The sequence below is a fragment of the Rhizobium sp. No.120 genome, from assembly GCF_054558365.1.
The window spans coordinates 1-47,065 of record NZ_BAAJNQ010000022.1 but is presented as its reverse complement, the minus strand read 5'-3'; the positions used below and the strand labels follow the sequence as shown (position 1 = coordinate 47,065).

The 47,065-nt window shown below is 58.4% G+C and carries 38 protein-coding genes and 2 pseudogenes; 31 read left to right on the top strand and 9 right to left on the bottom strand.

The window, feature by feature from the left end; genetic code table 11:
- Positions 1-290: 290 nt before the first annotated feature.
- A complete protein-coding gene (locus tag ACYJRZ_RS30195; protein ID WP_459464992.1) occupies positions 291-839 on the bottom strand; it encodes a phosphatase PAP2 family protein in 549 nt (182 codons plus the stop codon).
- A gap of 215 nt (positions 840-1,054) precedes the next feature.
- On the opposite strand from ACYJRZ_RS30195, the gene ACYJRZ_RS30190 reads away from it, so the two are divergent.
- On the top strand, positions 1,055-1,399 hold the full coding sequence (locus tag ACYJRZ_RS30190; protein WP_459464990.1) for a hypothetical protein: 345 nt from the start codon (positions 1,055-1,057) through the stop codon (positions 1,397-1,399).
- Here the strand turns inward: ACYJRZ_RS30190 and ACYJRZ_RS30185 are convergent.
- Positions 1,357-2,982, bottom strand: coding sequence for an alkaline phosphatase family protein (locus tag ACYJRZ_RS30185; RefSeq protein ID WP_459464988.1), 1,626 nt, complete (start codon positions 2,980-2,982; stop codon positions 1,357-1,359). The two genes, ACYJRZ_RS30190 and ACYJRZ_RS30185, sit on opposite strands and share 43 nt — an antisense overlap.
- 272 nt (positions 2,983-3,254) lie before the next feature.
- On the opposite strand from ACYJRZ_RS30185, the gene ACYJRZ_RS30180 reads away from it, so the two are divergent.
- Together ACYJRZ_RS30180 and ACYJRZ_RS30175 are read left to right on the top strand one after the other, a co-directional pair.
- Entirely contained in the window at positions 3,255-3,950 is a 696-nt protein-coding gene (locus ACYJRZ_RS30180) for a VIT1/CCC1 transporter family protein (protein ID WP_459464986.1), read from the top strand.
- Positions 3,951-4,016: 66 nt separating this feature from the next.
- A pseudogene (locus ACYJRZ_RS30175) lies at positions 4,017-4,522 on the top strand (IS6 family transposase); the annotation flags it as partial.
- Positions 4,523-4,858: 336 nt separating this feature from the next.
- Here ACYJRZ_RS30175 and ACYJRZ_RS30170 read toward each other — a convergent pair.
- On the bottom strand, positions 4,859-5,479 hold the full coding sequence (locus tag ACYJRZ_RS30170; RefSeq protein WP_459464984.1) for a TetR/AcrR family transcriptional regulator: 621 nt from the start codon (positions 5,477-5,479) through the stop codon (positions 4,859-4,861).
- Positions 5,480-5,587: 108 nt separating this feature from the next.
- On the opposite strand from ACYJRZ_RS30170, the gene ACYJRZ_RS30165 reads away from it, so the two are divergent.
- The 3 genes from ACYJRZ_RS30165 (at position 5,588) to ACYJRZ_RS30155 (ending at position 8,461) form a co-directional block, all read left to right on the top strand.
- Positions 5,588-6,316, top strand: a complete 729-nt coding sequence (locus tag ACYJRZ_RS30165) for an NIPSNAP family protein (protein WP_459464982.1) — start codon at positions 5,588-5,590, stop codon at positions 6,314-6,316.
- 366 nt (positions 6,317-6,682) lie between these two features.
- Positions 6,683-7,396, top strand: coding sequence for an IS6 family transposase (locus ACYJRZ_RS30160; protein WP_459464980.1), 714 nt, complete (start codon positions 6,683-6,685; stop codon positions 7,394-7,396).
- 291 nt (positions 7,397-7,687) lie between these two features.
- Entirely contained in the window at positions 7,688-8,461 is a 774-nt protein-coding gene (locus ACYJRZ_RS30155) for an SDR family NAD(P)-dependent oxidoreductase (RefSeq protein ID WP_459464978.1), read from the top strand.
- A 28-nt stretch (positions 8,462-8,489) separates the two neighbouring features.
- On the opposite strand, the gene ACYJRZ_RS30150 is transcribed toward ACYJRZ_RS30155, so the two are convergent.
- Positions 8,490-9,584, bottom strand: coding sequence for a LacI family DNA-binding transcriptional regulator (locus ACYJRZ_RS30150; protein WP_459464976.1), 1,095 nt, complete (start codon positions 9,582-9,584; stop codon positions 8,490-8,492).
- A gap of 419 nt (positions 9,585-10,003) precedes the next feature.
- Between ACYJRZ_RS30150 and ACYJRZ_RS30145 the strand changes: the two genes are divergently transcribed.
- The 6 genes from ACYJRZ_RS30145 to ACYJRZ_RS30120 are packed head-to-tail and all read left to right on the top strand — an operon-like array spanning position 10,004 to position 16,907.
- Positions 10,004-11,038 (top strand): ketopantoate reductase family protein, encoded by a 1,035-nt coding sequence (locus ACYJRZ_RS30145; RefSeq protein WP_459464974.1) that lies wholly within the window; start codon positions 10,004-10,006, stop codon positions 11,036-11,038.
- A 58-nt stretch (positions 11,039-11,096) separates the two neighbouring features.
- Entirely contained in the window at positions 11,097-12,158 is a 1,062-nt protein-coding gene (locus ACYJRZ_RS30140) for a ketopantoate reductase family protein (RefSeq protein ID WP_459464972.1), read from the top strand.
- Between the two features lie 55 nt (positions 12,159-12,213).
- The gene (locus tag ACYJRZ_RS30135; RefSeq protein ID WP_459464970.1) at positions 12,214-13,320 is read left to right on the top strand and encodes a sugar ABC transporter substrate-binding protein; all 1,107 of its coding nucleotides are present in this window, start codon (positions 12,214-12,216) and stop codon (positions 13,318-13,320) included.
- A 15-nt stretch (positions 13,321-13,335) separates the two neighbouring features.
- Entirely contained in the window at positions 13,336-14,361 is a 1,026-nt protein-coding gene (locus ACYJRZ_RS30130) for an ABC transporter permease (RefSeq protein WP_459464968.1), read from the top strand.
- Complete coding sequence (locus ACYJRZ_RS30125) at positions 14,358-15,875, top strand: sugar ABC transporter ATP-binding protein (RefSeq protein ID WP_459464966.1); 1,518 nt, start codon at positions 14,358-14,360, stop codon at positions 15,873-15,875. The genes ACYJRZ_RS30130 and ACYJRZ_RS30125 overlap by 4 nt, the downstream gene beginning before the upstream one ends.
- Positions 15,876-15,926: 51 nt before the next feature.
- Entirely contained in the window at positions 15,927-16,907 is a 981-nt protein-coding gene (locus ACYJRZ_RS30120; RefSeq protein ID WP_459464964.1) for an ABC transporter permease, read from the top strand.
- Positions 16,908-16,972: 65 nt separating this feature from the next.
- Here ACYJRZ_RS30120 and ACYJRZ_RS30115 read toward each other — a convergent pair whose 3' ends face one another.
- Both ACYJRZ_RS30115 and ACYJRZ_RS30110 read right to left on the bottom strand, forming a co-directional pair.
- Positions 16,973-18,694: an extracellular solute-binding protein gene (locus tag ACYJRZ_RS30115; protein WP_459464962.1), complete on the bottom strand. Its 1,722-nt coding sequence runs from the start codon at positions 18,692-18,694 to the stop codon at positions 16,973-16,975.
- A gap of 69 nt (positions 18,695-18,763) precedes the next feature.
- On the bottom strand, positions 18,764-19,690 hold the full coding sequence (locus ACYJRZ_RS30110; RefSeq protein ID WP_459464960.1) for an NAD(P)-dependent oxidoreductase: 927 nt from the start codon (positions 19,688-19,690) through the stop codon (positions 18,764-18,766).
- Positions 19,691-20,036: 346 nt separating this feature from the next.
- Here ACYJRZ_RS30110 and ACYJRZ_RS30105 point away from each other — a divergent pair, with 346 nt between their 5' ends.
- The 14 genes from ACYJRZ_RS30105 (at position 20,037) to ACYJRZ_RS30040 (ending at position 34,173) form a co-directional block, all read left to right on the top strand.
- Positions 20,037-20,837 (top strand): glucose 1-dehydrogenase, encoded by an 801-nt coding sequence (locus ACYJRZ_RS30105; protein WP_459464958.1) that lies wholly within the window; start codon positions 20,037-20,039, stop codon positions 20,835-20,837.
- A 50-nt stretch (positions 20,838-20,887) separates the two neighbouring features.
- Positions 20,888-21,967, top strand: a complete 1,080-nt coding sequence (locus ACYJRZ_RS30100) for a zinc-binding dehydrogenase (protein ID WP_459464956.1) — start codon at positions 20,888-20,890, stop codon at positions 21,965-21,967.
- A 2-nt stretch (positions 21,968-21,969) separates the two neighbouring features.
- Positions 21,970-22,737: an SDR family NAD(P)-dependent oxidoreductase gene (locus ACYJRZ_RS30095; protein ID WP_459464954.1), complete on the top strand. Its 768-nt coding sequence runs from the start codon at positions 21,970-21,972 to the stop codon at positions 22,735-22,737.
- An 18-nt stretch (positions 22,738-22,755) separates the two neighbouring features.
- Positions 22,756-23,040 (top strand): YciI family protein, encoded by a 285-nt coding sequence (locus ACYJRZ_RS30090; protein ID WP_112343044.1) that lies wholly within the window; start codon positions 22,756-22,758, stop codon positions 23,038-23,040.
- Positions 23,037-24,050: a Gfo/Idh/MocA family protein gene (locus tag ACYJRZ_RS30085; protein ID WP_459464951.1), complete on the top strand. Its 1,014-nt coding sequence runs from the start codon at positions 23,037-23,039 to the stop codon at positions 24,048-24,050. The genes ACYJRZ_RS30090 and ACYJRZ_RS30085 overlap by 4 nt, the downstream gene beginning before the upstream one ends.
- Positions 24,051-24,060: 10 nt before the next feature.
- Positions 24,061-25,044, top strand: coding sequence for a zinc-dependent alcohol dehydrogenase (locus ACYJRZ_RS30080; RefSeq protein WP_459464949.1), 984 nt, complete (start codon positions 24,061-24,063; stop codon positions 25,042-25,044).
- 4 nt (positions 25,045-25,048) lie between these two features.
- Positions 25,049-26,107 (top strand): SDR family oxidoreductase, encoded by a 1,059-nt coding sequence (locus ACYJRZ_RS30075; protein WP_459464947.1) that lies wholly within the window; start codon positions 25,049-25,051, stop codon positions 26,105-26,107.
- A 14-nt stretch (positions 26,108-26,121) separates the two neighbouring features.
- Entirely contained in the window at positions 26,122-27,003 is an 882-nt protein-coding gene (locus ACYJRZ_RS30070; RefSeq protein WP_459464945.1) for an intradiol ring-cleavage dioxygenase, read from the top strand.
- A 9-nt stretch (positions 27,004-27,012) separates the two neighbouring features.
- Positions 27,013-28,077: a maleylacetate reductase gene (locus ACYJRZ_RS30065; RefSeq protein ID WP_459464943.1), complete on the top strand. Its 1,065-nt coding sequence runs from the start codon at positions 27,013-27,015 to the stop codon at positions 28,075-28,077.
- Between the two features lie 179 nt (positions 28,078-28,256).
- Positions 28,257-28,541: a YciI family protein gene (locus ACYJRZ_RS30060; protein WP_459464941.1), complete on the top strand. Its 285-nt coding sequence runs from the start codon at positions 28,257-28,259 to the stop codon at positions 28,539-28,541.
- A 342-nt stretch (positions 28,542-28,883) separates the two neighbouring features.
- A complete protein-coding gene (locus ACYJRZ_RS30055) occupies positions 28,884-30,074 on the top strand; it encodes an ABC transporter permease (protein ID WP_459464939.1) in 1,191 nt (396 codons plus the stop codon).
- Positions 30,071-30,973: a substrate-binding domain-containing protein gene (locus tag ACYJRZ_RS30050; RefSeq protein WP_459464937.1), complete on the top strand. Its 903-nt coding sequence runs from the start codon at positions 30,071-30,073 to the stop codon at positions 30,971-30,973. The genes ACYJRZ_RS30055 and ACYJRZ_RS30050 overlap by 4 nt, the downstream gene beginning before the upstream one ends.
- Before the next feature lie 70 nt (positions 30,974-31,043).
- On the top strand, positions 31,044-33,560 hold the full coding sequence (locus tag ACYJRZ_RS30045; protein WP_459464935.1) for an ATP-binding cassette domain-containing protein: 2,517 nt from the start codon (positions 31,044-31,046) through the stop codon (positions 33,558-33,560).
- A gap of 100 nt (positions 33,561-33,660) precedes the next feature.
- The gene (locus ACYJRZ_RS30040) at positions 33,661-34,173 is read left to right on the top strand and encodes a VOC family protein (protein ID WP_459464933.1); all 513 of its coding nucleotides are present in this window, start codon (positions 33,661-33,663) and stop codon (positions 34,171-34,173) included.
- Positions 34,174-34,268: 95 nt separating this feature from the next.
- Here ACYJRZ_RS30040 and ACYJRZ_RS30035 read toward each other — a convergent pair.
- A pseudogene (locus tag ACYJRZ_RS30035) lies at positions 34,269-34,802 on the bottom strand (IS6 family transposase); the annotation flags it as partial.
- Between the two features lie 129 nt (positions 34,803-34,931).
- Positions 34,932-35,165, bottom strand: a complete 234-nt coding sequence (locus tag ACYJRZ_RS30030; RefSeq protein WP_368518778.1) for a hypothetical protein — start codon at positions 35,163-35,165, stop codon at positions 34,932-34,934.
- 419 nt (positions 35,166-35,584) lie between these two features.
- On the opposite strand from ACYJRZ_RS30030, the gene ACYJRZ_RS30025 reads away from it, so the two are divergent.
- From ACYJRZ_RS30025 to ACYJRZ_RS30010, 4 genes are read left to right on the top strand one after another with little or no spacing between them, the layout of a single operon-like run.
- Positions 35,585-39,019, top strand: a complete 3,435-nt coding sequence (locus ACYJRZ_RS30025) for a response regulator (RefSeq protein WP_459464994.1) — start codon at positions 35,585-35,587, stop codon at positions 39,017-39,019.
- A 38-nt stretch (positions 39,020-39,057) separates the two neighbouring features.
- Complete coding sequence (locus tag ACYJRZ_RS30020) at positions 39,058-39,855, top strand: CheR family methyltransferase (RefSeq protein ID WP_145324386.1); 798 nt, start codon at positions 39,058-39,060, stop codon at positions 39,853-39,855.
- The gene (locus tag ACYJRZ_RS30015; protein ID WP_459464931.1) at positions 39,855-40,418 is read left to right on the top strand and encodes a chemotaxis protein CheB; all 564 of its coding nucleotides are present in this window, start codon (positions 39,855-39,857) and stop codon (positions 40,416-40,418) included. The genes ACYJRZ_RS30020 and ACYJRZ_RS30015 overlap by 1 nt, the downstream gene beginning before the upstream one ends.
- Before the next feature lie 8 nt (positions 40,419-40,426).
- Positions 40,427-41,485 carry a response regulator gene (locus tag ACYJRZ_RS30010; protein ID WP_368518775.1) on the top strand — a complete coding sequence of 353 codons (1,059 nt, stop codon included), beginning with the start codon at positions 40,427-40,429 and terminating at the stop codon, positions 41,483-41,485.
- A gap of 486 nt (positions 41,486-41,971) precedes the next feature.
- Here the strand turns inward: ACYJRZ_RS30010 and ACYJRZ_RS30005 are convergent, their stop codons facing one another.
- Positions 41,972-42,373 (bottom strand): PRC-barrel domain-containing protein, encoded by a 402-nt coding sequence (locus ACYJRZ_RS30005; protein ID WP_152096252.1) that lies wholly within the window; start codon positions 42,371-42,373, stop codon positions 41,972-41,974.
- A 603-nt stretch (positions 42,374-42,976) separates the two neighbouring features.
- Between ACYJRZ_RS30005 and ACYJRZ_RS30000 the strand changes: the two genes are divergently transcribed.
- Entirely contained in the window at positions 42,977-46,678 is a 3,702-nt protein-coding gene (locus ACYJRZ_RS30000; protein ID WP_459464928.1) for an autotransporter domain-containing protein, read from the top strand.
- The last annotated feature ends 387 nt before the right edge of the window (positions 46,679-47,065 follow it).

The following is a 47,065-nucleotide window of genomic DNA, read 5'->3' as shown; positions in this document are numbered from 1 at the left end:
CCCATCGATCTGTCGAGGACTTACACGACCGAATTCGTGAAGAACGCCAAGTAAATTGGCTGGCGTCAGGCCGCTTGCGGAACAGACTGGAGGCGGCCTTCACAATCCTCGCGAGAGCTTCTGTATAGTCTCGATAAAATCATCTCGTCCAGCCCTGTGAAATCCAGTAGGGCGCAGGAAAGCTCACAGCCAGGCCAGCACCAACATGTCGCCTCATTTTGATCTAGTCCGACTGCTTGGCGGATTGCGAGCGCTATCTCGCGCGCCAAACCTCTCCGTGGCATCCAGGATTAGAGGATGCTTGTCATAAAGCGATCGATACGTGTTTCCGGCTTGTAGAGGGCTTTGACAATGATTGCCGCGAAGGTTGCTGTCAGCGCGCCGCCGATGGCGTCGCTGACGTAGTGCGTGCCGATATAGACGCGGGAGAGGGACACAAGAATCGCGGCCAGAAGGAAGAGGAACCCGCGTCCGGGCAGATTGTGGATGAGGAAGGCTGCGGCAATCGCAAAGCTCGCCGTCGCGTGATCGGATGGAAATGATGGATCGCTGCTGGGTGCGATCAGAAGGTGTGTAATCCCAGCATCGTAAGGGCGGATTCGCTGATCAAAAAGCAATATGATCTGATTGATTCCCAGTCCAATCAAAAACGTCAGGCCGGCAGCGATCAGGATGTGGCGCGTTTTTGTCCGCTCGGAGCCGGTCCACCATTGAGCGGCCACGGCCAGAATGAGCAATGGGACACCAATATTAGAAATGCTGATCACGACATGGTCGAGAAGACTGTTTCCTGCCAGACTATTGATCCATCCGGTAATGGCGGCGTCGAGTTCGTACATTTGGCCTCCTATCGTCCCGCGTCGGGATGCCTGAATTGCCTGACACCTGCCTGAAGTGTTGAGGCTGCGCCATGACCATAGGCACCGCCTTCGTGCGGCGTTAAGACTCTCCGTGGCAGCCCACATTGAAGACAACGGGGGTACATCGAGGTGAGCACTACGCGATCCGATGACGCTCAGCCACCGGCGGAATCCATTCATACCGCTTCCCAGACATGGCCGCCTGGATCGGCGAGATTGCGATTGTAAAGAAAGCCGACGTCCTGCTTCGGATTAATATCGGATTCTCCACCGTGCGCGGCGGTGGCATCATTCATCTGGCCGTCAACCCCGGACGGGAACACCGGCTATGGGATAGGCTGGGTCTTGATTTCTACAACCGACCCTCGGCGCTCGTTTTGCCAATTTCGCATGAAGTAACGCTGACGCAAAGTTCGCGCCAGCGCCATAGGGATGCCGCGGTGCCCCTTGTCTATCTCTTCCCGCAATACTGGAAGAAGGGCGCCGCTGCAATCTCTCAGAACGGCATGCCGGGCAGTGCCTGCGTCGCTTCCTTCTGAACCGCCTGTAATTCCTTCGGGTCGTAGCCGAGTGCTTGCAGAATCGTCGGCGCCACTTGTGTCGTCTGCACCAACGCCGTGATCGTGCGCGGCGAGATGGACGGATTGCTCAGAAGCAGCGCCACGTTGCGGTCATTGGCATTGCCGCCACCATGTTCGGCGATTTTCTTACCGCCCGTGTAGACGACGCCGGGGTTGACTGTCACGATGAAGTCGGGTGCGCGCGTATCGCTGGCCGGATCCTGGTAGGCCAACGCCACCTGACTGCTGGTCAGCAACTGGCCGATGCCGAGCGCCTTGCCTTGGTCTTTCAGATACTCTGCTGCGGCAGCCAGCGATTTTGCCCGTTCGTCCGGCTTCAGCCAGATCAACGATGCATCATCGGCGATGTGGAACGCATAACCCGGCATTTTCGTGTAAGGATCGTCGTCGGTCGGCTGGAATGTCGACGGATCGATCGGTGACTGGCCATGTTTCGACGCAATAACAACGAGCGTCGTATCGTCGAGTTTGTTGTCGTGCAAGGCGCCGACCAATTCGCCCAAAGCGTGATCGACATAATCGAGTTGCGCTGCCAAGCCATTGTTCGGCGTAGCATTGGCGTCTGCATAACCGCCAACCAGACCTGCCTCGTCGCCAGGACCAGCCTTCGGCAATTTCTGGCCAACGCTGACAGCCTGCAGATTCAAGCCGAACAGCGCCGGAACCGGCTGCTTGTTCGCACCGGTGCTGTCGAGCCCCTTGATCTCATTGATCACGGCTTTCACATGGGCCTCGTCAAATTCCCGTTCGGCCTTGAAGCTGCCGGTGGTTTTCACCTTGGTACCGGGAATGAGCGAATCCTGTTCCAGCGCATACAGATCGTCGATACCCTTTCCGGAGGGGCCATTGAGCCATTCATAGGCCGGATGCTTGTCGCTCCAGGCAGTGTGGCCGCCATGCTGATGCACGATCTCGAACACGTTATTCACACGAACGAAATCATGCGGGAACACCGGTTTGCAATCGCCGTTCACGAGCACACGCGGCAGCTTGGCTGCATCGATCTGCGTCATCGGTTTGCCGGGAGTACCGCCACCGTCGAGGCGAGTATCATCGATATCGATGGTCTCTGCAAAATTGACCTCAACGCCAGGCGCGCCCTGGCATTTGGAGTCTGCGGCAAAATAGCTGCGATCGAAGGAATCGTCATAATACACGCCGGTCACAGCCGGAGTGCCACCGGTCACTTGCGCGACCAGACCGGGAAATGAATCCGAAGGATTGGTAGTGACGGCGTTCGGATAAAACACGCCGGTCTTCTGAAGAGAAGCCATCGTGCTTTGCGAATGGGCGGCCACGTAATTCGCGAAATCCACCGCGTGCAGACCATCCACCGAGATCAATAGCACATGTTCATAGGGTTTGGCATTCGCCGGACCTGCGGCAGCCACATAGGTCAGCGACGTGCCGAGCAAAAGACTGGCCATAAATTTATGCATCCACGCCTCCTTGATGGATATAAGCCCCCGGAAGGACGCTAGTGTCGGGCCATGACAAAGTGATGAACTGCAGACTACCCTTAAGCCGGACATGCCGTTCATTCGGCGGAGATAACGGCGCCACACTGTTCGTTTGAGAGTCTTGATGGGAGCGACGCAGCCGCTGTTGCGTTAACGGAGGTTATAGAGGTTCAATTTTGAAGAGAGGAACTGTCTCGTGAAGGTAGCCAGCAAAGCACATGCCTCCCGCAACGACGGGACGAGCAAGGCGCTTGGCTCAACACGGCGTTCTGAAGTTCGCTTTGACATGAGGTCGTCAGAAGGTTTTGGTAGTGGTGACCAGTGATTGCCTCTCAGCTCCCAAAGGACATCGAATGGCCGGCGCTCAAACGGAACGACACTTTATTGACCGCGTTGGATGGCTTCGCGCCGCCGTACTTGGCGCCAATGATGGGATAATATCCACGGCCAGTTTGATGGTGGGGGTTGCGTCGGCCGCAACGTCGTCCAGCGCCGTTCTCGTTACGGGTATCGCTGGTCTTGTCGCCGGCGCGATGTCGATGGCTGCTGGGGAATATGTTTCTGTAAGCTCACAGGCCGACACGGAACGCGCCGATCTGGCACGGGAAAAACGCGAGCTAGCGACAAATCGTGATGCGGAGGTGGAGGAGCTGGCGGCGATATACGCATCGCGTGGTGTCGATCCTGCTTTATCCATGAAAGTTGCCGAGCAGCTAATGGCGAAGGACGCGCTTGGTACTCATGCTCGGGATGAGTTGGGAATTTCAGAGGCAGTTTCAGCCAATCCGATCCAGGCGGCCATGACCTCAGCGGCAACTTTTTCGTCGGGTGCAATTCTGCCCGTTTTGGCTGCTTTAATTGCGCCGAAGAATATTTTGGTTCCGGCCGTGTTCGGAGTTTCGCTCGTTGTTCTGGCCTTGCTCGGGGCGATTGGTGCCAGGGCCGGCGGGGCTGCGGTATTAAAGCCGATGCTTCGGGTCGCTTTCTGGGGCGCTATCGCGATGGCCATAACTGCAGGCGTTGGCGCAGTGATCGGCACTTCGGTCTGAGCAAGGCAATTAGAAGGTGGCATCGCCTTAACTGGCTGGTGTGGATCGGGACGATAGTCTACCGCCATGACTGAAGAGGTGTCCGCCCACTACAAACGCCACCGTCGCTTTCTAGCCGAGATCATTGCCCATCCGGATGCTCTATTATCGGTTCCCGCTCAGCTTCCGTGACATCGAGGATCTGTTGGCGGAGCGCGGCATCAACGTCTCATTCCAAACCGTCTCGGAATGGGCAACGAAATTTGGCGTGAAATTCGCCCATCAACTCCGACGGCGATCTTGTGGTCACTTTGCCGATAAGTGGCACCATCGTTGAGATGGTCGTGGCGATCAAGGGAAGGAAGTACTCGTGTAGCGCGCGGTTGATGCCAACGGCAAAGTTTACGAAGTTCTGCAGCAAAGCCGCAGGAACAAGGGTGCGGCTTTGCTGCTGATGCGTAAGATGCCCAAAGGTCAGGGTAGTTGCTCCGCGCGTCATGGTGACCGACAAGCTGCGCTCTTACGCCGCCGCCAAATCTGAATTGATGCCGGGTGTCGAGCATCGCTCGCACAGGGGCCTGAACACGCTATCCGCCGACCTGATTGTCGCAGCACTTCTCGCTGGCAGCGGACAGCTCGGCGGCCTGACGTTGATCGGACTGCACGTCCCAGGCAATCATCGGGCCAAGGCAAACGCCGTTCTCAATATCGGCGGCTATATCCCGGCCGGGCTGATGCATGTCGCAACGGGCCTCGTCATCGACCACGCAGGCCTCTCTCGCTACTTGCGACGGCGCTGGCGGCCATAACCGCAACTGGCGGGGACGGTTTTCCGCAAGCTCGCGAAGGATTGACGATGGCTACTGGCGAACGGGAAAGACCCACTAGCGGCAAGCGCCGTGGTCAGACGACGGCCGAGTGTTCAGATTTCAGACCGCGTCGGCTCGGTACGAAGGTCGGAAGTAGTTGATCAACTCCAATAGACTGTCGCGCAGTGGCGCAGCTGTCTGCGCCGCCTTCGCCATTGTCATTGCGCCCGAATACACGGCGACAACGAACATAGCCGCTTTCTGCGGGTCGAGATCCGTAGCAAGGCCGGCGTCCAAATCGTCATGCAGCTTGCTGGCGATCGCCGCGCGCCAGCTTTGGAAGATCGTATCCATCTCATGTCTTAGCTCCGCATCGCGGGATGACATCTCCACGGCAAGGTTGCTCAGCGGACATCCTAAGACAGCACCATTTCCCTCCAACTCAGCGATTATGGCCCTGAAAGCATCTCGAATGCCTAGGGGTGCAGAAGTCGCGTTGCTCACTGGTGTAATCCAGGCGTCGGCTACCGCAGGCGCTATTCCTTCTCGTATGACACACAAACCAAGCGCCTTCTTGCTTGGAAAATGGTGCGCGAACGCTCCGCTTGAGACGTTCGACGCGTCTCGAAGCTCATTCATTGAAGATGCCGTATAACCAACCCTGCACATCATAGCGAACGATGCATCGATGATCTTCCGACGCATGCCCACTGGATCGTTTCTTCTGCCTTCGATCGCCATCAACCCTCACACCAATGTTCAGAAGCGATTTCAAAATATCAGCTTGACAAAACAGGTCAATCATCCTGTATGTATAAAACAGGTTGATTGACCTGTTTTGGGGGATGTATGCAGCATACGGTATTTGAATTGCGCCGCTATCGGCTTCGCCCAGGCGCGCGCGCGCTGTTACTCGACGTCTTCGAACGCGAGTTTGTCGAAACGCAAGAAGAGCTGGGCATCGGCCTTCCCGCTTTCTATCGAGATCTCGACGACCCGAACGCGTTCGTCTGGGTCCGCTCATTCTCTAATATGCAAATACGAGCGGATGCGCTTGCCGCCTTTTACTCGGGCCCAGCCTGGAAAGCTCATGGCGCCGCGGCCAATGCGACTATGGTCAACTCTGACAATGTGCTTCTACTTCGCCCTGCAAATCTATGGCCGGCATTTGCCGCCAACAGCCTAGCGAGGCCGACCGTCGGCGCATCGTCGGCGCCAACGGGCTTGACCACCATCACCACTTGCTCGCTCGCGCCGGGCTCCGCCGAGAAATTTGCCGATCTATTCGAACGCGAAGCGAGAAAGCTGCTCGAGACTACAGGTGCGCGCATCGACGGGATGTTTATCACTGAGGCGAGCGCAAACACATTTCCGCACCTGCCCGTCCGGGAGGGCGAAACCGTGTTCGTCTGGTTCTCGACTTTCGTCGATCTATTGGCCTATGAAAAATATCTCGCAGGACTGGCAGGTTCCGAAGTTTGGCAGTGCAAGGTGTTCCCGATGTTGGATCAAGAAGTTTGGCGACCGATGGAGACGGTCCGCCTGACCCCAACGGCTCGTTCTTTGGGTGGATGGTGACAGTCATATACGCTTCCTATCGGCTCTCATACGCGCCAGGTTGAGATCGTCCCCCGTAGTGCATACCACTCTAACGGAGATGTTTGCCTGCAAATAGGTTTCCGTGTTGGTGAAGCACGTTGCGATTTCTTTCGGCTGGTATTGCTCAACTTTACCTTTCTTACTGCGGAGCAAGATCCGGGTGGCCGCTACACAAGCGCAAGCGTATCTGGTCCTGATCACCACAGAAGGGGGGGGCCAACATGGCCGAACTACGTCTAGGAAGTGTGCCAATCACCAACACGAGCGATCTGATTGTCCAGATAGCACCCGGCGGTAGCGTCGGATTAACGACTTTGTTGTGAAAAGCTCGGTATTTGGTGACCCATGACCGAAGCACAGCATGTTCACTTCAGACGCCACCGCTTCCCAGCCGAGATCATCGCCCATGCTGTGTGGCTCTATTATCGGTTTCCGCTTAGCTTTCGTGATGTCGAAGACCTGCTTGCCGAGCGCGGCATTGAGGTCTCGTTTCAGACCGTCTCGGAATGGGCTGCGAAGTTCGGCCTCAAATTCGCTCATCAGCTTCGTCGACGCTCCCGCGGTCGATTTGCTGATAAATGGCAGCTCGACGAAATGGTGGTGACGATCAAGGGGAAGAAATTCTGGCTGTGGCGGGCAGTCGATGTAAACGGTTACGTCCTCGACGCCCTGCTGCAAAGCCGGAGAAACAAGCGAGCCGCCCTCCGGCTGATGCGCAAACTGCTCAAGGGTCAGGGTACCACCCCACGGGTTATGATCACTGACAAGCTGCGGTCCTACTCTGCCGCCAAGTCCGAATTGATGCCGGGCGTCGAGCATCGGTCACATAAGGGCATCAACAACCGCGCCGAGAATTCACATCTTCCCGTGCGACGACGGGAACGGCGCATGATGCGCTTCAAGTCGGCACGGCAATGCCAGCGCTTCGTTTCCGTCCATGGCCAGATCGCCAATCTCTTTCTTCTTCACCGCAAACATCTGACCGCCGCAGATCATCGCCAGCTTCGCTCAAACGCCATCGCAACATGGCGCCAGATCACAATGTCGAGCGGCGCATAAAAACTACGACGCGCGCCCTTCTGCACTCTCCACGCCGTTAAGGCGACGCCGCCGCTTGCGGTCTTTATAGACTTTGAAGGGCAGGACGGCGAGTCTTTGCGGTTCGCCGGTTCGACTCCCTTCGAGAGCACTCGTTCAACTCCGGCGCCGTCGCTAAGACTTGTCGGAAAGCGTATGGCCGTTACTCTAGGTTTCGAAGATTGGCGTCCAAAATGGATAATATTCTCGTTCATATTTCCGATCTCTCCTCTACGATCGTCAGCGACGTCGATTATCGGGAGGAAAAAATCTATGTCGGACACAAAACTGGCAATTCTAACCGGCGCGTCGGGCGAAGTCGGCCGAGCTACTGCGCGGCGGTTTGCCGAAAGTGGCTGGTCGCTTCTGTTGTGTGACCGTACTTCGAAAGTTGTTGAGGTAGCAGAGGGGCTGTCTTCCGAGTTTGGTCGGACCAGTATCGGGATGCAGATGGATCTCGAGCGCGACGCGGAAATCGATCAGTTGATTGAGAGGGCAGCACAGACAGGCATCCCGCTGCGCTTCCTCGGACTGATTGCGGCGATCAATCATCCGGCCGTCAGCATTGCAAACATCGACATGTCCCTCTGGGACAAGGTGCAGAACATCAATCTGCGGGCGAATGTGAAGTTCATTAGCGCGGCCGTGCCTTTGATGCGAGCGGCGGGCGATGCATCCATCGTCAACGTGGGTAGTTACTGGGGGCGGGAAGGGCACGCCTTCTTCAGTCCCTACTGTGCTTCCAAGGCCGCGCTGATTTCGTTGACGCAAAGCGTTGCGATCGAACTGGCCCCTGAAATCCGGGTAAATTGCGTTGCGCCTGGCAATATCGATACGCCGATGCATTACAATGCTCTAGCGGTCGAGGCAGAGAAGCGCGGAATTTCAGCAGAGGCGATGCGCGAAATCGAATGGGCCAAGATACCGATGGGCCGTCCGGCCGCAACGACGGAGATCGCTTCGGCGATCCATTTCCTCTCGACAAAGGACGCAAGCTATTTCGTTGGTGCGACGCTCGATGTCAATGGTGGTTGTCGGCTAACGTGATGGTCGACGCTAGACGGGCAAGCCGCGTCTATACGACCGCGGGTGTCTTGCCTGCATCACTCGACAATGAGGCTCGGGGTGCTGGCCCGGTGCTGCCCCTGAGGACTGGGTGCGGTGTCAACAGGATCCGCTTCACCGGCTGTGAGCCGTTCTTGATAAGGCTCATGAGCAGATCGGCGCTTTCGAATCCGAGATCACCTCCCGCCGTATGAAGAGTTGTCAGCGGAGGAAAGAGCATGTTCATGAAGGGCAGGTTGTTCACACCGGTCAGCGATATGTCCTGCGGACAGCTTACGCCAGCTGCCCTCATTGCGGCAAGACAGCCGACGGCGAGAAGATCATTGAACGCCATAACGGCAGTGCTGGTGAGCCCGGACGCCAGCATATGCGCCATGATCCGCTCGCCTTCTGCAACGTCATAGGCGCGGGCTTCGACGACTTCGAAACGGCAGTCGGCGGCTTTTGGAAGGCGCATCGCCGCATTGAACCCAGCGAGCCTGTTTTGAGCGGTTGAGGCCGCCAATGGCGGTGTGACATAGGTGATATCCTTATGGCCGAGGTCAAGAACATGCTCGACCATCGCCTGAACACCCGCCGCGTCGTCCATGCAGACAGAAGAAATGCGGCTATCGCGAGGATCTCGAAGAACGGCGACGGTTGGTATGCCTAACTCAAGGCAGAGATCGACGGCGGGGTCGTTCAACTCGAAGCTGGCGACGACCAGACCGGCGACGAACTGACCGCTCATGCGCTCGATTATCGAGCGAAGCTTCGCGGCGCTGTAGTCGGAATTGGCGACGAAGGTAACATATCCTTCCTTGGCCACGCGTTCTTCCACGGACGCGATAATCGGAGAAAACAGCGGGTCGCTCAGATTGGGGACGATGAGGCCAATGGTTCCTGTCTTCTGGGTGCGCAAGCTCGAGGCCAGCGAATTCCGTGTGTATCCGAGCTCCTCGGCCACCTTCTCAATTTTTCGCACCACCTTGCTGGATATGCGATGCGTCGCGCCAGAGCTGAGCGCGCGTGAAGCCGTCGAGACGTGAACACCCGCGCTCTTGGCGACATCCACGATCGTCGCGCGTGGACGCTTGCTGCCGGGATGCTTTGGATTTTCGCTCATGAGGATGCCCGCTTTTTAGCCCGTGTACTCGGGAAAATATTCGATCAAACCTTTGCGCACAAGGTGCAGATTGGTCGGCAAAAGTAGCAACGATTTAGATGCTCAAGCCTCTCGGCGAACCTAAGATCGGCTATCTGAGCGCGTCATTTGGTATGCTTCGCACACCAAAGGTAGTTTTTGCGCAGGAAGATTGGCCAGCGCGGTATGTTTTTTCCCATATATCGCGAAATCGATTGCTCAATACGACAGTAGTCAATGGACTGAAAACATTAGCTTTATAGAGCAGAAATGAAGCATCTCCAAAATTATTCTGTCAGAAATGAGCAAACGTTTGCTCTTGACTCGCACTTTGGCGCCTTTTAAGCATGTTACCCGGACGGAGCGGCACTGTGCGGTGCCGATTGTGGAGAGAGTGCATAATGGCTTGGTCTTCAGGGGGCGATCTGAAAATTGCATTTGTCGGGACAGGCGCCCAAGGTGCCTCGATCGGTGCGGATTTCATACAGGCAGGCTTGCATGTGATGTTTATCGAGCAGTGGCCCGATCATGTCGACGCCATGAACGTTCGTGGTATCACGGTGAATCTTCCCACTCGCTCTCTTCATGCAAACGTTTGCGCTAAGCATCTTTGTCAAGTCGCTGAAATCCGAGAGCGGTTCGATCTGATCTTTGTCGTTGTCAAGGCCTACGACACCTCTTGGACCTGCCGGCTGATCGAACCGGTTCTCGCCACTGATGGGCTCGTCGTAGGCATCCAGAATGGTATGACGCAGCATGCGATTGCCGCGGTCGTTGGCGCCGAGCGAACCGTCGGTGCAGTCTTCGACATGGCGTCGAACATGTTCGTCCCGGGCGTCACGAACCGGCAGAACGATCACGACACGTCATGGTTTGCGCTCGGTGCGCTCGATCCTGCCAACCGAGACCGCGTCGAGCTGATCGCCGAGCTGCTCCGTGCTAGCGGCCGGGTCGAGGTGTCCGACGATATCAACTCTGCCAAGTGGATGAAGCTGATCGTCAATGCCGCGCAGTTGGTTCCCTCTGCGATCTTGGGGCTGCCCTTTACCGAGGCTGTTAAGGTCCCCGGAATGGAAGCCGTGATGAGAACTGCCGGCTACGAGGCGATGCGCGCAGCTCGAGCCGATGGCGCCAGCATCGTTCCGATCCTCGGCATGGCGCCGACCACGACGAATGACCCCGAGCGCTATGTCGATGCAATCTTCGACGAGGTTCTGAGGACCTTCATGATGCCGGACACCCTCACGACGGTGTTGCAGGACTGGCGAAAGGGACGGCGGGGCGAGGTCCTCGATATCAACGGACATGTTGTCGCGACGCTGGAAAAGGTGGGCCAGAGCGCCCCTGTCAACCAGCGGGTTGTCGAACTCGCCCGATCGATCGAGCGCGGCAGGCTTGTCGCGCAGCCATCCAACAGCGCGCATTTCCTCGCGTGAGCGGGCGACGGAATTTAAAACCAGGCGCGCGAGCTGCGCCACGGAAAAGGAGAAGTCTATGAGTTGGGATAACCCGCGAGGCCCCAGAATCGCGTTTGTTGGCACCGGAGCCCAGGGTGCGTCCATCGGCGCAGACTTTGCACTGGCCGGACTGGACGTCACCTTCATCGAACAGTGGCCGGACCACGTCAATGCGATCCGCCAGAATGGCATCACCGTCAATCTGCCGGCGCGCACCATCAATGCGAGGGTGCCCGCGCTTCATCTCTGCCAGGTCGCCGAGATCAAGGAACCGTTCGATGTCGTCTTCCTCGTCGTCAAGGCCTACGACACGAAATGGGCCTGTCAGCTTATCGAGCCCTGCCTCGCTCCCGATGGGCTCATCGTTGGCTTGCAAAACGGCATGACACACGAGGATATCGCTGCAGTAGTGGGGCGGGAGCGCACCATCGGTGCGGTCATCGAGATTGCCTCGAACATGTTCACTCCCGGCATCACGAACCGGCAGAATGACCATGACGAGTCCTGGTTTGCCCTCGGCGCGCTCGATCCGAAGACGCAGGAGCGCGTCAAAGACGTCGCCAACCTTCTCAGGAACTCGGGTACCGTCGAGGTGATGGAGGATATCCGTTCCGCCAAGTGGATGAAGCTGGTGGTCAATGCTGCCGAACTCATTCCATCGGCCATCATCAACTTGCCGCTCAACGATGCGGCGCGTGCCCCCGGCATGCTGGAAGTCATGCGTTCGGCCGGCTACGAGGCGATGCAGGCGGCATTGGCCGACGGCGCCAAGATCATTCCGATCATCGGTATGCCGCCGGTCACCACCAACCATCCGGAACGCTATGTCGACCAGATCTTCGAGGAGGTGCTGAAGACCTTCTCGCGCGAAGACACGCTGACGACGTCGTTGCAGGATTGGCGCAAGGGGCGCCGAGCGGAAGTGCAGGAGGTCAACGGTGTTGTCGTCGACATCCTGCGCGCTCACGGGCAAGAGGCACCGGTCAACCAGCGGGTGATGGAAGTCGCCTACGACATTGAGGCCGGCCGTCTCGAAGCGCGTCCGGAGAACGCTGCTTTGCTGATCGAAACATACCGCGCCGTCAGCGATCGCGGATGAACTCCCGGCGCGAACGGAAAGGCGAGACATCATTTAACCTGAGGAGGAGAATGGCATGAAATCGCGTTTGAAATTCGGAGCCGTCGCACGGTGGCTTTTGACGTCAGCGGCACTCTGCGCCAGCATGACGCTTCCGGCCGTGCCGGCAAATGCCGATGAGGCGAAGGGAGGAAAGCTGATTGTCGGCATCGACGAGACCGCTTCCGAATACTGGTCCGAGTATCTGCAAGGTGTGAAGGATATCGGTGCATCGCTCGGCAAGGAGCCCGTCGTGCTGACGAGCAACTACCAGGGTGATCAGCTGCTGGCGCAGCTCGGCGCGACCTATTCTGCCGGGTGCAACCAATGCGCGCTTGCCACCGATCCGTCGTCTAACGCCTTCGTAAAGGCCGTCGTGAACCGGTCAGCCAAATCGAAGGTCCATGTCGTAACGATCTGGAACCGGCCCGAGGACATCCACCCCTGGGATACAGATTCCAAGTACTGGGTCGCTCACACGTCTTTCGACGGCGTGATGTCCGGCTATTATCAGGTCATGGCGTTGTGCAAGGCGCTAAACGGCAAGGGCAAGATCGCAGCCATCGAGGGCGTCCCGTCGACGCCGCCGGCATTCCAGCGCATTGCAGGCCTGAAGAAGGGCCTGAAGGAATGCCCGGGGCTTGAGCTCGTCGACACGCAGGTCGGTGACTGGCAGGAAACCAAGGCTCAGAACATCACGCGCACGTGGCTTGCTCGCTACGGCGACCAGCTGCAGGGCATTTTTGCATCGAACGATGCGATGGGTCGCGGCGCTGTTGCCGCGCTCAAGGAAAAGGGCCTGAACGGCAAAGTTTTGGTCACTGGTTCCGATGGGTCGAACATTGGCCTCGAAATGGTCAAGAGCGGCGACATGCTCGCCACCGTCTGGAACGATCCGGTTCTTCAGGGCGCCGTTTCGATGTCTCTAGCCTATGCCGCTGCTGTCGGCGATATAGACCCGGAAAAGCTGACGCATGCCCAGCGCGACTTCTACATCAAGCAGGACGTCGTGACGAAGGATAACGTCGACAAGTATCTCGATCTCAAGAAGAACGCGCCGAAATACACCTACGATGAAATCAAGAAAGATTTCTGGAAGGACTCTGCGGGCCAGATTCCGGAAGGCGCAAACGAGAACAAGTAATCGGAGGAGGGGTCGATGGACGCCGCTACCAGTATTAACTCCAAAACCGGCGCTCGCTCGCTGGCGCTTTTTGGCGAAATCAGAAGCAAGTTGTCATGGACGCAGTTTGCAGGCCCGATCGTGGCGCTCATCGTGCTGTCCGTAGGCTTCCAGCTGGTCAGCGGTAGCTTCTTTACCATCGACAACCTCAAATCCGTGATTGAGGCAGCGGCGGTTCCAGCCATTCTCGCCGCTGCCATCAGCTTCGTCGTCATCATGGGTTCCATCGACCTGTCGGTCGAAGGCACTATGGCGACGACGAGCATGATCGTTGCCCTGCTTGTCGCAAACGGCGTCAACGGCAACGACTACGGCCTGGTCGGCCTGCTGGCGGCGTTGGCGGTCGGCCTCGGCTTCGGCTTCTTCAACGCTGTGCTCAATGCGGTGTTGCAGATGCCGTCGCTGATCGTGACGCTCGGAACCTGGTTTGTCGGGCTCGGTATTGCCGCCGTTCTCTTTCCGTCGCGCGTGCCGCAGATCAACGATCCGCTCATTCTCAACCTAGCCCGTGTTCGCATCTTCGATCTGAGCCTTATCGTCTACATCGCGCTCGCCGTCATCATCGTCAGCCAGCTGGTCCTGAATTTAACGCGGCTAGGCCGCATGATCTACGCGATCGGTGGAGACGAAGGCCTGCTGGTCGCATCCGGTCTGCGCATTCGGTGGGTAAAGATCGCGGCCTTTTCGATTTGCGGTCTGCTCGCGGGCATGTGCGGCGTGCTGCTTTCCGCTCAGCTCAGCACCGGTAACGCGAATATCGGCAACGGACTTCTGTTTCCCGCGATCAGTGCTGCTGTTCTCGGCGGCACCGTTCTGACGGGTGGACGTGGCGGCGCGGTCCAATCGGCACTGGGCGCCCTGCTGCTTGAGGTGCTGAACAACGGCCTGATCCAGATCGGCGCAGGTCCCTATACGCGTCATATCATCAGCGGCGCGGTCATCGTAGTCGCCGTTGCTGCAGGCGGCTGGCATCGCCGTCGCAAACTGAGGGTCGTAAAATGACAGGCTCGCTCGTTCTCAAAGGTGTCCGCAAGACCTATGGCAGCGTCGTTGCGCTCGAAGGGATCGATCTCGAAATCCCGGCGGGCCAGGTTCTCGGATTGATTGGCCAGAATGGCTCGGGCAAGTCGACGCTTCTCAAGATCCTGGCGGGATTGGCAATGCCCGATGACGGGCAGATCATTCTCGATGGCGAACCGATTGTACTGGATTCGGCGTCCACCGCCGGCAGCTTCGGCATCGGCATGGTTCATCAGGAGCAGTCTCTCATTCCGAATCTGACAGTTGCGGAAAATATCTTCCTCGACAAGCCACACCCGGCCATGAAGAACGGTCTCTACCGGTGGGGAGCGCTGAACAAGGCGGCTGAGGAGCAACTGCGCAAAATCTCGGTCGAGTTGCCGGTGAAGGCCCTCGTAGAGGAATTGCGCTTCGCCGAACGCCAGCAGGTGGAGCTCGCCAAGGTTCTCGCGATCGAGGAACTCGTCGATCGCCCTCCGGTCATTCTCTTCGATGAGCCCACCTCCGTTCTCACACCTGAAGAAATCAAGCTGCTCTTCAAGCAGATAAACCGGTTGCGTGGGAATGCGACGATTGTCTTCGTCTCGCATCGGCTTGAGGAGGTCCTGGAGATCAGCGACCGGATCGTCGTGATGACCGACGGCCGCAAGGTCGCCGAACGTGACAGCCGTTCAGTCGACAGAAATGAGCTCTACGAGCTGATGGTTGGACGTCAGCGGTTGAGCAACACGCGATCTATCCGGAGGCCTGCGGCATCCGATGACAAGCCGGTGCTGAAGATCGAGCAGCTTGGCAGCGCACAGCATTTCCGCAATGTCGGTTTCGAACTTCGCCGCGGCGAGATTCTGGGCATCGCCGGAGTGCTGGGTTCAGGCGCCGAGGAATTGTGCCGAGCCGTCTTTGGCGCAGAGCGGATCGATTCCGGAAGGATTGCGATCGAGGGCAGGGCGATGACCCCGGGCAGTCCGCGAAACGCGGTACGCGAGGGTATTGGATATCTGCCGGCTGACCGCCGGGCGGAGGGCATGCTGCCGAGCCGGTCTCTGTTCGAGAACGCAGTTCTCACGTTCGGCCTCAACTATGGCTGGCGCTCGGTCATCCTGAGGCGAAGCAGCGAACGGCCGGCGGCTCTCGAGTGGATGAAGCGCCTCAAGGTCAAGATGCATACGCCATATGCGCCGATATCGAGCCTGAGCGGCGGCAACCAGCAGAAGACTGTCCTGGCAAAGTGGCTTTTGGCGAAACGGTTAAAGGTTCTCTTCCTCGACCACCCCAGCCGTGGACTCGATCCCGGCGCCCGCGACGATCTGTTTGCCGTTATCCGGCAGCAGGCGGAGAAAGGTCTGTCGATCGTCTTCGTCGGCGACACGATCTCGGAGCTGCTTGAGCTCTCGGACCGCATCCTGGTCATGCGGGATGGTGAGATCACCGCGCATTTCGACCTCGCCAGTGGCGCATTGCCGAAAGAAGAGGAAGTCGTCGCGGCCATGGTGTGAGCCGGACGTGACGGCCGCGCAAGTTGGACTTCAGATAACGGATTGACGATCATGGAAAATACATTGGACAGCGCGCTGATCTCGGCGCTCCGCAGCCAAGGGCCGGGCTTGATGAGATCGCTTGGACCGCTGGCCGTTCTGATTGCGCTTGTGGCGATCAGCGCGGTAATTGCCCCTGGCGTGATCGAGCTGGACTCGCTCCTGAGCTTCCTGTCCGATGCGGCGCCGATCATTTCGCTGGTAATTGGCGGAACGCTGCCGATCCTGGCGGGCAGTATCGACTTGTCGGTCGCCGGCGTCGCTTCACTCACCGGCGTCCTTGTCGTCGTCCTCAATCCGATCTTTGGCCCGTGGACGTCGCTCGTCGTCCTCCTGCTCGCCATGGTATTCGGTGCGACCCAGGGCTTTCTGCATTCCTGGCTCCAGCTGCCATCTTTCATCGTCACGCTCGGCACGCTAAGCATGTTGTCAGGGCTTGCTTTGCTTCTTTCAAACGCGACGGCGGAGCCGATCCCTGACAATGATTTTCTCGTTGCCTATCTCTCGAACAGCACCGCAGAGATCCCGAACACGATAATTGCGCTGATCGTCATTGTCGCGGTGCTCGGCTTTTTGATGCGATATCTGCGGTTTGGACGGGACATTTACGCGCTCGGCACCGGGGAGCGGGCCGCGATCATGTCTGCCGTCAATGTCGTCGCCGTCCGCACCATCATCTTTGCAATTTCGGCCGGTTGTGCGGCGGTCGCGGGTCTGTTCCTGATTTCCATCACCACATTCAGTTCGCCAACTCTTGCCGGCAACCTGCTGCTTCTGTCCATCGTCGGTGTCGTCCTCGGCGGCACTGCGATCTCGGGCGGTGTCGGTGGGCTGCTTCCGGCGGTCGTCGGCGGCCTGATCACGTCCTGGCTGCGCATTGTGACGGTCATCATCGGCGTGCAGCCGACGGCGCAAAACATCGTGTTCGGTCTCACTGCGCTGATTGCAGTGGCGCTGACGACCGACCGCGGCAAGCTCGGCATCATCAAATAGTGCCGCTTGCGGCCGGTTATGAGAGATCAAGGGGCGGTTCGTTCGAACCGCCCCTTTGCGTTGCGCTAGACCGCGCTTCGCCTGACCCAGTCTATGTGCGTGGATTTGAGGCTGGCTTCGATCTGGGCCGACGCGTCCTCGAGAGCAAGTCTTGTCGGTTTGTTGCCGAGCAGGGCGTCATGGATCTCTGCGCCCAGAACCTTCTCGATCGTCGTGTATTGCGGAATATTGGGGCGCTGCCAGGTATGAAGAAGGTTCTTCTTTGCCAATTGGTCGACGAAGCGCACGATCGGTGAGCTCGCAGCCGCTTCCGGATCGGCGCTGACAGAAAAGCGCGGCGCGACCGGGAAGCCGTTCTTCACATGCGCCTTCATAGCTTCCCGCGACGCCATCCAAGCGATCGCGTCGGCGGCCAGTTCGACGCGCTCTTCGGGCAGATTGGTCGGGATGCAGAAGAGAAAGCCGCCGATCGGAGAGGCGCGGGTGCCTCCAGGTCCGAACGGCTGCGGCAGATACTCGACCCGGCGCTTGACCACTGACTGGACGTCATATTCGAAGCGAGCCGCGCGCATGGTCCAGAAGTAACCAAGGCTTGCCTTGCCTTTCAAAAACACTTCGAGTGTCTGGTCCCACGCCATCTCGAGGATCGTCGGCGGTGATATCTCCACCAGCCGGCGCATGTAATCGAGTGCCGCAAAGCCGGCATCGGACAGGATGGTGCAGCTCAGTTCCTCGAGATTGGTTCCATCGAGAGTGAAACCAGAACGCGTCTTGCGAAGCGAAATGGCGGGATGGCCGCAGGCGCCCATGAAGAACAGGAAGCTCGACGCGATCGGCATGCCACGTGCGCCATCCCAGACGGCGCCGTACATCCCGTCATCAGGTGCATGAAATTTGCGTCCGGCACTGATGACGTCGTCAAAGGTCTTGGGGAAGGACAGGCCTGCGTCGGCAAATAGGTCCTTGCGGGCAGCCAGGAACTCGACCGTGCAATAGCCCGGGACGCCGTAGTCTTTGCCTTCCCAGGTCGCGGCCGACCAGATCGACGGGTGGAAGTCGAGCGGATTGATGCCGGTCTTCTGGACATATTGGTCAATCGGCCGGATGACGCCGCTTTCTGCGAACTCGCCAAGCCAGGGCATGTTGATCGCGATAACGTCGTAATCGGAGCGGGGCTTGGCGCCATTCTCACGCGCCCGGCGATAGAGCTCGGGAAGCGGCAGCAGATCGAAATTCTTGCGCGAGGCGAGGTTATTGCGAAAGTCGGCCCACATGTTGCGCATGGCCGAGAAGTAATTGTCGTCGTTCAGCAGGAAGCGCAGTTCGATCTGCGATTCAACACGCTTCTGGACGAGACGCATTGGCGGAATGATCTGCGACCCCAGAGGGGTCCCGCCGAAATAATACTCGTCTTCCTCTTCGCCCGCACGCAAGCCAAGGGTCTGCGCCAGAAGGGATTTCGTCTTTCGCGCGTAGACTTCGAAGGAGCGGAGAAGCTGCTCGCTGGGCTGCAGCGCAAAGCTCTTGCCCGAAGAACCCTTCGCAACCTTGGCGATGTAACCGCTGTCGATCAGCCTGTTGATCAGCCGCATCGACGTCGCGTAAGGCAGGCCGGATTCCTGCCCAAGGGTCGAAATCGAAACCGTCTGGCTGAGAATATGCGATTTGATCAGGAAGGTGACGATAAGCCAGATGGCATCATCGTCGGCCTCCGCCACAACCTCTCGAAAGGGCCGGCGCGTCTTCTCGATGAAATCGATGACGCGTAACATCTCATATTCGTTCACGTCGGCCTCCCAAACCGTCGCGTTTCCGACGAACACACTAGCTGGCAAGTCGTCCTTTCACCAGTCTGCCTATATGGCCTTGAGTACGTGCGATGATCCGGATTGATCTCGCTTCAAACCGGCAAGGCGCTCGTATTGTTCGAAGAGAACGAAGAAGTCCTTTTCGGCGAGACCATCCGCGAAGGCGGCCTCATATTGCTGGCGGATCATAGAGGCGAGATACATCGGTACGTGGTCAGCCTTCGCAGCGCCGAGAATGAGATCGAAGTCCTTCATCATTTGCGAAACCGAAAATGCCGGATCGAAATTCCGTTTCACCAGCAGGTCCCGCTTGTAGGCGATCAGCGGCGAGGCGACGGCGCTTTCACAAATGACATTCAGCATCGTCTCGACTGAGAGATTTCCCTTGAGCCCGAGCGTCAGGGCCTCTCCAAGCAGGGCTGCGGTCGCACCGACCAGAGCGTTCAGGACGAGTTTCAGATAACGGGCCTCTTCACCCTCGCCGAGATAGAACTGCTTCGCCGCAAAGCTTGCAAGAACCGGCTCGACCTTGCGGTAATCAGCTTCGGGTCCCGAAATCATCACCGACAACATTCCTGACGATGCCGTGACGGTGCTGCCTGAAACAGGCGCGCGAAGATAGGCGACCCTCTTGCGGACGAGCGCCTCGGCGACTTCGGCCGAGAGTTCGGGCGAGACGGTGCTCATCTCCACCAGTACTTGACCGGGCTTAAGGAGGTCGACGAGTGCCGATGGCCCGAGCGTCAGCTGGCGCAAAATGGCATCGTTCGGAATTGTGAGTATGATCACGTCCGAAGCCTCGACGAGGTCCTCGAGGCTGTGCGCAACGTTCGCGCCCTGAGCGACGACCGACGCGCGGTTTTCCGGCAGCGGTTCATAGACGGACAGGGGATATCCGCGCTCCAGAACGCGCCTGCTCATGGGGGCCCCCATCTTTCCGATGCCCGCCCAACCCACTCTCAACGTGTCGCTCATGCATAACCTTTCTTCCCTGGAGGCAGGTGCGATCCAGAAATATCCGATGCCGTCATTTCACGAAGGAGCTCGAACAAGCCAATCGGGCCGTCGGACCGCTCGGTGCATGCACTCTCCTCCTACGGAAATACTAACGCCGCAGGCAGATCGTTTGCTGTATTGAAAATATCCGTTTCGGATAATTAAAGATTTGTCGAAGCCCGTATTCACCCGTAGCTTCAATCCCGGATCGCACGGCGGTTCCTTGGGAGGAATAAGCCGTCAGAAAAAAAGAAAACGCGGAAGCTCAGCGCTGCCACGGACGGTATCTTGTTGCCGGTTTGCCGGCATGTTGGAGGAGCATGGAATGGGATCGAGCGTGGTTGCAGCCGTTGCCGGCAAGGTGGTTATCGTAACCGGCTCAGCACGGGGTATCGGCGCCGGCATAGCTTCGGATCTTGCCGACAAGGGCGCCCATATCGTCATCGCCGATCTGAACGCGGAGGCTGCGCAGAAGACCGCCTCAAAGATTTCTTCGCAGGGCGGCAGCGCCATTGCCGTCGGGGTGGAAGTATCGAGCCGTAAGGACGTTCGGGCGTTGATCGAAACCACCGTCTCACATTTCGGCCGGCTTGATGTGATGTTCAACAATGCCGGCATCAGCCAGACCTGCCCGTTCCTTGAAGTCACCGACGAGGACTTCGACCGCATCATGGCGATCAACGGTCGGGGTGTGCTGATCGGGACGCAGGAAGCAGCCAAGCAGATGATCGCCCAGGGCGACGGCGGAAAGATCATCAATACCGCGTCGATCGCCGGCAAGCAGGGCTATCCGCTCTTTGCGCATTACTGTGCGTCGAAATTTGCCGTCGTCGCCATTACTCAGGCTGCGGCTCGCGCATTGGCTGAGCATGGAATCACTGTGAACTGCTTTGGCCCCGGCGTTGTCAAGACGGAGCTTTGGGAGCAACTCGACCGTGAATTCATCGAGCATGGGCTGACCGAGAAGCCGGAACAGGCGCTCAACGAGTTCTCCCAATCCATCCTGCTCGGGCGCGTCTCGCTTCCCAAAGACATCACGGGCGTGACGACATTCCTCGCTTCCGATGCATCGGACTACGTCACCGGACAGACGGTGATGGTCGACGGCGGCATGGTCCTCATCTGAAACGAATATGATTGGCCCGCGACAGGCCACCAACTGGAATCACGAAAGGCATGGAAATGAAGGCTGTACGCTACTACTCGAAGAAAGACATCCGAGTCGAAGATGTGCCGGCACCCAGTGGTCCGCTCGGCGACGACATGGTGCTGATCGAGCCCTTGGTCTGCGGCATCTGCGGCACGGACATTCACGAATATATCGCGGGACCTATCGTCACGCCGGCAACCACCAACTCCTATTCCGGTGCTATCCTTCCGCAGATCCTGGGCCACGAGTTTTCGGCGCGTGTCCTGGAGGTGGGCAAGAACGTCACGCATGTCTCGCCGGGCTCGCGCGTTTCCATCCAGCCGCTGATTTCGCCGCGCGATGATTATTACGGTCGTCGCGGCCTCTTCCATCTTAGCGAGAACATGGCTGTCGTCGGACTTTCCTGGGATTGGGGTGGTATGGGCGAGCGCGCCGTCGTCAACGGCTACAACGCCATTCCGGTGCCGGATACGGTCTCGGACGTTCAAGCCGCGATGATCGAGCCGGCGGCCGTAGCTGTTTATGGTGTCGATCGCGGTGGTGTGACGAGCGGCAGCAGTGTGCTCGTGTCAGGTGTCGGGCCGATCGGCGCGCTGGTTCTGCTCGCGGCCAGGGCCGCCGGCGCGACTAAGATCTTCGTCTCCGAGCTCAATCCGAACCGTCGGGCGCTCGCACAACAGCTGGTGCCCGAGGCGATCGTCTTCGATCCGCGCGAAACGGATACAGAGAAGCTGTTCCGTGACCGGACCGAAGAAGGCGTCGGTGTCGATGTCGCGCTCGAATGCGTCGGCGCCGAAGCGTCGCTGAACCTCTGCGTCAAGGCCGTGCGCCGCCGCGGCACGGTCGTGCAGGTCGGCCTGCATGTGAAGCCGGCAGCGATAGATGCGATGCTCTGGGCGCTGAAGGACATTACGGTCGAGGCCACCTGGTGCTACCCGGTGACGATCTGGCCCCGCATCGCCTCGATGATCGGCGCTGGCATTTTCCCGGTCGAAAAGGTCGTCACGGCCGAGATCGCGCCCGAAGACGTGGTCGAAAAGGGCTTCGAGGCGCTGCTCGACCCTAAGGCCACCCACATGAAAATCCTCGTCAATATGAAGGCCTGATCATGAAAAACCCGATGGATCTCAGCGGTCGGACTTTTTTGATCACCGGTGCCGCCGGCGGTATCGGCAGCGCGACTTCCCTTTATCTCGCCTCGCTCGGCGCAAACATCGTGGCCGCCGATCGCGATGCTGCGGTCGAAAACACGCGTGATGCCGTTCGCGCGGCGGGAGGAAAGGCCGAGGCCGTCACGTTCAACGTTGCTGACAAGAACTCAGTTGAGGCTGTGGCGGCGAAGGTCGGTGAGCGTTTCGGCGCTCTCGACGGTATCTTCGCCAATGCCGGCATGTCGTATGAACGCCCAGCGCTAGAGCATAGCGAGGGGGACTGGCGCACCGTCATGTCCGTCAATCTCGACGGCGTCTTCTGGACAGTACAGGCTTTCGCGCGCTCGATGGTGTCGGCCGGACGTGGTTCGGTGGTGATGACGGCGTCGATTGCCGGCGTCAAAGCCGTGCGGCCGGAGCTACATGTCGGCTACGATGTTTCGAAGGCTGGCGTCGCTCACATGTGCCGGGTTCTGGCGGCTGAATGGGCGCGCTCAGGCGTGCGTGTCAACTCGGTCGGCCCAGGATACACCGATACCGTGATGTTGGCCGAAGTTGGCCGCACGCAGCCTGCCGTCATGCAGAAGTGGCTTGATGACACGCCGGTCAACCGTCTGATCAAACCCGAGGAGATTGCTGCAACCGTGGCCTTCCTGCTCTCCGATGCGGCGAGCGGCATCACTGGCCAGCTGCTGATGGTCGATGGCGGCTACTCTATCGCTTGAATTCGAAAGGAATTATCCATGTTCTATGCAGTTCATTGCCTCGATCATGAAGGCGCCGTCGAAAAGCGGCTTGCCAATTACGATGCCCACAAGGCCTATCTTTCGGCCGGCAAGACCAAGACCGTAATTTCCGGCCCTCTGCTCGCCGATGATAACGAAACCATGATCGGTTCTCTCTTCGTCTTCGAAGCCGACACCAAGGAAGAGATCGTCGCCTTCAATAAGGCCGATCCCTTTACCAAAGCCGGCGTCTGGAAGTCTGTCAACATCCATCCCTTCAGCAAGCGGGTCGACAATCGATGACCGTGATCGAGAAAAACCCGGTTGTGGCGGCGCTCGTTGGCCTCGGCTGGTGGGGTCGCAAGATGGCGAGCCTGATCCATGACGGCGGCGCGCAGATGCATTTCGCGCGCGCGGTCGATCCCAGCCCTGACGCGGCCGCCTTCGCTGCCCAGATGGGTCTGCAATATTCGCCCGACATGGATGAGGCTCTGGCCGATCCGACCATCGAAGCGGTCGTGCTCGCGACACCGCATTCGCTGCATCGGGAGCAGATCGCCCGTGTCGTTGCCGCTGGCAAGCATGTCTTTTGCGAAAAGCCTCTCGATCTGACCCGAGCTGGTGCCGAAACCTCCGTTGCGCTTTGCCACAAGGCGGGGCTCGTTCTTGGCATGGGCCATGAGCGTCGTTTCGAGCCGCCGATCTCCGAGATCCTAGAGGCGGCCAAATCGGGAAAGCTCGGTCGGCTACTACAGATCGAGGCGAATTTCAGCCACGACAAGTTCCTCGGTCTCGACGCGTCGAACTGGCGGCTGAAGGCTGATCAGGCACCTGCCGGCGGCATGACCGCAACTGGCATCCATCTGACCGACCTTGCCGTCAAGCTGATGGGCCCCGCAAAGGACGTCCGCGTCGTTTGCGAAAACCTCGCTTCGAATATTCCGCAGGGCGATACGATGAGCGCCCATATCCGCTTTGCCGATGGTGGTTCAGCTTATATCTCGGCGACACTTGCCACACCCTTCATCTCGCGTTTCGCCATCTTCGGTACGGACGGCTGGATCGAAGTGCGCGACAAGGCGCATGTCGAAGCACCCGACGGCTGGATCATCACCGAGGGTTGGAAGAATAAGCCGATCACTGTGCGTGAGGTGTCGCCGGCCGAGCCGGTCCGCGACAATCTCAGGGCTTTTGCTAAGGCTGTTCGCGGCGAGGCGGATTATCCGATCACCGGCGAGGACATGATCAACAATATTGCATTGCTCGAAGCCATCGTGCGCTCGTCGAAGAGCGGCGCGCTGGTCGAGGTCTAGGGAGAACGACGTGAAAGCTCTGGTTTTCGAGGCACCCGAAAAGCCTTTTATCGCCGATGTAAGCATGCCCGACCTTTCGCCGCACGAAGTGCTGGTTCACACCAAGGCCGTCGGCATCTGTCACTCCGACTATGAGCTTCTGGCCGGGCGCTACATCATCCCGATTTCCTATCCCGTGACCCCAGGTCACGAATGGAGCGGCGAGATCGTCGAGGTCGGACGCAACGTCAAGGGCTTCAAGAAGGGGGACCGCGTTGTGGGCGAATGTGTGGTGAGGACGCCGGAGCGGCTGCACCATTTCGGCTTCTCCATGAGCGGCGCCGACCGCGAATTCTTTGCCGTCAATCCGGAATGGCTGCACAGACTACCCGATGCGGTGGATGACAAGAAGGCGGCGCTGATCGAGCCTTTTACCTGCGGCTTCTATGCGGTGCTGCGTTCCGGCGGCACCAATGCCAGCGAGACCGTCGTCGTCTCGGGCGGCGGCACGATCGGCCTCGTCTCGGCCGCGGCGGCGATCGGCATGGGTGCCCGGGTCATCGTTGTCGATCCGCTGGCCTCGCGCCGTGAGGTGGCAACGCGCCTTGGCGCCGACGAGGCGATCGATCCGACCGACGGTGGTGCCGCCGATAGGATTCGCGAGCTGACGGGTGGCCATGGCGCCGATCTTGTCATCGAGGCTTCTGGCCACGACGCGTCGCTTGCTGCGGCCTTCGACTACGCCCGTGAGGAAGGTCGCATGTCGATGGTGGGCATCAATATCGGCCGCAAGGTGCCGGTCACGATCGGCCAGATTCAGATGAAGAACCTAACCGTTCGCGGCTGTATTGGCTCGCCGGGCGTCTGGCCTGCCGCCATTCGCTTCCTGGAACGCACGGGCATCGATCTGTCGCCGATCCAGACGCATGACTTTGCCCTGACGGAGGCAGTCCAGGCCTTCTCGTTCGGTCAGGACCCTACGAAGAGTATCAAGATCACCCTGTTGAACGGTTGAACACATGAGCAAGCATGCCCTGATTGTCGGCGCGACCGGCATTACCGGAAGCAATCTCGCTGAACTCCTGCTGGCCTCCGATGACTGGAGCGTGTCGGGCTTGTCCCGATCCGTCAGCCCTGTTGCCGGCGTGCAAACGCTTCGATGCGATCTCGTCGATCCGGATTCGGTCCGCGGCGCGCTGCTTGGCTTGCGGCCGACCCACGTCTTCATTACAGCCTGGTCGCGCCGGGAAACGGAAGCGGAAAACTGCAAGGTGAACGGAGCGATCGTGCGCAATGTGCTCGACGGATTGCAAGGCGGGAGCGTCAAACATGTCGCGCTGACGACCGGGACCAAGCACTATCTCGGTCCGTTCGAAACCTACGCGAAGAAGCAACCGGAAACACCGTTTCGCGAAGAGCAGGACCGTCTGCCGGGCGACAACTTCTACTACGTCCAGGAAGACGAGGTTTTCGCCGCCGCCGCCCGCGATGGGTTTACGTGGTCCATCCACCGACCGCATACGCTAATCGGCTATGCCGTCGGAAACGCGATGAATATGGCGGCAACGCTCGCTGTCTACGCATCGATCTGCAAGGAGACGGATAGACCCTTCATATTCCCGGGATCGCCGCAGCAATGGCAGGCGGCGACCGATGTCACCGATGCGCGCCTGCTTGCCCGTCATCTTCGATGGGCCGCAACGACGGAGGATGCCGCCAATCTCGCCTTCAATGTCGTCAACGGCGAGGTTTTCCGGTGGAAATGGCTCTGGCCTCGGATCGCTGCCTATTTCGGCATTGAGGCGGCACCCTATTCAGGTGCGCCAGATCCGCTGGAAATCCAAATGGCAGGGGCGGGCGAGATCTGGAATGGGATGGTGAGGAAATATGGCCTGCAACCCAACGCGCTGACGCGCGTCGCGTCCTTCTGGCATTCGGACGCAGACCTGGGGCGCCAGGTGGAAACCTTCAATGACATGGGTCGCAGCCGCAAACTCGGCTTTCTGGATTACCAGGACACGACCCAGTCCTTCACCGACGCTTTCGACCGCCTGCGCGCGGATCGCATCATACCTTGATTAAGGAGGATCGCATGGGTGCCGACCTCACCACACCGGCTACGCGGGCCGGATATTTTACCGAAGAAAACTCGATCGAGACCGTCAACGCCCGTATGGCCAAGCATATCAATCCGCGACTTGCCGAGATCATGGCATCTCTCGTGAAGCATCTCCATAATTTCGCGCGCGAGACCGAGCTCACGCAGGAGGAATGGGAATTCGGCATCGATTTCCTGACGCGCACCGGGCAAATCTGTACGCAGGAGCGTCAGGAATTCATTTTGCTCTCGGATACACTCGGTCTTTCCATGCTGGTCGACGCCGTTAACAACAGGCGGCCGCATGGCGCGACCGAAAATACCGTCTTCGGTCCTTTCCATGTCGAGGGTTGCCCCGTTCGCCAGATGGGCGATCGGATCTGCCTGGATGGTAAGGGCGAGAGCTGTCTCTTCATCGGGCGCGTGCTCGACCTCGACGGCAATCCCGTCGCCGGGGCGAGGATCGATGTCTGGTCCGACAATGCTGAGGGCTACTACGACGTTCAGCAGCCCGATATCCAGCCGAAATGGAACAATCGCGGCGTGTTCGTGACTGCTGAAGACGGACGCTACAGCTTCATCGGCATCAAGCCGGTGTCCTATCCCATTCCCGACGATGGGCCGGTCGGAAAGATGCTGGCAAGCCTCGGCCGCCATCCGTATCGCCCGGCGCATATGCATTACATGGTGCGTGCAGAGGGCTTCCAGAAGTTAGTGACGCACACCTTCGTCGGCGGTGATCCCTATCTGGAGTCGGACACAGTATTCGGCGTCAAGAAGACCCTTGTCGCGCCGTTCACGCGGGTCGAAGGCGGTGAAACGCTCTGGCGATCCGATTACGATTTCGTTCTGGCAAGACCAGATGAGAGGCGTTAGGAGCCACCATTGGAAGATTTCGTCTATACTGGAAATCCCGGTCGCGTGGTCTTTGGCAGCGGCACGATTGCCCGCCTCTCTGAGGAGGCAGACCGGCTGAAGGCAAAGCGAATTCTCGTGCTCTCGACGCCCGAGCAGGCCGGGCAGGCTGCCAACATTGCCGGACATCTGGGCTCGCGCGTCGTCGCAACCTATTCGAAAGCGCAGATGCACACTCCCGTGGAAGTGACTGCCGATGCTATGCGGTTGATCGAGGATTGCTCGGCCGATGCCGTGCTTTCGGTCGGAGGCGGCTCAACCACCGGACTTGGAAAAGCGATCGCATTCCGCACCGACCTGCCTCAGATCGTCGTGCCGACGACCTATGCGGGATCGGAAGCAACGCCGATCCTGGGCGAAACTGAAGGTGGTCGCAAGGTCACCAAGTCCGATCCGCGCATTCTTCCCGAAGTCGTCATATATGACGTGGATCTGACCCTGACCCTGCCGGTCGCGCTATCGGTGACCAGCGGCATAAACGCTGTCGCGCACGCCGTGGAAGCACTCTATGCCAGGGAAGCGAACCCGATCATTTCGTTGATGGCCGAACAGGGAATATCGGCGGTCACTCGTTCGCTGCCGCTTATTCACGCCGATCCTGGTAGCCGCAGCGCGCGCTCAGATGCGCTCTATGGGGCATGGCTCTGCGGCGTCTGCCTTGGCTCGGTCGGCATGGCGCTGCATCACAAGCTTTGCCATACGCTGGGCGGAATGTTCAATCTGCCCCATGCCCCGTTGCACACCGCGGTTCTTCCGCATGCTATCGCCTACAACGCGTCGGCCGCGCCAGCGGCCATGAAACATTTGTCGCGGGCCATGGCCGTTGATGATCCGGCTGCAGGTCTTTTTGATCTTGCGAAGCGACTTGGTGCGACGATGTCGCTGAAGGGTCTCGGAATGCCCGATGGCAGTGTCGAGAGCGCTGTCGAACAGGCACTGGCCAGTGCTTACTGGAATCCACGCGAGCTTGAGAAGCCCGCGTTGATCGCATTGCTTGATCGTGCATTCCACGGAGAGGCACCCTTGGGAGCGTGATCTGAGCTACCCTGGCGCCGCCCGACGGGAGCGTGGAAGGGTGGAATAGCGGAGGTCCAAAATGGATAAATCCTCTGTTTCCTTTGTTCTCGGTCCGCGTACCATCATAGTCGCGACATTTACAAGTCGCCGGTCGCTCGGGAGGAGCGAATAGAGAGTTTGGTGAGGAGTCTGAGACAATGCTGGCAGTTCGTGTTGCAATATCCAACCCAGACAAGGCGGATGCGCGCGAACGTCATCTCGAAGATCACAAACGTCATCTTCGCTCAGGAGGCATCCACGTGGTTCAATCAGGTCCGATTCTGGACGGCGCCGGGAAGGGAAGCGGCGGTGTCGTCATTGCCGAGGTTGCCTCGCTAGACGATATGCGCCGGTTCAGTTCAGAAGATCCGTTCGTGCGCCATGGTGTCTATTCGACCGTCAGTATTTACGAGTGGCGCCCGACGATAGGCGGCAACGCCTGACGCGGCGGCGAGTGAATTTCGATGCCCGGTCAGTTTTCGAAGGAGGAGAGAAAATGAGAGCGGTACGATTTATCAATTGGGACAAGGTCCGAGACTGGCTCGCGCAGGCTGGATGCGCCTGCAGCGGTTATTATGCCGAGTATGAGGCTTTGCGTCCGAGACCACATCCGCACTCCCTCGCCGACAAAAATTTGAGCCACTCCTCGCTACGGGTCGTCCGGACGATCAAGGGGCGCGAGCTCTAGCGCTACGCCGAAATTCATCTTTGTTGACTTTCTACCCGCGGTGCCGGCCGTCGCGGAACGGGGAGTTCTGACGTGAACAATGCGGAAAGAAGCTTCGATGACGAACATCACCTCCATCGCTTCTAACCAGCGGATCAAGGAGCCTTTCATGGCGATACCGCTGGCGCGAAGTTTCCTGACAGTCATGCTCTCGACTTTGCTTCTTCTTGTGCTTTGCGGTGTTTTCGCGCCGTCCAGTCTGTCATCCGGCGCCCTCTCTGGGAGCCTGCCTTTCGCCGCGATTATCGCGATCGTCGGTCTTGGGCAGTTGCTTGTGGTGCAGCAGGGTGGCTTCGATCTTTCCCTCCCAGGGGCCGTGTCTCTTGCTGTGGTTATGGCCACGCACTACCCGCAGCAAGACGACGCGTTGCTTTATCAGGCCGTGCTGATCTCGTTGGGCATTGCGCTCGTTGCCGGCCTGCTGAACGGCATTCTTGTCAGCCTTTTCCGGCTAAATGCGATCATCGCTACGATCGGAACTAACGCGCTGCTTTACGGCGCCGTATTTGCCGTATCCGGTGGCGTTCCGTCCATCACGACGAACCTGCTGGCCACGATCGCCGGAGGCCAGATGTTCGGGCTCCCAAACTCCGTCGGCTTCGCGGTTGTCGCCATGGTAGTCGTCTCGTTCACGCTCAAGAAGACGGTCGCAGGCCGCAGGTTCGAAGCGATCGGCGCCAATCCGCTGGCATGCCAGGCGGCCGGCCTGCGGGTGCGCGCTCACCAGATGATGGCCTATGTGTGGGCGCAAGTGCTCTACTGTCTGGCCGGCACGCTGATCGCCGGCATTACGCGAGAGCCGACCGCCTTCCAGGGCGACAGCCTGCTGCTGCCGTCCGTAGCCGTCGTTGTCCTTGGCGGCACATCTTTGCTCGGCGGCAGAGGCTTCCCGATCTCGACGGTCATAGCGGCCTTTTTCCTGAACCAACTGAGCCAATTCGCACTCACAGTCGGTGTGCCGTTTTCGGCTCAGACCATTATCCAGGCCCTCGCCTTGGGTTTTGGCATCGGTGTTTACTCGTTCCGATGGACGGTAAATTTAAGATCGACGACTGGGGTAAAAAAAGTGGAGGAGAAACAAAGAGATATTATCCAATGGCGAAGCAATGGGCGCTTGCCGCCGTTTTCGGGGTGGCGGTTTTCGCCAGCGCCGATATTGCCAGGGCGGAAACCCCATCTTGGTGCGGGCCCAAGAAGGCGACGCTGGCGCTGCTCGACGGCTACGGTGGCAACAGTTGGCGTCAGGTGACGACCGCTTCCGGTAAGCAGACCGTCGAGCTGTGTCCAAGCATAACCAAGTACGAATATGCGGACGGTCAGGGCGATACCCAGAAGTCGATCTCCGATATCAAGAGCATGGCCGCGAAGGGCATCGACGCGTTGGTCGTCTTCGGCGATGCAGGACCGGCGGTCCTGCCGGCGCTGACCAGTGTTTACAAGTCCGGCAAGGTTGTGGTTCCCTATCGTGTGGCCGTTGGCGGCAAGGATGGGCAAAACTATTCCAAGTTCGTTGGAGCGTCGTTCGAGAACGATGGCGAGACCTGGGGCAAATGGATCAAGTCGATCCTGCCCAAGGGTGGAAATCTGCTATTCCTCAGCGGCCCTGCAGGTAACAGTCAAGGTCTCGACGAGCTCAAGGGCCTCAAGAAGGTGTTGGGCGCCGAGTACGTCTTCGTCAATCAGGCGCCCTTCGCCGTCACCAACTGGGATCCTGCCCTGACACAAAAGGTGTTGACCGCGGAAATTGCCAAGAACCCGAAGATCGACGTGATCATCTCCGACTTCGGTCCGTCGATGGTCGGCGCGCTGCCGCTCTTCAGCAAGCAGGGCAAATCGATCCCGGCGCTTGCGACCTCCGACGGCAATTCACTCGGTTGCTTCTATGAAGAGAACAAGGCCAGCAACCCTGATTTCAAGCTCTTCACCGTGGCGACCGGCAATGACAACGTTCGTCTTGCCGTTCAGTGGGCCGTTGCATTGGCAACCGACGGCAAGCCGCCGGCCGATACAACATTCAAGGCGCCAGCATTCGAAGATTCTGTCGCCGGCGGCGCCAATGCTGTGAAGTGCCGCAAGGATCTGCCTGGCGCGATCTATCTTTCGTCCGCGCTGCCGCCCGAGGATCAGGCCAAGGCCGTTACGAAGTAGTCGCAGTTCCTTCAACGATCTGCCCTGGCCTTGCACCCGGGCAGATGCAACCTCAGTCGGATTTCAGGCCATGGCCGCAGCAGACATCCATTCAAATGCACCCTTCTTGTCGGCCGAAAACGACGTCACCATCCGGCTCGATGGCATCTCGAAGTATTTCGCCGGCATTCCGGCGCTGCGCGACGTGAGCGTCGAATTCCGGCCTGGTGATGTGCATGCCATCCTTGGCGAAAACGGCGCCGGCAAATCAACCCTGATGAACATCATCTCGGGCACGCTGCAGCCGAGCGAGGGTGAGATCACCTTCGACGGTGTTCCCGTCAAGCAGATGACCCCGGAAGTCGCTGCCTCGCTCGGGATCGGCATCTGTTTCCAACACCCTGCAATTCTCGACGATCTTTCGATCGAGGAAAATCTTCTCGTGGCGCTCACCGCCTCGGGCGCGTCAGGGCGGCGATCGCCCGATGCCCTGCAGCAGATGCTTCAAACGGTCAGCCTCGATCTTCCGCTGCATATGCGAGCCGGGGAAATGACGGTTGCCGAGAAACATCTGCTGGAGATCGGTAAGGCATTTGCCGTCAAGCCGCGGTTGCTGATCCTGGACGAGCCCACCGCCTCCCTCGACCAGGAGGCCAGTGAACTGCTGTTCGATCTTGTGCGGCAGGCAGCGGCAGAGGGAACGGCCGTCGTCTACATCACCCACCGCCTTGCCGAACTCAGGCAGATTGCACAGCGGGTGACCGTGCTGCGCGACGGAAAAATTCGCGGTAGTAACCTGGTCGGGGAGATCACCGACGCCGAGCTTGTCGGTATGATCGTCGGGCGTACGCTTGCGGCGGCCTTTCCGCCGAAGGCGCCGGACGAAAGCGGAGAAATCGGGCTTTCGGTCACCGGTCTCAGCTGTGAAGGCGTCGACGATGTCACATTCCAGGTGCCGCGAGGGCAGATCATTGGCGTGGCGGGCGTTGCCGGCAACGGCCAAGCCGCGCTGATGCGAGCCGTAGCGGGGTTGGATATCTCACGCGGATCGATCAACTTGCGCGGACGCAATCTCGGCCGTGCGGAGCTTCTCGAAGAGGCTGCCTTCATGCCATCCGACCGGCTTCGGGAAGGCGTGGCGAAAGGCCTCACCGTCCGGGAGAACGCCACCTTCTCGGCGCTTGAGAAATTTGCAACCGCAGGGATCATGAGTCGGAAACGCGAATTCGATAAAGTCAGCGCGATCTTCTCCGAACTCGCCGTCAAGGCACCTAGCATGGAAGCACCGATTTTGTCGCTTTCGGGTGGCAACCAACAGAAGATCGTGATGTCGCGGGCGATGCTTTCGGATCCGGGCTTGGTTGTCGCTGACGAGCCGACGCAAGGGGTCGATGTTGGCGCCCGCTTCGAGATCTACCGTATTCTGCGGGATCTATCTGAGGCGGGCACACCCGTCGTCGTTAATTCCTCCGATGCTGTTGAGCTCCAAGGGCTCTGCGACAAGGTCATCGTCATGTCGCGCGGGCACGTGGTCGCAACGCTCGAAGGAGAGGATGTCACCGAGGAGAAGATCGTCGCCGCGGCCGTCAATGCTGAAACGCATGATGTTCGGCCTGGCGCAGCCAAAGCTTCCGGCCCTGTCAAAGGGTTGAAGCATTTGCTACAATCGGATAACGCGCCGGTCATTCCGCTGGCGCTCGTCGCGATCGTCCTCGGGCTTTATGTCAACGGGCAGAACGAAAACTTCCTGTCGGCCTCCAACATCTACAACATATTCCTGCTGGCAACGGCGCTCGGGTTTATCGCTCTCGGGCAGACGATCGCCCTGCTGATGGGTGGTATCGATCTTTCGGTCGGGCCGCTGGCCGGCTTCCTGGTGGTTGTCGCGTCGTTCTTTGTGACCGACGATATGTCGGCTTCCATGATGGCACTCGGGTTCTTTCTGATGCTGGCCGGAGCGATCACGGTGGGCGCTGTAAACGGTTTGCTGATACGTTTTGCTAATTTCACGCCGATCGCCGCGACACTGGCCATGTATATCGCCATACAGGGCTGCAGTTTCCTTTTGCGTGAAAATCCGGACGGGTACATCAGCTATGCGATTACTGACTGGATCAACTGGCAATGGGGTCCGTTCCCGATCGCATTCCTTGTGCTTTTGCTGGTGACGCTTGCGGGCGAGTATGTTCTGCGCAGATCAAGATCGGGGTGGCGCCTGCGCGCCGTCGGATCGAACGAGGATTCGGCCCGCCGCATGGGCATTCGCGTCGATCTTACATTCATTTCCGGATACGTGGCATGCTCGGTATTGACTTGCCTCGGCTCGATCATGCTGATGGCCCAGATTGGCGTGGGTGATCCTCGCCAAGGCATCACTTACACGCTTTCCAGTATCACTGCGGTGGTCCTCGGCGGAACCAGTCTGACAGGCGGGCGCGGGACGCTCATCGGAACCGTTCTCGGCGCCATCCTGCTGACCGAAGTTCTGAGCGCCGTGACCTTCCTGAGCCTGTCACAGACCTACCAGTATTTCTTTCAGGGCATCCTGATCGTCATTGCAGCACTCATTTACGCGGCAGTTCGAGGACGCCGCGCTACGGGCCATTGAAAAATATAAAGCCTATCCCGGCTCCCGCTCCCATACGCTCGGGCGATCTGCTGATCTTGGGAACGGCGTAGGCCCGAATTTCTAAGGAGGAAGAAAGAACATGACGAACAGGGTTCATGGCATGCATCATATCGGTCTGACGGTGCCCGATATCGAAGAGGGCATTGCCTTCTTCAAGGCCGTTTTCGGTGCAGTCGAGGTGTTCCGGACAGGTCCCTTCGATGTCGACCAGGATTTCATGACGAAGAAGATTGGTGCTGCTCCGCAATCGACGATACGCGACCTGGTGTTTCTCCGCTGTGGCGAGGGAACGAGCGTTGAACTGTTCGAATATAGCGGCGAGGAAATGTCTCCGCCGAAGCGACCGTCGGAAGTCGGAGGCGCACATATCTGCTTCGAAGTCGAGGATGTGCATGTATCGGCCGACCGGCTGCGAGCCCAGGGCGTCGATCTTCTCGACGGTCCGAACCTGATTACCGAGGGGCCGCTGGCCGGTTTCAACTGGATTTACCTGCGTGCCCCATGGGGACTTCTGCTCGAGGTCGCGAGCTTCGATAAGCTGGGTTACGAGGATAGTTCGCAGACGAAACTCTGGCGGGCCAAGTGTGCTTGAGCGCGAGGCGCCGAACCGATGATGTCACGTTGTTTGGCTGAAGCCAGGCGAAGGGCTTACGGTTGAGATCAAGCTGCCGCGCCGGTCGTAGTCTCCTACTGTGCCATTGCGCGGATGCGATGAATGGGGGTGGCGAGCGCGGTGTGCTTCTGGTGCGGCGGGATGAAGTGGTTTCTGATTGCTGAGAAGACCGAGATGAAATGTTGCAATCCGCCGGCGGATCGAAAACGCTGCATCGCCCGCTCCCGGTCTCGTAGTGGCAAATGTGAATTTTCCGCGCGATTGTTCAGGCCTTTATGCGACCGATGTTCAACGGTCGGCATCACATCCCGCTTTGCCGCTCCATAAGAGCGCAGCTTGTCGGTGATGATCCGCTTCGGCGTCTGGCCTGGCCTCTTCAGCAACCTGACCAGCAATCGCTTGGCGGCCTTCGTGTCGCGACGAGACCGGACGATTTCATCGAGAACGTACGCGTCGTGATCAACGGCGCGCCAGAGCCAGTGCTTCCGTCCGCCGATGGCGATCACCACCGCGTCCAGATGCCAGATATCCGTTCGCGACGGACGTTTTCTGCGCAATTGCTTGGTATAAGCCGCACCGAATTTGCGATGCCATCGGTGGATGGTTTCTTAGGGTCAGGACCCCGCTACATCATCTTCGCGAAGGAGATGACAGATGTCGCTTTGCCTTTAATTCTGAGATTTTTTGCGTTGCGTGTCGACAGACGCCACTTTTTGCCCTTGAATTCGAGACGTCATTCAGCTTCGTTCGATAGGATTTGATGTTGAGGCGCGACGTCGGTTCTCGATCCAGCGACCGATCCGGTCGACGGTTATGAGCAAGCGGTCGTCCTTTTGATAACTCCGGAGCAGGGCGACTGTGTCGAAGTCATCGATACCAGTGGCAAACAAAGCTGCTTTGAGTAGCGGACGCTTCTGGACCACTGCAATCGCGGCGAGGCAGAAAAGGCGGATGTCCGGATCGAAGCTCAAGCAGGATCTCCGCGGACATTTTTTAGTGCCATCGTAAAGATGCCGCTCCGCATTGCCCGTCGGATTTGGCGGACGCTGTTCGCGAACCAGCCGGTAGGCCGTCCAAGACCTCCTGTCAGGAGGCTTGCACCCTCTCGCGTTCCCAGCTCGATATAGGACTGGACGCGGTCGTGCTAATTCTGACTGACCATCGGTAAAGCTACTAATTCTCTCCCTGCTTATGCCTCCAGCCGCTGAACGGATTGCCTGAGATACAAATGAGGGTCGGATTAAAAAAGGACAGAGATCGGGTGCGACTTATATGATAATTCCCCAGAAACCGATACGCTTCGCTATCCCAATCTGATATGGCATCCTCCGATGCAATCCCCGCGTGCTTGTGGAGCATTCTCTTTCAGGCAACCATGGTGAGAATTTTTATGAAACATAAGTTTAGACCCCGAGCTTCCACCGGGATATTGGGTCTCGATCCCGCGATTGCGATAGGCCTCACCAGCGCCATTATATTCTTCATTGCCAGCAGCGTTATTGCATACCTTAATCTTCTTGCCCTTCAGGAAGGTAGCGATGGCATTCAACGCTCCCATGACGTCATCGTGGCCCTCGACGAACTACTATCTGAGACACAAAACGCAGAAACGGGTCAGCGTGGCTTTCTTCTGACGAACAGCGAGAATTACCTGCAGCCTTATAAGGCAGCTCTTCTGGCCATACCGGAGAAACTGGCTGAGGTCACCGAACTGACACAAGGCAACGCCGAGCAGACCAAGAGAGTGGCGACGCTGAAGCAGCAGGTCGAGGTTAAGCTATCCGAACTTGCTGAAACTATCGAACTCCGGCGTGTTCAAGGTCTCGAAGCGGCACTTTCGATCGTCAATTCAAGCCGCGGCAAGGACGCGATGGATGCAATTCGGTCGCAGATAGCGGCTATTGCCCATGAGGAGGCCGCTACTCGAGCGCAGCGTACAAATGCCATGGCAAGTGCGCAGCAGCGAGCGTTTTTAAGCACTATTTTGGCGGGTATTCTCGGTATCGTATTGACTGCAACCATCGGCTTTCTCATGCGTCGTGCGACTTTGGCACGCCGCCGCGATGAATGGCTTCAATCCGGCGAGGTAGGACTCGCATCCGCGATGATAGGCGATCAGTCGATTGATGCGCTTGGCAATAGTCTTCTTGAGTTTCTGGGACGCTATGTCGGGGCTGTCGCCGGCGCGGTGTTCACAAGCAATGGCGGCACTTTTCGGAGAGCTGCGGTCTACGGCGTTCCTGCTGGTGCGAACGTACCCATGACCTTCGCTGCACGCGAAGGGCTTCTTGGACAGGTTGCCGCCGAAGGGCGGGCTTTGATCGTCGATGACGTTCCGGATGGTTATCTTGCTTTCGGTTCGGCGCTTGGAAAGGACCGGCCGAGGCATCTCGTTATCGTGCCCGGTAAAATCGACAACGTCGTCAACACCGTGATCGAACTCGGTTTCTTACGCCCGATCGACGAAACGATCATAACACTTTTGGAGGAAACGTCCGAGGCGACCGCAATCGCGGTTCGATCCGCAAGCTACCGGAGTGAACTTCAAGATCTTCTCGAGGAGACGCAGCGGCAGTCGGCCGAACTGCAGGCACAAAGTGAGGAGCTGCGCGTCTCGAATGAAGAACTGGAAGAGCAGGGCAGGGCCTTGCAGGAGTCTCACGCTCGCCTCGAGCAACAGCAGGTCGAGCTTGAGCAAACCAATCTGCAACTGGAACAGCAAGCCCGGCAATTGGAGGCACAGCGCGATGACCTCGAGCGGATCAACGCATCCGTCCAACTCAAAGCTCGCGAACTCGAGAAAGCGAGCCGGTACAAATCCGATTTCCTTGCCAACATGTCGCATGAACTGCGGACGCCGCTGAATTCGTCGCTTATTCTGGCAAAGCTGCTGGCAGACAATCCCGATGACAATCTAACCGAGGAACAGGTAAAATTCGCCAAGACGATCCAGTCTTCCGGAAACGATTTGCTCAACCTGATCAACGATATTCTCGACCTTTCGAAAATTGAAGCCGGCCACGTGGATATCAATCCGCAAGTTATGTCGCTTGAGAGGCTGGTCGGCAATCTGCATCAGGTTTTCGAGCCTTTGGCCGGCGACAAGCGTCTCGAATTCAAGATCGCGGTTGCCCAGGATACTCCGACAACCATTGAAACCGATGCACAGCGTTTGGAGCAAGTCCTCAAGAACCTGTTGTCGAATGCGGTCAAATTTACGGACGCGGGAACGATTACGCTGTCCATTTCAAGAAACCAAGAGGGTAGCGTCGCGTTTTCGGTTACCGATACCGGTATTGGCATCGCACAAGAACAGCAGCAGAGTGTCTTCGAAGCCTTTCATCAAGCAGACGGCACCATTAGCCGCAAGTATGGCGGCACCGGTCTTGGGCTGTCGATCTCCAGGCAATTGGTCCGGCTTCTGGGGGGGACGATTGCGGTCGAAAGCCAGCCGGGTCGGGGTAGCACATTTACGGTCACGCTTCCATCGGCCTTTGATCCTTCGAGGGCCGCGCCAGATGAAACTATTATCCAAACTACATCCATAACGAAGGGGCACCCGACGGAAAGCGATCGATCGCTGCCCAGCAGCCCGTTTCGCCAGATCGATGATGACAGGGAGATATTAACCGACGCGAAGCGGGTTCTCCTCGTCATTGAGGACGACGCGAATTTCGCATCGATTGTACGTGACCTGTCACGGGAGATGGGATTTCAGTCTATCGTTGCAGGCACGGCCGAAGAAGCGTTGATCCTTGCAAGAGAGTTTCTACCGAGCGCAATCGTCTTGGATGTAGGCCTGCCGGATCAATCTGGACTGGCAGTTCTCGATCGCCTGAAAAACGATGTGCAAACCCGCCATATTCCGATCCATGTCATATCTGGCGGCGACCATACCGAAGCCGCCTATTGGCTCGGCGCAGCGGGCTACGCGTTCAAGCCCGTCAGTCGTGATCAATTGATGGAAGTCCTTCAGAAAATTGAAGCAAGGCTGTCCCGACGTGTCCACCGCGTCCTGATTGTCGAGGACGATGTCGTGCAGCGTGAAGCGGTTGCCAAGCTTCTAGCGTCACCGGATGTCGAAACAGTCACCGCCAGTACCGCAGCCGATTGTCTGCACCTGCTCAGGCAACAGACTTTCGATTGCATGGTGCTGGACCTGACGCTTCCCGACGCATCTGGCTATTCTCTGCTCGAAACGCTGAGCCAGCAAACGGCATATGCGTTTCCTCCTGTCATTGTCTATACCGGCAGAGAGCTGTCCGATGAGGACGAACAAAGGCTGCGCCGTTACTCCAAATCCATCATAATAAAGGGTGCGAAATCACCAGAACGCCTTCTCGACGAAGTGAGCCTTTTCCTGCATCAGGTGATTTCCGAGCTGCCGCCTGAACGGCAGAAAATGATCCGGAAAGCCCGTCACCGGGATGCGGCGCTGGAAGGCCGACGGATTCTCGTCGTCGAAGACGATGTGCGCAATGTGTATGCTCTTTCCAACATACTTGAACCAAGGGGCGCAATCGTCCAGATAGCGCGCAACGGCCGCGAAGCGATAGAGGCGCTGGAGACGGCCTCCGCTTCGCCCGATGCGGCCATAGACCTGGTTCTCATGGATGTGATGATGCCGGTCATGGATGGGCTTAACGCCACACGGGAGATCAGGAAGAATCCGACATGGAAAAAAATACCGATCATAACCCTGACGGCCAAGGCCATGCCGGACGATCAGCAACGCTGTATCGAGGCTGGTGCCAATGACTATATGGCCAAGCCTCTCGATGTGGAGAAGCTCCTGTCTCTCGTTCGCGTCTGGATGCCGAAGTGAGCCAGACACCAACCTCTGAAAATATCGAGGAAATCGAAATGCGCCTGCTTTTGGAGGCGCTGTTTCTCAAATATCATTACGATTTCCGCAATTATGCGATGGCATCTGTCAGACGCCGGCTGAAACAAGCCCGGCAGCACCTGGGGTTTGCGAGCTTTTCCGCGCTGCAGGAAAGTTTGCTGCATGACCCAGGCATGGTCACAACGCTCCTGCGCTATCTTACGGTGCAAGTGAGTGAAATGTTCAGGGACCCCGGCTATTTCAAGGCGATCCGAGAAAAGGTCGTGCCGCATCTGCGAACCTATCCTTCGTTGAAGGTCTGGATTGCCGGATGCAGCACGGGTGAGGAACTGTATTCATTTACCATTCTGTTTCGTGAAGAGGGGCTTGAAGATCGCACGATCTTTTACGCGACCGATATCAATCAAGAAGCGCTTCACACCGCGGAGGCGGGAGTCTACCCCCTCGACCGCCTTCAACACTTTACGGAATGTCATCGACAATCCGGCGGAAAATCCTCTTTGTCGGACTATTATCAGGCGGCATATGGCAGGGCGTCGTTCGATAAAAGCCTGCGGCGGAATGTTGTGTTTTCCGATCATAGTCTGGTGACGGATGCCGTCTTCGGAGAAATGCATTTCATCTCCTGCCGGAACGTCATGATCTATTTCGATCGGGTGCTTCAGAATCGGGCTATCGCTCTCTTCAGAGACTCTCTGGTCCGAAAAGGATTTCTGGGACTGGGAAGCAGGGAGACCATTCGCTTCTCAGAGAACGCTTCCGCCTTTCATGAATTCGTGCGTGACGAAAAGATCTACCAAAGGAGGGTCGATTGATGTCGGGACGCTACGAGGCGGTAGTGATCGGTGCGTCTGCTGGCGGTGTGGAGGCGCTCTCGGTCATTCTTCCCTTTATCCCCGAGACGTTCTCTCTACCAATCGTGGTGGTGGTTCATGTTCCGCCAGACCGGCGCAGCATAATGGCGGATCTCTTTCGGGCGAAATGCGTCCTTTCCGTAACGGAGGCAGAAGACAAGCAACCGCTAGTGGGAGGCACAATATATTTCGCCCCGCCGGACTATCACCTTCTCATCGAAACCGAAGGCAGTCTTGCGCTCTCTAATGAAGAGCCGATCTTGTTTTCTCGTCCCTCCATCGACGTTCTGTTTGAAAGTGCCGCGGACGCCTACGGTTCGCGCTTGATCGCGATCGTGCTGACCGGCGCTAATACCGATGGTGCAAAAGGGCTTCGAGCGGTTGTTGACGCCGGCGGAACGGCGATTGTCCAAAACCCTTACGGCGCGACTGCCGCCGCGATGCCGATGGCGGCCATCTCGATGGTGCCCGAAGCTCACATTTTGCAACTTACGGCGATCCGCGAATTTCTCGGGAAGATTTGAGGCTATTCATGAATCAGGTTCCTTTTCTTCTTGTTGATGATCTTGAGGAAAATCTCTTGGCCCTAGAGGTTCTCTTGCGCCGTGACGACGTTCTCTTGCTGAAAGCGCGATCGGGCGACCAGGCACTGGAATTACTATTGAAGCATGACGTGGCTCTCGCATTGGTTGACGTTCACATGCCCGGCTTAAGTGGTTTCGAGCTTGCCGAGTTGCTGCGTGGAAACGAGCGTACTCGCCACATCCCGATCATCTTTGTCACGGCTGGTTCGGGTGATGCTCGCCCCCGCTTTCGCGGCTACGAAGCGGGTGCCGTCGACTTCATACAAAAGCCGATCGAGCCTGACGTCTTGCGAAGCAAAGCAGCGGTCTTTCATGAACTTTATCGCCAGAGGCAGCAACTCGCCGTGCAGCGCGATGCACTTGCGGCGCAGGCGGAAGCACTCAAAAGTGCAGCGCGAGACAAGGACCTCTTGCTGCGTGAGATAAACCATCGCATCAAAAATCTCTTCAGCCTCGCGGCCGGCCTGATTTCTTTAAGCGCCAAGTCAGCGACGAGCGCGGCGGAGTTGGCAAATGAGTTGAGGTCGCGCCTCCAGGCGCTGGCGCGTGCCCATGAGCTGACCTTGCCTGATCTCTCCGCAAACGGCGAGCTCCGAGCCGCTGCAACCACGGTCAAGACGCTACTACGCGCAATTCTCGCGCCATATGAGCACGAGCAGGGCGCGAAGATCATCATTCAGGGTTCAGATCACCCATTAGAGGGGAACGCTCTGACATCTTTTGCGCTTCTCATGCATGAGTTGGTTACAAATTCCGCCAAATATGGCGCGCTATCCACGCCAACTGGAGCACTCACCGTGGACCTGTCTGTCTCAGACAGCTTGCTTCGCCTCCTTTGGGGCGAGACCGTTTCGTCGGGCCGCCCCAACCGCTCGGCGCGAGAGGGCTTCGGCACAACGCTGGAAAAGGCTGCTCTCACGGCGCTCAATGGCTCCATGATGAAGGATTGGCACGACGACGGGCTACGATTTTCCGTCGAGGTTCCGATCGCGGGGCTCTCAATGTAATTTACGAACAGGATGGTCAAACTTAACGTCGCTCCAAGAACGCGCGCAATGCGCACTGCGCAATATCCAGCCGGTGAGGCCAGTGCTAGCTGAATGAAAAGCTGATGTGAAAGGATCGATTTTGCTGTTGTGGCGGTTGCGCCTCGGCGTTAGGTCGACGCTGTTAGCGAAACCTCCACATCGGTCATCACGTCGCCGTTCCGAGAGTGGCGGCGCCGTATTCACCAATCAGGCTTCGGTAGCGGATGCTTAACGCCATTATCGCCGGCTTTGGGCGAGTTACAGGAAACCGCGACCAATCCCGATTCGCTTCATCCCACTCGCCAGCAACCTTTGGGGTGTGAAATGGCGCAAGGCGGAAAAATGCAGTGGCCACAAGGTTATGGGTGGCCAGCAGCTCAACGTTCTCTACCAATGCCATGAACCCATAGAACTGGGGCGCCGAGGAAGCCTCGAGCCCCAATCATTCAATTTCCGCTTATTTCACTATTTTGCCCACCGGCCTTCGTATTTGAATTCCGGAGCGTTCTTGAGCTCATCCTTTGTAGCCTTCATCGCCGCCGTCCACTTCTTGTCGCTTTCGTTGTAGGTCACTTTGACGGATGACGGGGCGACGATCACATAGCGTTCTCCCATACCAAGAAAGCCCCCGACCGACACGATATAGCCGGCAAGCTGACCGTCAGAAATGATTAAGTCCTTGATCTCGCCGACGTTCTCCTTGTCACCGTTTTGAATGTTCAGGCCGATAAGGTTATAGCTCAACACATCGGTCGGCTTGGCAGTCAGGAACATGTCGGCGATTGTCGTCGTAGCCGTGGCGGTTTGGGCGCTTGCGGTCGTCACAAGCGCAATGGTTGCAGCGAGGGCGAGAAGTAGGCGACGCATATAAATCTCCTAAATGTATGACTATGTTGAGTTATTCAACGTGACTATAATGACTTCGACGCCAAAAGGTTTCACGGATGGAGCATTTTTTTACAGTGACTTCATTCACTGGTAGAATTTGCTCGCATCTGTTCGACGGAGCCGGTGCCGCAATGGGGCTTTGTTGCAAAATCCGTTCGTGCCGGAAGGTGCGTCGGTAATTTTAGCGAGATACTTGAGGAGTGCCGCGCGATGGCAAGCTCCGGGTATTGATTATCGCGAGAATCTGACCCACTTTTTTTCGCGCTGGTCCAATCGGGACCTTTAAATGATGTTCGCCAACAATATGATAGCCCGGATATCATGGGTCAACGCGAAATGAAAAAGCGGGTTAAATCATGCTGCAATTCAACATCCCAGGACTGCGAGGCGGTTCGCAGCTTGCGTCACATTTCGGTTGACCAAGAAGAGATCGACTGATTCATTGCAGCTTTGAGTAGTCCGACGCGAGTCGAGCAGCTTCGAGATTCACGATCGGCGATTATTGACCGAAGTTAACCAAATCTTAACCATAAGTGCCGTTTGTGCGGATATGCAACATCACGTTGTGGGAAGTCGTTTTCGATGCGGCCTGCTGCGCGCACCACCTTGCGGACATTGACCTTTCTGGCCCCGGTCTCGGCCTGCCTCAACCCGGCAGTTGCCGTCGCTGCGTCATTGTCGTGGACGGGTGCAGCCGACAGCAACTGGAACAATGCGAACAACTGGTCGACGGCAGCCGTTCCGAACTCCGTCAGCTCGGTGGTGATCGACGGCGGCAATTTCCCCGCCGAGATTCTTGCCGGTGATTCAGCCTCGACCGGCGATCTCACCGTCGGACTTGCCAGTGATGGGACATTGACGGCTCTCGGAGCGCTTCAGACTTCCTCTGCCTCCATCGGCTCGCAGGCGGGCGTGACCGGCACCTTCGACCTGACAGGCTCTGCTGCAAACTGGCAGAACAGCGGAACGCTTCTGGTCGGCGACCAGGGAACGGGGACGTTTACGGTCAGCGCCGGCGGTCAATATACCGGTGGCGGTCCCGTTTATGTCGGTTATGCCTCCGGAAGTAACGGCAGCATCACCGTCAGCGGCCAATCCTCATTCACGCTTTCGGACGGCCGGTCACTCTTCGTCGGCTATGACGGTCAAGGCTCATTCGACCTGACGGACGGCTCCAGCGCCAGCACAGGTGATGCGACGCTTGGATACGGCACCGGTGACACGGGCTCCGTGTCGGTATCGGGTGCCGGCACAAGCTGGTTGATCGACGCAGATCTGGTCGTGGGTCGTGACGGCACCGGGACGATCATCATAGCAACCGGCGCGACTGTTTCGAACGACAATGCGACGATCGGGTTTGGAAACGGCGGCGGCACGAGCTCCGCGACGATTTCTGGTCTAGGCTCGCAATGGACAACCAGCGGAGTTCTAACGGTTGGCTCCAGCGGGGCTGGCGCGCTCTCCATCTACTCCGGCTCGACCGTATCGAGCGGCTCGGCCATCATTGGGCGCTTCGCCAGCGGCTCAGTCACCGTCGGCGGTGCAGGCTCGCTCTGGGACACCGGCGCTCTGCTGGTCGGCGGCGATCACAACGACACGGATAGCTCTGGTGCCAACGGCAAGCTTGACATCAGCACCGGCGGTGAAGTCATCAGCAGCTCGGCGGTTATCGCCGACGGCAAGAATTCGGTAGGCGCCGTGACCGTCGATGGTGCCGGCTCGCATTGGGATATCAATGCCGACCTGACCGTCGGCAATGAAGGCTCAGGCTCCCTCTCGGTATCAGGATCGGCAAGCGCCAGCGCAGCAACGGTAACGCTCGGCAAGGAAACCTCGTCGAGCGGTACACTTGTCGTTATCGGCAATGGCAGCCATTTCGACATGAGCGGCGAGTTGCAGGATGGCGCGGCAGGAAGCGGATCGCTGCAGATCCTCGCGGGCGGCTCTCTTTCGACGGGTAATGCCTCGCTCGGCACCGAGGCCGGCGGCAACGGCCAGGCGCTCGTCAGCGGCGCGGGCAGCCATTGGGCGATCGATGGCGAGCTCGATGTCGGTAGTAGCAGCGGTGGCACGGGAAGCATTGCAGTGTCATCGCAAGGTACGCTCACGAGCCAGAGCGCCAGCATCGGCAAAGTTCCCGGCGCCACCGGCTCCGCGACCGTGACGGGTTCCGGTTCGAATTGGAAGAACCAAGGCAACCTGACGGTCGGCGATGCCGGAGCCGGCAAGCTTGATGTCATCCAGGGAGGCACGGTCAAAACGGCGAACGCCACCATCGGCAATGCAGCGGGCAGCAGCGGCGCTGTCACCGTCACCGGAGAAGGGTCGGTCCTTTCGGTCGACGACAGATTGACCGTCGGAAATGCCGGTAACGCCAGTCTTGCCTTGAGCGGTGGCTCGACCCTCTCCGCGTCGAGCCTGACGATTGCGGCTCAGACCGGCTCCACGGCTTCGGTCAATGTCGGTGCCGCCCTTGGCCAGACCGCGACTGGCGCGGCGACACTCGATGTCGACACCATCCATTTCGGCAGCGGTGATGGCTCTCTCGTCTTCAATTTTGGCGGCGCGGCCCAGACCCTGGCTGCATCGATCGATGGCAATGGTTCACTTTACGTCGCGTCTGGCGACGTGACCCTAACGGGCAATTCCAGCGCCTTCAGCGGCGTGACCTCGATCTCCGGTGGCAGCCTGATCGTCGACGGAACACTTGGTGGATCGATCAATCTTAGCGGTTATGGCCTGCTGGGTGGAACGGGCACGGTCGGCTCGACGGTCGTTGGCGCCGGCGCGACACTGTCGCCGGGCGACAACGGCATCGGCACGCTAGCGGTCGATGGCAATCTGACCACGCAAAGCGGCTCCACTATTTTGGTGGAAAGCAACGGGACGGCGACCGACCGCATCGATGTAACCGGGACGGCCAGCCTGAACGGGGGAAATCTGTCGCTGGTCGGAGGCAGCCTGAAAGCCTTTACGAACTACACAATTCTCTCGGCAACCGGCGGAGTTTCCGGTGGATTCGATGCCATCCAGTCGAACTATGCTTTCGTCACGCCGGTCCTCGACTATTCCGGCGGTACAATCGATCTTACCCTCGAGCGCAACAGCACCTCCTTCGCTGCCGCCGGCACGACTGCAAACCAACGCTCGACAGCGCGCGGCATCGAAAGCCTCGGCGCTTCGAACAGCCTTTACGATGCCGTCGCGGTCTTGAGCATGAATGAGGCATCAGGAGCACTGCAGCAGCTTGCCGGCGAAATTCATACATCTCTTTTAGGGACGTCTTTCGACAATGGCCGCTTTGTCCGTGACGCCGCCATCGATCGGCTCCGCGACATGCAGGGCGGTGTTACCGCCAGCACCAAGCAGGCGGGTGTAACAAGCGATGCCGGTCTCGCCTATGTGAGCGACGATCGGCACCAGGCAACCGCGTCGGAAAAAGCCATCGACGGGATTCTCGTCGATCCGGCTAATGGTTTGGCATCCGTCTGGAGCGCGCCCTATGGCGGCTGGACCTCCTCGGACAATGGCAGCAGCAGCACCGGCGGCATCCTCTTCGGCTTCGATACCACGCTCAGTGATACGGGCTGGCGCATTGGAGCGCTCGTGGGCTATGGCCGCAGCCGGTTCAGCCAATCCGATGTCCCCGCCCATGCCGATACGGACAACTACAATGTCGGGCTTTATGCCGGCAAGACATGGGGCTCCCTGGCACTGCGGCTTGGCGGCACCTATGGCCTGCAATCCGTCTCCACCCTTCGCGATATCGATTTCTCCGGCTACGCCGATTCACTGCGCGCCGACTATAACGCCTATACGGCGCAGGTGTTCGGCGAGCTGGCCTATGATATCGCCCTGGGTGACACCCGCCTTGAACCCTATGCCAATGTGACCTTTACCGACGTGCGAAGCAGCGCCTTTTCGGAGCGAGGGGGTGCGGCGGCTCTCAGCGGCAGCACCGATCAATCGGCCGTCACCTTCGCCACCTTTGGGGCCCGTGCGGAACAGCAGGTCAGCTTGGGCGACACGCTTGGCAAACTATACGGCTCGCTGGGCTGGCGGCATGCGTTCGGTGATCTCGATGTTGGATCTCAGATGGCTTTTGCCGGTGGAGATATCTTCAGCGAAAGCGGAACCGTCGTCGATCGAGATTCGCTGTTGGTTGACGCGGGCTTCGACTTCGCACTTGGCCAGCAGATTTCGCTCGCGCTAGACTATAACGGAAGCTTCGGTGCGGGGAACCGCGCCCATGTCTTTCGGCTTCTCCTACAGGCGCGGTATTGATGACGGATGCGAGCGGAACCTGAAGTTGCGCAAGAGGTTACACCTGCATCTCTTCGCGGAGGTCGGATATGATGCCTACAAGATATTGCGCCGTGCCCGGTGCCGCCTAGTCTTGGTCCGTCATCGACGTTACGGCCGGCCAAGTTGAAACGTACAGGAATGTCACCCGTGGCGGTCTCACCGAATCACCAGCACTACTTTGGCAGAATTGAATTTGGGGTCACTTGGAACCTGATACGGCAGTGAGGACATCGTTGTAGTGGATGGTGGTTTGAGAGCGCGGCTATGACAGCGCATCGGATGGCCGGCAGTGTCGGCTTAGGCGGGCCGTGCCTCTTCCTTTTTTCCCGTTTTAAGTTCCATAAATCTCACTATGCCGGATCGGAT

Coding starts and splice junctions, on each gene's coding strand:
- ACYJRZ_RS30195 (WP_459464992.1), bottom strand. CDS start 839: ATGTACGAACTCGACGCCGCCATTACCGGATGGATCAATAGTCTGGCA.
- ACYJRZ_RS30190 (WP_459464990.1), top strand. CDS start 1,055: ATGGCCGCCTGGATCGGCGAGATTGCGATTGTAAAGAAAGCCGACGTC.
- ACYJRZ_RS30185 (WP_459464988.1), bottom strand. CDS start 2,982: ATGAACGGCATGTCCGGCTTAAGGGTAGTCTGCAGTTCATCACTTTGT.
- ACYJRZ_RS30180 (WP_459464986.1), top strand. CDS start 3,255: ATGGCCGGCGCTCAAACGGAACGACACTTTATTGACCGCGTTGGATGG.
- ACYJRZ_RS30170 (WP_459464984.1), bottom strand. CDS start 5,479: ATGGCGATCGAAGGCAGAAGAAACGATCCAGTGGGCATGCGTCGGAAG.
- ACYJRZ_RS30165 (WP_459464982.1), top strand. CDS start 5,588: ATGCAGCATACGGTATTTGAATTGCGCCGCTATCGGCTTCGCCCAGGC.
- ACYJRZ_RS30160 (WP_459464980.1), top strand. CDS start 6,683: ATGACCGAAGCACAGCATGTTCACTTCAGACGCCACCGCTTCCCAGCC.
- ACYJRZ_RS30155 (WP_459464978.1), top strand. CDS start 7,688: ATGTCGGACACAAAACTGGCAATTCTAACCGGCGCGTCGGGCGAAGTC.
- ACYJRZ_RS30150 (WP_459464976.1), bottom strand. CDS start 9,584: ATGAGCGAAAATCCAAAGCATCCCGGCAGCAAGCGTCCACGCGCGACG.
- ACYJRZ_RS30145 (WP_459464974.1), top strand. CDS start 10,004: ATGGCTTGGTCTTCAGGGGGCGATCTGAAAATTGCATTTGTCGGGACA.
- ACYJRZ_RS30140 (WP_459464972.1), top strand. CDS start 11,097: ATGAGTTGGGATAACCCGCGAGGCCCCAGAATCGCGTTTGTTGGCACC.
- ACYJRZ_RS30135 (WP_459464970.1), top strand. CDS start 12,214: ATGAAATCGCGTTTGAAATTCGGAGCCGTCGCACGGTGGCTTTTGACG.
- ACYJRZ_RS30130 (WP_459464968.1), top strand. CDS start 13,336: ATGGACGCCGCTACCAGTATTAACTCCAAAACCGGCGCTCGCTCGCTG.
- ACYJRZ_RS30125 (WP_459464966.1), top strand. CDS start 14,358: ATGACAGGCTCGCTCGTTCTCAAAGGTGTCCGCAAGACCTATGGCAGC.
- ACYJRZ_RS30120 (WP_459464964.1), top strand. CDS start 15,927: ATGGAAAATACATTGGACAGCGCGCTGATCTCGGCGCTCCGCAGCCAA.
- ACYJRZ_RS30110 (WP_459464960.1), bottom strand. CDS start 19,690: ATGAGCGACACGTTGAGAGTGGGTTGGGCGGGCATCGGAAAGATGGGG.
- ACYJRZ_RS30105 (WP_459464958.1), top strand. CDS start 20,037: ATGGGATCGAGCGTGGTTGCAGCCGTTGCCGGCAAGGTGGTTATCGTA.
- ACYJRZ_RS30100 (WP_459464956.1), top strand. CDS start 20,888: ATGGAAATGAAGGCTGTACGCTACTACTCGAAGAAAGACATCCGAGTC.
- ACYJRZ_RS30095 (WP_459464954.1), top strand. CDS start 21,970: ATGAAAAACCCGATGGATCTCAGCGGTCGGACTTTTTTGATCACCGGT.
- ACYJRZ_RS30090 (WP_112343044.1), top strand. CDS start 22,756: ATGTTCTATGCAGTTCATTGCCTCGATCATGAAGGCGCCGTCGAAAAG.
- ACYJRZ_RS30085 (WP_459464951.1), top strand. CDS start 23,037: ATGACCGTGATCGAGAAAAACCCGGTTGTGGCGGCGCTCGTTGGCCTC.
- ACYJRZ_RS30075 (WP_459464947.1), top strand. CDS start 25,049: ATGAGCAAGCATGCCCTGATTGTCGGCGCGACCGGCATTACCGGAAGC.
- ACYJRZ_RS30070 (WP_459464945.1), top strand. CDS start 26,122: ATGGGTGCCGACCTCACCACACCGGCTACGCGGGCCGGATATTTTACC.
- ACYJRZ_RS30060 (WP_459464941.1), top strand. CDS start 28,257: ATGCTGGCAGTTCGTGTTGCAATATCCAACCCAGACAAGGCGGATGCG.
- ACYJRZ_RS30055 (WP_459464939.1), top strand. CDS start 28,884: ATGACGAACATCACCTCCATCGCTTCTAACCAGCGGATCAAGGAGCCT.
- ACYJRZ_RS30045 (WP_459464935.1), top strand. CDS start 31,044: ATGGCCGCAGCAGACATCCATTCAAATGCACCCTTCTTGTCGGCCGAA.
- ACYJRZ_RS30040 (WP_459464933.1), top strand. CDS start 33,661: ATGACGAACAGGGTTCATGGCATGCATCATATCGGTCTGACGGTGCCC.
- ACYJRZ_RS30025 (WP_459464994.1), top strand. CDS start 35,585: ATGAAACATAAGTTTAGACCCCGAGCTTCCACCGGGATATTGGGTCTC.
- ACYJRZ_RS30020 (WP_145324386.1), top strand. CDS start 39,058: ATGCGCCTGCTTTTGGAGGCGCTGTTTCTCAAATATCATTACGATTTC.
- ACYJRZ_RS30015 (WP_459464931.1), top strand. CDS start 39,855: ATGTCGGGACGCTACGAGGCGGTAGTGATCGGTGCGTCTGCTGGCGGT.
- ACYJRZ_RS30010 (WP_368518775.1), top strand. CDS start 40,427: ATGAATCAGGTTCCTTTTCTTCTTGTTGATGATCTTGAGGAAAATCTC.
- ACYJRZ_RS30005 (WP_152096252.1), bottom strand. CDS start 42,373: ATGCGTCGCCTACTTCTCGCCCTCGCTGCAACCATTGCGCTTGTGACG.
- ACYJRZ_RS30000 (WP_459464928.1), top strand. CDS start 42,977: ATGCGGCCTGCTGCGCGCACCACCTTGCGGACATTGACCTTTCTGGCC.